The organism is Bradyrhizobium sp. CB1717, from assembly GCF_029714325.1.
Taxonomy (GTDB): Bacteria; Pseudomonadota; Alphaproteobacteria; order Rhizobiales; family Xanthobacteraceae; genus Bradyrhizobium.
The window spans coordinates 7,816,949-7,874,619 of the sequence record NZ_CP121666.1 but is presented as its reverse complement, the minus strand read 5'-3'; the positions used below and the strand labels follow the sequence as shown (position 1 = coordinate 7,874,619).

General features: G+C 58.3%; 42 protein-coding genes and 3 pseudogenes (1 of these 45 cut by a window edge). 33 read left to right on the top strand and 12 right to left on the bottom strand.

Annotation, left to right across the window (positions count from 1 at the left end; genetic code table 11):
• The 9 genes from QA649_RS36525 to QA649_RS36485 form a co-directional block, all read left to right on the top strand.
• Positions 1–228, top strand: the end of a protein-coding gene (locus QA649_RS36525) for a nodulation protein NolU (protein WP_283021410.1). Its footprint begins 393 nt before the window's first position; the window shows 228 of its 621 coding nt (coding positions 394–621); its start codon lies off the left edge, out of view; it ends in the stop codon at positions 226–228.
• Positions 225–848 carry a type III secretion system stator protein SctL gene (gene sctL, locus QA649_RS36520; RefSeq protein WP_100233323.1) on the top strand — a complete coding sequence of 208 codons (624 nt, stop codon included), beginning with the start codon at positions 225–227 and terminating at the stop codon, positions 846–848. Before QA649_RS36525 ends, sctL begins: the two co-directional genes overlap by 4 nt.
• Complete coding sequence (gene sctN / locus QA649_RS36515; RefSeq protein WP_100233324.1) at positions 845–2,200, top strand: type III secretion system ATPase SctN; 1,356 nt, start codon at positions 845–847, stop codon at positions 2,198–2,200. Before sctL ends, sctN begins: the two co-directional genes overlap by 4 nt.
• Positions 2,176–2,712 carry a hypothetical protein gene (locus tag QA649_RS36510; RefSeq protein WP_100233325.1) on the top strand — a complete coding sequence of 179 codons (537 nt, stop codon included), beginning with the start codon at positions 2,176–2,178 and terminating at the stop codon, positions 2,710–2,712. The genes sctN and QA649_RS36510 overlap by 25 nt, the downstream gene beginning before the upstream one ends.
• Before the next feature lie 57 nt (positions 2,713–2,769).
• Complete coding sequence (sctQ, locus tag QA649_RS36505) at positions 2,770–3,825, top strand: type III secretion system cytoplasmic ring protein SctQ (RefSeq protein ID WP_100233326.1); 1,056 nt, start codon at positions 2,770–2,772, stop codon at positions 3,823–3,825.
• The gene (sctR, locus tag QA649_RS36500; protein ID WP_100233327.1) at positions 3,818–4,483 is read left to right on the top strand and encodes a type III secretion system export apparatus subunit SctR; all 666 of its coding nucleotides are present in this window, start codon (positions 3,818–3,820) and stop codon (positions 4,481–4,483) included. Before sctQ ends, sctR begins: the two co-directional genes overlap by 8 nt.
• Position 4,484: 1 nt before the next feature.
• Entirely contained in the window at positions 4,485–4,760 is a 276-nt protein-coding gene (locus QA649_RS36495) for a flagellar biosynthetic protein FliQ (RefSeq protein WP_027563378.1), read from the top strand.
• Positions 4,761–5,459: 699 nt separating this feature from the next.
• Positions 5,460–6,275, top strand: a complete 816-nt coding sequence (gene sctT / locus QA649_RS36490) for a type III secretion system export apparatus subunit SctT (protein WP_157329637.1) — start codon at positions 5,460–5,462, stop codon at positions 6,273–6,275.
• Positions 6,272–7,309: an EscU/YscU/HrcU family type III secretion system export apparatus switch protein gene (locus QA649_RS36485; RefSeq protein ID WP_100233329.1), complete on the top strand. Its 1,038-nt coding sequence runs from the start codon at positions 6,272–6,274 to the stop codon at positions 7,307–7,309. Before sctT ends, QA649_RS36485 begins: the two co-directional genes overlap by 4 nt.
• A gap of 196 nt (positions 7,310–7,505) precedes the next feature.
• On the opposite strand, the gene QA649_RS36480 is transcribed toward QA649_RS36485, so the two are convergent.
• The 4 genes from QA649_RS36480 to QA649_RS36465 form a co-directional block, all read right to left on the bottom strand.
• Complete coding sequence (locus QA649_RS36480; RefSeq protein ID WP_283021409.1) at positions 7,506–8,138, bottom strand: CpaD family pilus assembly lipoprotein; 633 nt, start codon at positions 8,136–8,138, stop codon at positions 7,506–7,508.
• 10 nt (positions 8,139–8,148) lie between these two features.
• Positions 8,149–9,597 (bottom strand): type II and III secretion system protein family protein, encoded by a 1,449-nt coding sequence (locus tag QA649_RS36475; RefSeq protein WP_283021408.1) that lies wholly within the window; start codon positions 9,595–9,597, stop codon positions 8,149–8,151.
• A gap of 27 nt (positions 9,598–9,624) precedes the next feature.
• Positions 9,625–10,314, bottom strand: coding sequence for a response regulator transcription factor (locus tag QA649_RS36470; RefSeq protein WP_100233332.1), 690 nt, complete (start codon positions 10,312–10,314; stop codon positions 9,625–9,627).
• A gap of 2,036 nt (positions 10,315–12,350) precedes the next feature.
• On the bottom strand, positions 12,351–12,818 hold the full coding sequence (locus QA649_RS36465; RefSeq protein WP_283021407.1) for a hypothetical protein: 468 nt from the start codon (positions 12,816–12,818) through the stop codon (positions 12,351–12,353).
• A 1,232-nt stretch (positions 12,819–14,050) separates the two neighbouring features.
• On the opposite strand from QA649_RS36465, the gene QA649_RS36460 reads away from it, so the two are divergent.
• Positions 14,051–14,470, top strand: a complete 420-nt coding sequence (locus tag QA649_RS36460) for a VirK family protein (RefSeq protein ID WP_254124917.1) — start codon at positions 14,051–14,053, stop codon at positions 14,468–14,470.
• 632 nt (positions 14,471–15,102) lie between these two features.
• On the opposite strand, the gene QA649_RS36455 is transcribed toward QA649_RS36460, so the two are convergent.
• Complete coding sequence (locus QA649_RS36455) at positions 15,103–15,957, bottom strand: hypothetical protein (protein WP_283021406.1); 855 nt, start codon at positions 15,955–15,957, stop codon at positions 15,103–15,105.
• Positions 15,958–16,868: 911 nt separating this feature from the next.
• On the opposite strand from QA649_RS36455, the gene QA649_RS36450 reads away from it, so the two are divergent.
• The 10 genes from QA649_RS36450 to QA649_RS36405 all read left to right on the top strand — a co-directional run bounded on the left by QA649_RS36450 (position 16,869) and on the right by QA649_RS36405 (position 31,805).
• Positions 16,869–18,059: an NtaA/DmoA family FMN-dependent monooxygenase gene (locus QA649_RS36450; protein ID WP_349254050.1), complete on the top strand. Its 1,191-nt coding sequence runs from the start codon at positions 16,869–16,871 to the stop codon at positions 18,057–18,059.
• A gap of 35 nt (positions 18,060–18,094) precedes the next feature.
• Complete coding sequence (locus QA649_RS36445; RefSeq protein WP_283021405.1) at positions 18,095–19,783, top strand: ABC transporter substrate-binding protein; 1,689 nt, start codon at positions 18,095–18,097, stop codon at positions 19,781–19,783.
• On the top strand, positions 19,755–20,744 hold the full coding sequence (locus tag QA649_RS36440; RefSeq protein WP_283021404.1) for an ABC transporter permease: 990 nt from the start codon (positions 19,755–19,757) through the stop codon (positions 20,742–20,744). Before QA649_RS36445 ends, QA649_RS36440 begins: the two co-directional genes overlap by 29 nt.
• On the top strand, positions 20,741–21,604 hold the full coding sequence (locus QA649_RS36435; protein WP_283021403.1) for an ABC transporter permease: 864 nt from the start codon (positions 20,741–20,743) through the stop codon (positions 21,602–21,604). Before QA649_RS36440 ends, QA649_RS36435 begins: the two co-directional genes overlap by 4 nt.
• Complete coding sequence (locus tag QA649_RS36430; protein ID WP_283021402.1) at positions 21,605–23,329, top strand: ABC transporter ATP-binding protein; 1,725 nt, start codon at positions 21,605–21,607, stop codon at positions 23,327–23,329.
• Positions 23,330–24,224: 895 nt separating this feature from the next.
• The gene (locus QA649_RS36425; protein WP_283021401.1) at positions 24,225–25,706 is read left to right on the top strand and encodes a pentapeptide repeat-containing protein; all 1,482 of its coding nucleotides are present in this window, start codon (positions 24,225–24,227) and stop codon (positions 25,704–25,706) included.
• Between the two features lie 203 nt (positions 25,707–25,909).
• Entirely contained in the window at positions 25,910–26,791 is an 882-nt protein-coding gene (locus QA649_RS36420) for a pantoate--beta-alanine ligase (RefSeq protein WP_100233340.1), read from the top strand.
• 323 nt (positions 26,792–27,114) lie between these two features.
• Positions 27,115–28,362, top strand: a complete 1,248-nt coding sequence (locus QA649_RS36415; RefSeq protein ID WP_283021400.1) for a cytochrome P450 — start codon at positions 27,115–27,117, stop codon at positions 28,360–28,362.
• 282 nt (positions 28,363–28,644) lie between these two features.
• On the top strand, positions 28,645–28,998 hold the full coding sequence (locus QA649_RS36410) for a hypothetical protein (RefSeq protein WP_100233341.1): 354 nt from the start codon (positions 28,645–28,647) through the stop codon (positions 28,996–28,998).
• A gap of 572 nt (positions 28,999–29,570) precedes the next feature.
• The gene (locus tag QA649_RS36405; RefSeq protein ID WP_283021399.1) at positions 29,571–31,805 is read left to right on the top strand and encodes a hypothetical protein; all 2,235 of its coding nucleotides are present in this window, start codon (positions 29,571–29,573) and stop codon (positions 31,803–31,805) included.
• An 866-nt stretch (positions 31,806–32,671) separates the two neighbouring features.
• Here QA649_RS36405 and QA649_RS43010 read toward each other — a convergent pair.
• Entirely contained in the window at positions 32,672–33,178 is a 507-nt protein-coding gene (locus tag QA649_RS43010) for an NEL-type E3 ubiquitin ligase domain-containing protein (protein WP_349254049.1), read from the bottom strand.
• 1,616 nt (positions 33,179–34,794) lie between these two features.
• Positions 34,795–36,141, bottom strand: a complete 1,347-nt coding sequence (locus QA649_RS36395; protein WP_283021398.1) for an MFS transporter — start codon at positions 36,139–36,141, stop codon at positions 34,795–34,797.
• A 1,704-nt stretch (positions 36,142–37,845) separates the two neighbouring features.
• On the opposite strand from QA649_RS36395, the gene QA649_RS36390 reads away from it, so the two are divergent.
• The 11 genes and pseudogenes from QA649_RS36390 (at position 37,846) to QA649_RS36340 (ending at position 48,567) form a co-directional block, all read left to right on the top strand.
• Positions 37,846–38,421 (top strand): hypothetical protein, encoded by a 576-nt coding sequence (locus QA649_RS36390; RefSeq protein WP_283021397.1) that lies wholly within the window; start codon positions 37,846–37,848, stop codon positions 38,419–38,421.
• Positions 38,422–39,248: 827 nt separating this feature from the next.
• Complete coding sequence (locus tag QA649_RS36385; protein WP_283021396.1) at positions 39,249–39,557, top strand: hypothetical protein; 309 nt, start codon at positions 39,249–39,251, stop codon at positions 39,555–39,557.
• Between the two features lie 594 nt (positions 39,558–40,151).
• Positions 40,152–42,275, top strand: coding sequence for a prolyl oligopeptidase family serine peptidase (locus tag QA649_RS36380; RefSeq protein WP_283021395.1), 2,124 nt, complete (start codon positions 40,152–40,154; stop codon positions 42,273–42,275).
• 439 nt (positions 42,276–42,714) lie between these two features.
• Entirely contained in the window at positions 42,715–43,806 is a 1,092-nt protein-coding gene (locus QA649_RS36375; RefSeq protein WP_283021394.1) for an IS5 family transposase, read from the top strand.
• Positions 43,806–44,150 (top strand): hypothetical protein, encoded by a 345-nt coding sequence (locus tag QA649_RS36370; RefSeq protein WP_283021393.1) that lies wholly within the window; start codon positions 43,806–43,808, stop codon positions 44,148–44,150. The genes QA649_RS36375 and QA649_RS36370 overlap by 1 nt, the downstream gene beginning before the upstream one ends.
• Positions 44,151–44,952: 802 nt before the next feature.
• A pseudogene (locus QA649_RS36365) lies at positions 44,953–45,296 on the top strand (zincin-like metallopeptidase domain-containing protein); the annotation flags it as partial.
• 12 nt (positions 45,297–45,308) lie between these two features.
• Positions 45,309–45,635: a helix-turn-helix domain-containing protein gene (locus QA649_RS36360; RefSeq protein ID WP_349254048.1), complete on the top strand. Its 327-nt coding sequence runs from the start codon at positions 45,309–45,311 to the stop codon at positions 45,633–45,635.
• A 73-nt stretch (positions 45,636–45,708) separates the two neighbouring features.
• Complete coding sequence (locus QA649_RS36355) at positions 45,709–46,044, top strand: HipA N-terminal domain-containing protein (RefSeq protein ID WP_283021391.1); 336 nt, start codon at positions 45,709–45,711, stop codon at positions 46,042–46,044.
• Between the two features lie 145 nt (positions 46,045–46,189).
• Positions 46,190–46,540, top strand: a pseudogene (locus QA649_RS36350) (transposase); the annotation flags it as partial.
• On the top strand, positions 46,537–46,890 hold the full coding sequence (gene tnpB, locus QA649_RS36345; RefSeq protein ID WP_283021237.1) for an IS66 family insertion sequence element accessory protein TnpB: 354 nt from the start codon (positions 46,537–46,539) through the stop codon (positions 46,888–46,890). The pseudogene QA649_RS36350 and the gene tnpB, both read left to right, overlap by 4 nt.
• A 72-nt stretch (positions 46,891–46,962) precedes the next feature.
• A complete protein-coding gene (locus tag QA649_RS36340; RefSeq protein ID WP_283021390.1) occupies positions 46,963–48,567 on the top strand; it encodes an IS66 family transposase in 1,605 nt (534 codons plus the stop codon).
• A 96-nt stretch (positions 48,568–48,663) separates the two neighbouring features.
• Here the strand turns inward: QA649_RS36340 and QA649_RS36335 are convergent.
• Positions 48,664–48,825 (bottom strand): annotated as a pseudogene (locus tag QA649_RS36335) (transposase); the annotation flags it as partial.
• A gap of 61 nt (positions 48,826–48,886) precedes the next feature.
• Here QA649_RS36335 and QA649_RS36330 point away from each other — a divergent pair.
• The gene (locus QA649_RS36330) at positions 48,887–49,693 is read left to right on the top strand and encodes a HipA domain-containing protein (protein WP_283026176.1); all 807 of its coding nucleotides are present in this window, start codon (positions 48,887–48,889) and stop codon (positions 49,691–49,693) included.
• A 1,655-nt stretch (positions 49,694–51,348) separates the two neighbouring features.
• Positions 51,349–51,615, top strand: coding sequence for a DUF3551 domain-containing protein (locus QA649_RS36325; RefSeq protein WP_283021389.1), 267 nt, complete (start codon positions 51,349–51,351; stop codon positions 51,613–51,615).
• Positions 51,616–52,274: 659 nt separating this feature from the next.
• Here QA649_RS36325 and QA649_RS36320 read toward each other — a convergent pair.
• From QA649_RS36320 to QA649_RS36305, 4 genes are all read right to left on the bottom strand, one after another.
• Positions 52,275–52,766, bottom strand: coding sequence for a hypothetical protein (locus tag QA649_RS36320; RefSeq protein WP_283021388.1), 492 nt, complete (start codon positions 52,764–52,766; stop codon positions 52,275–52,277).
• A 635-nt stretch (positions 52,767–53,401) separates the two neighbouring features.
• A complete protein-coding gene (locus QA649_RS36315; RefSeq protein ID WP_283021387.1) occupies positions 53,402–53,968 on the bottom strand; it encodes a MarR family transcriptional regulator in 567 nt (188 codons plus the stop codon).
• Positions 53,969–54,372: 404 nt separating this feature from the next.
• Entirely contained in the window at positions 54,373–54,810 is a 438-nt protein-coding gene (locus QA649_RS36310) for an SET domain-containing protein (protein ID WP_283021386.1), read from the bottom strand.
• Between the two features lie 711 nt (positions 54,811–55,521).
• Positions 55,522–56,646: a hypothetical protein gene (locus QA649_RS36305; protein WP_283021385.1), complete on the bottom strand. Its 1,125-nt coding sequence runs from the start codon at positions 56,644–56,646 to the stop codon at positions 55,522–55,524.
• Between the last annotated feature and the right edge of the window lie 1,025 nt (positions 56,647–57,671).

Sequence of the window (57,671 nt, the reverse complement as noted above, 5' to 3'; positions counted from 1 at the left end):
ACATCGATTGACGATCCGCAGAAGCTCGCGAACCAGATTGAACATGACGGATGTGCCTGCCTTGGTGCTTGGCTCAAGGACGCAACAGAGCTTGACCGTGTGCGCGTTCTTCTTCGCTTACCTGTGGGGACCACCGCCGAATCCCCAGCAGCCGAACACCACAATTCAGCGGGTCAGTTACTGCCTTTGGTGGTGGCGCACTTGGCCACGGAGGAGCCAGCGGTATGACGGCCAACGAAACAGTCTTGCCAGATAGCCCGCGGATACGGCCGCTTGGTCCGCTCATACCAGCCGCGGAACTCGGTATCTGGTACAATGCGGTGCAGACGCGCGCGCTAGCCGAGCGGTATCTGCGGCAGGTTCGCAGTTGGGCAAGAAAAGCCTATCAGCAGGAGCGGGAGCGCGGCCATTGCGAAGGTCTTAGGTCAGGCTCGGACGAAATGGCACAGCTGGTCGCCCGAGCTGCTTCCGATGTGGCCCGGCGAAAAGCCGTTCTGCAACGGGAGTTGCCACAGCTCGTGATTGAGATATTGACCGATTTGTTGGGCTCCTTTGATCCGGGTGAGATGTTGGTAAGGACCGTTCGTCACGCCATCGAGCAAAGATATGGCAGCGCAGAAGTATGCCTTCACGTGTCTCCTGTGAATGCTGATGCACTAAGGCATGAATTCGTGGCGTTCGATGGAACGGATAGTCGGCCGAAAGTCAGAATTGATCCGGACCCGGCCGTGGGGCCTGACCAGTGCGTTCTGTGGAGTGAGTTCGGCAGTGTCGATTTAGGACTTGCCGCGCAGCTCCGCACATTGCGTCTCAGCCTTAACCCATCTTCTCAGGAAAGCGCTCCGTGACGACGCAACGATCAGGCCATGATCAATCGGCCGGAGAAGGAGATGTGCATGCGGCGATAGCATCTCTAAGACTCGCAGCAAAGGATGTCGATACGCGTGCCGTGCGGGGGCGGATCACGCGTGCGATCGGCACCTTGCTCCATGCCGTGTTGCCAGGGGCCCGTGTTGGAGAACTTTGCCTATTGCAGGATCACGCTTCCGGATGGTCACTTGAGGCGGAAGTCATTGGTTTGTTGCCGGACGGGGTGTTGCTGACGCCCATTGGCGATATGGTAGGCTTGTCCCACCGCGCGGAAGTGCTCCCGACCGGGCGCATGCAGGAGGTGTCAGTCGGGCCCGACCTGCTCGGCCGCGTGATCGATAGCTTCGGCCGTCCACTCGATGGCAAGGGGCCGATAAAGACGGTCCACACGTGTCCGCTCCGCGGCAAGGCGCCCAACCCGATGAGGCGGCGTGACATCGAGCAGCCGTTCCCGCTCGGCGTTCGCGTGCTGGATGGACTTCTGACGTGTGGCGAAGGTCAGCGGATCGGAATCTATGGAGATGCCGGTTGCGGTAAGTCGACGCTGATGGCGCAAATTGTAAAAGGCGCGGCCGCAGACGTCACCGTGGTTGCGCTCATAGGAGAGCGTGGACGCGAGGTGCGTGAATTCATCGAACGTCATATTGGAGATGCCCTCGCTCGCACGATCGTTGTCGTTGAGACATCCGATCGATCGGCAATGGAGCGGGCGCAATGCGCTCATATGGCGACCGCACTCGCCGAGTATTTTCGTGATCAAGGGCTGCAGGTCGTTCTGATGATGGATTCGCTGACGCGCTTTAGCCGTGCGATGCGCGAAATCGGCCTTGCCGCAGGAGAACCTCCTACCCGGCGCGGCTTTCCTCCTTCCGTCTTTGCGCTGCTGCCTGGTCTGTTGGAGCGTGCGGGTATGGGCGAGCGGGGCTCGATCACGGCATTCTATACCGTGCTTGTCGAAGGTGACGGCACGGGCGATCCGATCGCCGAAGAGTCGCGCGGCATTCTCGATGGTCATATCATTCTTTCGCGCGCGCTGGCCTCGCGAGAGCATTTTCCCGCCATCGACGTGCTGTCGAGCCGAAGTCGTGTCATGGATGCGGTCGCCTCTGGTCCACATCGCAAGGCGGCTTCCGTTTTTCGCGATCTGCTCTCGCGCTACAATGAGGCTGAGTTCCTGATCAAGGTCGGTGAATACAAGCCGGGCAACGATCCACTGACTGATCGGTCAATCGAGTCAATCGAGGAACTGCGCGCATTCTTGCGCCAGGGACAGGACGAGCCGTCTAGCTTTGAGGAGACCGTTTCATGGATGTCGCGTCTGACGGCCTGAATCTCGTGCAAGCGTCGAAATTGCGGCTGGTAAAGGACATGAGAGAGCGAAGCGCGCTTCGTGAATTGTCGAACATGGAAGCCAGGCGCCAAATTGCGGTCGCAGCGCTGCAGCGAGCGTCTGAGAATCTTAAAGGCGCGGAGAATCGTCGCGCCAAGGCCGAAGCTGAACTTTATCAGGAGCTGGCGTCGCTCGAGATGATGTCCGTGACCGAGCTCGATCGTCGCTGTCAACTCGTCCTTGGGCGGCTGGCAGCAGAGATCGAATCGGCACGCCAGGCGCGTGAGCAGGCGCGCATCGCGCATGAGCAGGCCCAGCGGGCGGTGAATGAGGCGCGGACCATATGGGCCAAGCGTTCGGCGGCGAGCCAGAAATGGCAGGAGATTCAGGGCGATGTCCAGCGCACTACCGCTGTCCGTTCGGAGTTTGCAGCCGAAATCGATGCCGACGATGAGGTTTTGCTCCGATATCGGGGTGGTTCGCGCAGCCAGACGGTCGATGGCTCGAACTAATGGCTGGTTCTCTTATCACGTCGCGAGCTGCGCCCGCGGAACCTCTCGATAAATGCCATGGGTGACCCCGCACTATTTCAGCCAGCGGTAAAGCTGTCGCATGAAGTGGTCTCCTGGCTCAACGAGACCGCCGCACCGCGCACGGTTCTGCAGAGCCGCATCGGCGATAAGCCGCTATCGATCCGTATGAGCCGGCTTGTTTGGCAGGCCGAGCCATACGCCACATCGGTGCTCGACTGCGTATTTTGCGCCGAAGGCGAGACCGCTGTGTTGTCCTTGCCCCGCCTTCTCGTCGAGGCACTGATTTCAACGGTCCAGTATGGCCTTACTTTACCTTCCGACCCAACCCGCTCGCTCCTTCTCGAACTTGCACTGGAACCTTGGCTCGCTGCATTAGAGATCGTGCTCGCGCGGAATTTGCAGCTGATCCGCGTCGAAGACGCAACGGCCAAAGACCCCTATTTGGAGTTCGACGTTACTTTCGGGCCGGTGGCGGCCAAGGCCCGCCTGTTCTTGTTCGCGCCACTTGACGGTCTGGTTCCGTCTGCGTTTCGTCTGTTAGGCGAGTTGATCGGCCAATTACCGCGAGACTTAGGCAAGATTTCTTCGGAATTGCCGGTCGTGATTGCGAGAGAGATCGGCTCGCTGCGGGCGCCCGTCAGGCTTCTTCGTCAAGCACAGCCCGGCGACGCACTGCTGCCCGACGTCATTCCATTTGCCTATGGCCAGCTCATCCTCGCTGCGGACAAGTTGTGGGCGCCAGCGCAGGTCGCGGGCGACAGACTTATCCTTCGGGGACCATTCCGCCTGCAGTCCCATCCTCTAAGGTATGCAAATATGACGATACGATCCCAAGCGGAGCAAGCAATCCCGCCCTCGGAAGCCGACATCGACAGCGTTGAGATCACGCTTGTGTTCGAATGCGGCCGCTGGCCCATCCCGCTGGGTACGTTGAGAAGCATCAACGAGGGGCACGTGTTCGAGCTTGGCCGGCAGCTGGACGGTCCGGTCGACATTGTCGCCAATGGTCAATTAATCGGCCGCGGCGACATCATACGTGTCGGTGAAGCGTTGGGCATCCGGTTACTTAGCAAGTTGGCGGTCAATGGGTGACATTCAACCGAGCATCCTTGCGCTTGTTGCGGCGACCGCCGGTCTCGGCCTGCTGGCGTTCGCAGTTGTCACAACAACGGCGTTCATCAAGGTTTCCGTCGTTCTCTTCCTGATCCGCAACGCGCTCGGCACTCAATCCATACCACCGAACATCGTTCTGTATGGTGCTGCATTGATCCTTACCGTGTTCATAGGCGCCCCAGTATTCGAGCAAACCTACAACCGCGTGACCGATACGCAACTTCGTTACCAAACCGCCGATGACTGGTTGACCGCCGCCAAGGAAGGTAGCGAGCCGCTGCGCGCCCATCTCAAAAAGTTCACCACTGAGGAGCAGCGTACGTTCTTCCTCTCGTCGACGGAACATATCTGGTCGGAGGAGATGCGCGCCAACGCAACAGCCGATGATTTTGCGATCCTCGTGCCGTCTTTTTTGATCTCGGAGCTTAAGCGTGCGTTTGAAATCGGTTTCCTTCTCTATCTTCCGTTCATCACGATCGACCTGATTGTGACGACAATTCTGATGGCCATGGGCATGTCAATGGTATCACCAACAATGATATCCGTTCCTTTCAAGCTCTTTCTGTTCGTCACAATCGACGGCTGGTCGCGGCTCATGCACGGATTGGTCTTAAGCTACGCATCGCCGGGGGGGTAAGATGGACGAGGCCAGCATCCTCACCCACCTGAGCCGATCATTGGTCCTGTTCATGATCTGGGTTCTACCGCCGCTCCTGGCAGCCCTCGTGGCCGGATTGGGTATTGGCATCGTGCAGGCAGCAACCCAGCTCCAGGATCAAACCTTGCCGCTTACCGTGAAGCTCCTCGTCGTCGTCGCCGTGCTCGTTCTGTTTGCTCCGGTGCTGAGCGCGCCGCTGATCGAGCAAGCCCAGCGTATCTTCACTGAGTTCCCTGCGCTCACAGCGAGGTATTAGTGCACGCAGAACGCAGGCCTGTCTAAGTTTCAGCTATAGCGTCGCGTTGGTTAGCCTTCATTGCGAACCACAAAAGAGCGAGTTCGTCATCTTATCGAAAGCTCGCCTCACTATTATGAGACGGATAGACATCCGAACTGTCCTGTTCGGCTCTATGAGCCTGCCGTATTCGGAGGACGAATGACCCCATTTGGAATTTCTATCCGTTCGATTCAGGTTTGCTTACGATGTGATGGAATTACCTGCTGAGAACTGGTCCTCGATGCACAGCCTGGCGAATTGTCGACGCAAGTGAACGGGCAACCGCTTTGATTGCAAGCGGCCCCACGATTCTGGCATTCTGGTGAATGAGCCTGCGAATGAAGGTACCGCTCGTGACAGATCTCCATAGACTGCGAAATTGATGAAACCTTGGAGGCCCCCAGGTCTCCAAACCGCGCTGCGGCCGGTGAGAGCAGAAGAAGCGTGGCTTGTAGGCCGCGCGCGATTTCGCCGGTGCTCTCATCGAATGGTCATACTTCTGCGCCGGATGGCTGTAGTCATATGGATGGTTGAAGCCGAAGTATCGTCTGCCTTGTGGGAGGCCTGTCGCTCTGCAACCGCGCGGGACGCGAGATCTGCAGAGTTCTTGACGTCTCACATCATGGCGACGTGAGTGCGACGGTTGCATTGGCTGAAGGAACGACGAACTGAGTTCAAATGGATGCCTTGTCACCCAGCGAGACGCAAAATCTGATTCAGACTGCTGTCGAGTTCGTCGTTGCGGCCGGACTTGGCGCGGCCCGGGCCCTCGGCATTATGCTGGTTCTTCCGGTATTCACGCGACCGCACATTGGCGGGATTATCCGCGCAAGCGTGACGGTTGTGATTGGATTGCCTTGCTTGATGCAGATCAGGAACGGCTTGCAGACACTAGATCCGGGCACCCGTATGGTTGCGGTCTCGCTCCTCGGTTTGAAGGAGATATTTATCGGCCTGCTGTTCGGTTTTCTGCTTAGTATACCACTTTGGAGCATCCAGGCCATTGGTGACATCATTGACACCCAGCGCGGCATCTCCAGCCAGGTGGACGATCCTGCCACACGCAGTCAAACCGCCCCGATGGGGCTCTTTCTCGGGACTGCCGCGGTTACGATCTTCGTTGTATCAGGAGGTCTGCAGACCATGGTCAGATGCCTCTATGGAAGTTATCTGATCTGGCCCGTGTATCGGCTGCTACCGCCCCTGACTCACCACGGGGCAATGGAGTTTATCGGGCTTCTCGACCATATCATGCATACGACCCTCGTGGTTGCCGGCCCCGTGCTGGCTCTGCTGCTTCTGATCGACGTATCCCTCATGCTGCTCGGACGCTTTGCGCCGCAAATCAAGCTGAACGATCTCTCTCCGACCATCAAGAATGCCGCCTTTGGCATCATTATGGTCAGCTACGCCGTCTTCCTGATCGAATATATGGGAGCAGAGATCATTCGGTTCAACGGCGTGCTGGAGTGGCTCGAGAAGTTCTTGAAATGAACGACACGAGCGAAGAGAAAAACCTTCCACCAAGTCACAAGAAGCTGAGGGACGCGCGTAAGAAAGGGCAGAGCCCGCGGAGCGCCGACTTTGTGACCGCGGCAAGCCTTTGCGCTGGTTTCGGCTGCCTGTGCTTCAGGGCGGGCCCGATCGAAGACGGATGGCGCGAAGCCGTGCGGCTCACCGACAAGCTGCAGGAACAGCCGTTCAACAGTGCGGCCCGGCAGGCGTTGGTCGGATTGATGGACCTTTCTATAACAGCCGCGGCTCCCATCGTAGGTGCGGCGGTTGTCGCGGCGATTCTGGCCGGTGTCTTGGCCGGCGGCGGGCTGACGATTTCGGTTGAGCCGCTTAAACCCAGCTTTGAAAAATTGGACCCCGTCAAAGGGCTGAAGCGGATTGTCTCCCAGCGGTCGGTTGTCGAGCTTGGAAAGTCTATCGTCAAAGTTTTGTTTCTTGGCGCTACGTTCGTTTTCACTGTGCTCGCAAGTTGGAGGGCACTGGTATACTTGCCCGTGTGCGATTTGAGCTGCTTTGGTCTTGTCTTTAAAGAGCTCAAAGTGCTGATCGCGATTGCTGCCGGCGCTCTTCTGATTGGCGGCTTGGCCGATCTGCTCATTCAGCGTTGGTTGTTCTTGCGCGACATGCGCATGACACAGAGCGAAGCCAAGCGCGAGTCCAAGGAACAGGATGGTAATCCGCAGATCAAGGGTGAACACCGCAGGCTCCGCCGGGAGTCGGCGAACGAGTCTCCGCTCGGCATCCATCGGGCGACAGTGATACTGACGGGGCGAGCGACATTGATTGGGCTGCGCTACGTTCGGGGCGAGACCGGCGTCCCGGTACTGGTGTGCCGCGGCGAGGGCGAAACGGCTTCACAGTTACTGGCGCAGGCGCGTGCCCAAGGTCTGAGCATTGTCGAGGATCATGTGTTGGCGCGTCAGCTGATCCGAAAAGGTGCGATGGGCAAGGCCGTTCCGATGGAGTGTTTCGAGAGGGTTGCAAAGGCAGTCTTTGCCGCCGGCCTAGTTTAGCGTCGTACAAAACAGCGATGCGCTCAAATCTCTGGTCAACGACCCAACTGTCCCAAAACCTGATCTGCAAGCTGCACGATCCCAAGAAAAGGATCGAGCAAAGATTGGATTCCAGGAGGCTCGTCGGCCGATTCCAAGACTGATATGGACAAGAATGACCAACCGACGTTCATGCTGCTGGGGTCTTACGAGCCGCTTATTGGGTTTCTGGCGCAACCCTGTTATGCGTTTCATCCTCCAAATTGCTCCTGTTGCCCGCCGACGTGGCCCCACGTGCGGTGATGGGAAGCACTGCACGATCACCACTGGTCGGCATGACAGCGCCATTGCCTAATAAGTCGCCAGGTTCATTGACCATGACCGCAAGGTTATTCCGGACTGAGCAGCCAAGGGTTGGATTGAACGAATTGTCGTTCACTGTAGGACCGATGATGGAGAGCGAGGGGCAGACCCGAGGATGGGCTTCGAAAGTGATCGCTTCGATCCTCACCCCGGAACGAGCCGGCAAATCCACACGAGAAGCGGACAGGCGGATGTTGTAGGTGGCAACGCCCATGGCGCGAGCCTCGTGGGCCACCTGTGCAATGAGTCTGGGTGGGCCGATGACACCCATATGGAGGGCATCCCGCCGGCCGCGACTCGTCGCTGCAATAAAGCTTCGCAGCCGATGCCGTTCGGGGCCACGAAGGCTCTGCAGGAACAGCACGCTACTCTTCTGCTCGACCTGGATCTCTTGGTCAGCCGGCGCGGGCTGGATCGAGGCAGTATTTGCGCAGCCCCCCAATGTTGCTCCAATAACGATCGGGTAGCACAGATGTCCCAAAGTCATTTGACGATCCTTATTCGATAATAAAGCCGGCGCTGCCGGTCAATCCTGGTGCGCTGGCGCGGGGCGCATTGCGCTCTCGCGGCGGCCGTGCAACCGTGTTCGTCAAAATCCGCCCCGCGTCTGAGGGCGGTGAGATGCGGTCGCTCGGCGCACTCATCCGGTTCGGATTCGGTACGGGCCGCACGATGTAGGGCGTGACAATAATGACCAACTCGGTTTCACGTTTTTGAAACGATGAGGAGCGAAAAAGCGCGCCCAGGATCGGCACATCGCCGAGCCAGGGAAACTCGCCGATATCAGTGTTGAAGTTGCGCCTGATGAGGCCGCCGATTGCAAAGCTCTGACCGCTGGCGAGCTCGACCACCGTGCTCGCCCGCCGAGTCGAGAGGGCAGGGACCGCCATGCCATTGATTTTGACTTCGCCTTCGCTCGACAATTCGCTGACTTCGGGCTTCACACGGACATTGATTTGATTATTGTTGAGAACCGTCGGAACGAACTCGAGGCTCACGCCGAACTGGCGAAATTGGACGGAAACCTGCCGGTTGTCCTGCATCACCGGAATGGGGAATTCGCCGCCGGCGAGGAAGCTTGCGGCTTCGCCGGACATGGCCGTTAGATTCGGCTCAGCCAGGATTGAGGCGAGGTGCTCGCTCGCGAGAGCGTCGAGAACAGCGCTCAGGTTGGTATTGCCGGCGCTAAACCCAATCCCGATCGTGCCGCCGCCGCCGGCCGCGCCGGACCCACCCCCTTTGCCGGTCACAAGGAAAGCGCCGTTTGGGCTCGAGGCCGTGAAGTTGATGTTGAGATCCTTGACGGCGCTGCGGGAGACTTCTGCCACCCGTACGCTGAGATTCACCTGCAATGAGCCGGCGACCTGGATCTTGTTGACAACCAGCGCGCCCGCGCCAAGAAACTGCTCAGTGACCTTCCTGGCGGTCTCGACGACGTCGGCGTTAGGCGCCGTACCGCTAAGGATCGCGCCGCGCGGGGTATAACTGACCTGAATTGGATAGTCGCCGACCTCGGCCTTAAGCGCAGCCCGCAGATCCTCGATCGGTTGGGTGACGACAACACGTAGCTCGGCGAGAGCCTCTCCGTTGTCGTTCAGGGCAAACAGGCTCGTCCGTCCGGCCTTTTTGCCAAACACGAAAATCGTGGTGTTCGATGGCGCCTGATAATCCGCAATCGCCGGGTCGGCTATAAAAATGCTCGCAGCCGGCCCGGTCAGATGAACTGTCTTGCCCTGTGAGGAGGTAAGGTTGATCGTGCCCGTGGTGCTACCAGGCGCCGCACGTGGCGGTTCCCCTTTGCTATCGCGCCTTGTCTGAGCTGTGACAGCAAGCGGAAATAGCAGAGCGAGTGCGCACAGGACGTACCTGAGGCGGGGAAAAACGGCATAGTGCGAGCCGCTGGCGATCATCGGCGGCTCGCCGGCGTCATTGTTAGCCACGTTCAAGGGAGTGCTGCTTTCAAGTTCGATCGGCTAGGCAGCCGATGCTGCGCCGATGAGTTCGAGGGTGTAACCGACACCACGCGCGGTCTTGATCCTCAGCGTTGCGCCCGCTTGGCTCAAGTGCGTGCGTAAGCGATAAATTCCGACTTCCAGCGCGTTGGTCGAGACCTCATCGTCAAATGCATACAAGCTATCTTCGAGCGATGCGCGCGGCACGGTACGGCCCGCGCGGTTGAGCAGATGTTCAAGAATGCACACTTCGCGGCGCGCAATTCTCAGTATTCGACCACCGATCGAGACTTGTCTTGCGATCGGATCGAAATGCAGATTCCCGAATGTCACAACCGGCGCCATCATTTGCGTTGACCGTCGCAAAATGGCTCGCATGCGGGCAATGAGTTCGTCGATAGACACGGGCTTGGGCAGAAAATCATCCGCGCCCGCATTGAAGATCGCAATCCGCCGGCTAAGATCATTGAGACCGCTCATCATCATAGCCGGCATTGATCGTCCCTCGCGCCGCAACTGCTTCAGCCAGTCCAATCCGTCTCCATCGGGCAAAGCCGATTCGAGCAGGACCATGTGGTAGTTCGCGCAATCGAGCGCGGCCGCCGCCTCATCCAGCGTGCGGGTCACGTCGACGGCGAAGCCACAATTTAAGAGCGCTTCCTTCACGTCGCGGGCAAAGTCCGCATGATGATCAACCAAGAGAATTCGCATTCATCTCCTCTCGTCCGTCCTCGGCAGGACTTGAGCGTGTCACGCTGACCATGAGATTCGGCGGAACCCAGAGGCTGCCGCTTTGGCGTGAATTCGAAAAATCGTAAACGACACGCAAGACGTTGGTGGCGGGCGACCCATGTCTGAGCGTCCATCGTCATCGGATAGGCGGCGGCCTGCGGCGGATCGCCTGTGCGGGCGGGCGCGTTTCAAAATTTCCCTTACGCCGGCCAGAGCTCTGCAAGCTCTCACGAAGCCGAGAGGCCTGGCCGCGCGCTGATGCATCTGTAGGCCGAGCATAGCCGTGCCTGCATGCACTACACGAGCGCCTGCAGTAGCGATCGCGCCAAACCGCCCGAACGAAACGAAAGCGCAGGCGAGAGCGGCTGTATTTGCCGCCGAACAGACTTGCGAAACCGACATTGGAAACTCCCCAAGTTCGCCTTGACCGCGGTCAGTCCTGCAAGGCTGTTGAGCCCGTAGTGTCGTCAAGTCACGACAACGCAATTTTTCCGCGTTTGAAGGCACGCACTATGCATCGGCCAATGGCTGGAAAAGGCCAACATGCGACGAAACGATCAACACGCCCATCTGCGGGATAGACATCCTCTCGCTAGCCGGTGATAGCCAAGCACGATGTCAACTGTCCCGAAGTTCGGTCGCTCCGGAGACGTTCTCCGCCGCGGTCGAGCGAATGGTGCGAACGAAGGGCAGATTGAGTCCGGCGTTGCTGTCTGGCATTGTCTCAGCTGGTTACGCCGCCTCCGTTTCGTCAGACAGAGTGAACGGCGCAGGAATGATCTAATCTCAAGCTTGGACTCGGCCTGTGGTCGGCATAGGCGAAATAGCGATTGCCCGCGTTGTTCTCGCGCGCTGGATCCTGGTCTGGCTGCGAGAAGGACGCTGCGTCCTGCGCTCACAGAGCAGATAAGCGACGTAAGCTCTGAAGGGGAGCAGTCGAGTAGTGTGGCGAGGCGGATCGGCTGAGCATGGAGGTTTTGAGACGTTCGCAATTGTTGCTACCTGTCAGGAACAGTTCACGCGAGCGGATTCTGTCGCGAGACTGTCGGAAATCCTACAATCTGACGCTGCGGGAGATTCAAGTGCCTTTAAAGGCTCCTTGTAGCGGTGCCCTCAAATTCAAAATCGTTGTGAGGCAACGGCGACACAGTTCGGCCATGCCGTTGACCTGCGCGTGGCAGTCGGTCTCGCTCTGTCCAACGTCGTGAGCATTTGTCCGTCCAATTGAGCGTAGCGCCAGAAACCCCTTGAACTGCGCGAAGAGGCAGTCGTTCTTACTAAGCTTTGGGTAAGCCATGACCCTAGAATCGGGCGATCCGATCCGCCTCATACGTGGCAATTTCGCGGGAAGACCGTGGCGAGGCTCGGGATGCGTCCATGTGACGATAGGAGCTAACGTCCGAGATGCAGACGGCCGATCGCGCGAGCCAAGTTGTTCGGCAAGGGACTGAGGAGAGAATCGATTGCCAGACGTCAAATGCGGCCTCCATACATTGCGATCGACTATGGGGCTCTTAGGCGTGCTCGGCAAAATCGATTGTTTTGATGGAACACATCCAGGTGGCGGATCGGCCGTACTGCAACAGCGCCGCTTGCTGCGGACCAGTGAATACCTGATAGGATCGCCGCCGAAATACCTGTTGGTTGGCCGCTCGGTTAATGTCAGGCCGGGCTAGCTAAGGCGGGCAGCGTTCAGCGGCTTACCTCGCCGGCCAACCGTGGTGGCAGCTAACAAATTGATGCCGGGCGATGTCACAACGCAGCCAAGGCGCCAGGATGCTCCAACAAGCGCGCAGGGGAGAGAGGATGGTCCGGCGTCCCCGCGTCCGTCGGCGGTGTATCTTCCGGCGCAGCTCTCAACCGCTGTACCGCTCGATCGGCGCATTGATCGGGCCATCCGTCACCCCGCCATTATGCTCAAGCTGTTATGCGTGAGGCGGAGCTGGTGCGCTGTTTTCCAGTTCTTCCTGCTCGAACGCCAACGAACCTGCCAAATGGCGCAGTCGACAGACGATCTACTCATTGCTCTCGCGGTTATAGGGATTTGCTTCGCTTGCGGTCCGGTAGCTTTCCAAATTGCCGCCCAGGAACAGGCGATCGGTTTCTCGGGCTGGCGTTCTGCCCAGTGAGCACATCAAATCGACGTCCTCATCGATGTTGTCCTGATCTTCGGCATTCATTCCAAGCCCAATGCTACTCAGCACGCCGTCGGTGGTCCAGACAGTTGGCTTCGGTACCGTGTAGGTGTGCAGCGCGTCCGCATTGTTGGCGATCGCTCTCGCCCAAGGATCGCGAGAAACGGCGAGTTTTGCCGGATCCTCGACAACGATACGAAGGGGAATGCTGTTGTCTTGGCGCGCATATGCCAGCTCGGTCCATAGGATACCGCTCCAGAGGATCTCCAACGGAAGAATGAGCCCGAGCCGTGGTGCGGACATGCGGTATTGCGCTCGTGTTTTCTTCCATGCGTGGCTTGCAATCATTGCCCTCATTCTGAAAACGCCGCAGTGTGACATATGACGACCCCGCCACCTCGTCGAATAGGCGGTCCCGATCGACAGGAGCTGCGGTCGCCGATGATCAATGTGCTGTTTGTTTCTCGGCAAGGTCGATCTCGTTCCGAAGCGCTTCAAGAGTGGCGCCTGTCAGTGTTGCGGCAAGCTGAGTGCGTGCGCTGACAATGATGAGACTGGATAGCGACTAATTTCCGGCTCACCTCGTTTGGCGCAGACGAGGACGTGGAAACCGCGTGATTTGCCTCTAAGGAGACTGAATCCGAGGTCGGGTAGACCGAACATGAGTCGTTTAGATCCAAGTCATTCAGCTGCTGCTCAAAGCTTTCTTGATCTTCTGAACTGTGTGCCGGTGCGCCGGTCTGTGCGTTAAGCTCGTCCGATTGCCAGTCGACACTGTGCGAGTGCTGCAGCGCGTCGTGAACCTCAAAGGGAGTGTCTGCGGCATTCCGCGGATCAACACTCATTTCTCTCTCTCCCTTCGAGTGCCGGCTGTCGGCGTAGATTGTTGCAGGTGCTTCTTTCGAGAAGCTGACGGACCAGGAAGGAAGCCATTTAGGTTCAGCCTTTTGAGGAATGCCGAATAGGGTCAGTCAGTGAGGCGAGCGGTCAGCTGGCGGAAGCCGCCCAAAGCAACGGATCAATTGTCGGTGCCGCCTTGTGTCTTCTGGTATTGCTGTTTCGACTAGGCCGAGATCGGGCGCCTTGACGGAGCTTGATCCGACCGCCGCGTCAGGTTCGCTCCACCACTTCATTGCCGACCCGTCGTCCAGGGCAGACAGTCCTAGCACAGCTATCAAGATGGACAAGCTGGCGCATGCGGCTGGTCGGAGTGTTCTTTCGGAGATCGTCTGCTTATGCAGCAGATGTGAGAACTGCATGCTCTCGGTCGTTGGGCCTGCGATGGAGGAGTGAGATCGGTTGCCGTTTTGTGGTTTCCAAGCGGCAGACGCTCGATCGGATCGTTCTAGTCGACGTCGCGCGAGGCTAAGCCACTTCCGCAAACCTGACATACGAGGTCGTGATGTCGGAATAGCCATCACAACTACTTGCGCCTGGCTGCGACAGGATGTTTTTGTCGCAGGCGCGAGCGCGCTTGATGTCTGAAATCAGCCAAACGGTTTGCGAGCACGACGTCTTGAAAAATGAGATCTGTGGTACTTATCGAGGGAGAAGAGCATATGAAGTTTACTGGCATAGGAGTGACGATCCTGTTGTCCTTGCTTTCGGCCGCAAGCGTGAGCGCGCTGGCGAGAGCCGATGAGCCCTCGCCGAAATACACCGAGGTGCTCAATGCCCTGCAGGCCGGGAAGAATGTGAAGCTCATACTGGACATGAGCCGCTGTACCACCGCGGAGGCTGGCAAGCCTGCGTCGGCGACGCAGGCCGGTCTGGTCATCAATGCCTTCAGGGTGACCGCCCAGAACGGCATCAGCTTCGCCAATGCGCATCAAACGGTCGACAGCTCCGGACATGCCGTGACCGAGTACATCCGCCATAGCCTCAGCCGCGAAGGCAAGCTGACGGTGCGAGCCTCGAAGCTGGTCGTCGGGACCACCGAACTCGTGTACCAGGGCGAATTCATCTGCGAACTGCCGGATGGCGCAAAGTTCATCTGGTAACGAAGAGCACAGGACAGAGGAATGCGCTTCGAAGGCTTGATACTTTAATCGTGTGGACACCTTCGCAAGCCATCACACGGATCATTTCGATCGCCAGGAACGGCCAGAGTGTTTCTGGCCGTCTTTTCGTCGGAAGAGGCATCGAGTTGCACGAACTTGCTGCAGTTCGATCAAGGCAACTTACGAGGGCCGTCGATCTCGATTCGATCTCAGTGATTGGAAGATCGGCGGTTCAGGCGATCGTGTATGGGTTGGAGCAAGGCCTCTCAGTTGAACGCTCCAGATTGGCTCGCCAAGGTACGTCCGCACGCCGTCCGCGCTTGTGATGACATTACTTCCATCCCGTCAAGCCGCGAGCCCGTGTTGATGACGCTCGTCCCTCGGCCACCAGGATGCACTCGTGTCTTGCATCCCGCGTCTTTTCGGATCCTTTCACCTGAAACCTCCGTGCTGCCGAATGCGGCCATATCGGATTGAACCATCCCGCTTAAGATCATGCTGGGACTGGCGGCCGGGGGTTTGCTCGCCGCTAAAATTGTCGGTCGGACTCAGTTCTAAACTCTCTGAAAGCAAACGATCGACGTGGTTTCGCGAGCTTGAGCAGCTGCCCGAGGTGCCGACGAGCACCTCGTTCAGCCAAATTGCGGCCGATGGAAGAGAAGGACGCGGCCTCCGGGTAGGCTTTCGGCCGTGTAGGGCTGACTGTGGATCAGAAAACGGGTCATTGGGACCTCTTGGCTCGGCAGAAAGCCCAGGTTTTGAAGCATATCGATCACGACAGGCGAAGCCTCTTGGGGGCCGTGCCTCCAGTCGTCGCCCAACAACTCTCCGAGTTCAGGCACTTGCGGGGACGGCTGATGGCCCGATCCCGGTGCGGCAGACGGCAGTGGAATGTTTGGCACCAGCGCCAAAGGAGCGTCCTTTCGCACGAACGAGGAGAGCGGATTAAAGCCAGGTGCAAGGCCGCCGTAGGCATGCGGGGGAGCCGTCGGCGTTACAAGCGCAGCTTCACCCGGCAAAGCGAGCCTCGGGTGACGAATGAGTTGGACGTCGTCGGATCCTCTCGGTCCCAACACGGCCGTGTAGCGATCCCCGCCAATCTCATAGTTCATGACCGGATGTTCTCCATTAGGCAAGAAGTCCCACTTGCCCAACGTGGAAAGCAACATTTCGGGGGGCAACTGGGTGCCATGATAAAAATCCATGGGCACGGCGAACGAAACATCAAACGTATCGGCGATAGCAGGAGACCGCAGATGTATGAGTTGAACATCATTGCGCCCACGCGGTCCTAGCACGGCCGTATAGCGTTCACCGTGAATGTCGTAGGTCTTTACCCGCTGTGCTGCATCCGGCAACAGACCCCAGCGGCTGAGCCTGGAGCGCATCATATTCAGCGCGGCCTGGGTGCCATGGGAGAAATCCTCGGGAACGGCGAAAGAGGCATCAAAGCTCTCTGGTAGTGCAGAAGAGAGTTCAGCTTCCAAGCGTTGCCTTTAAACGTTCGAGAATCTGGAATGTTTCATCGCATTATTGGATGGTTGGCTTGGCGCGGCCTTATTGATCGGATGTCGCTTTGCAACGGGGCAGCAAGCGGGTGATCAACAATGTCGCGCCAAATCTCTCTGTGTTCTCGAACGCATCAATTCATGTCATTCGCTTCGAGCCGCCGCTGCCCAGTTGAAGCCGCTGCAATCAGGCAGCGCGTGCTTCGGTGAGCCCGATCAGAGGCCATTAGGCATCGCAATAGAAGAGGATGCCAACGGACGATAGTAGATTGAAATACTCAACTATTGCGTTTGCATGCTCTCGACCTCTACAGATCCTTCTAGCTTGATCCTTTCTTGCCCGGTCGGGAGTCCAAATGTTTCGATCAGCGAATGGGCATCCAAAACACCTTCCTGAAAAGGAGCTGGCTACTTGATGAATTCTGGAGAGCCGATGTGAGTGTACTCGTGTGGAATCAACTGGGCGCTGGAAGCGGGCTTTACGCACGTCGGCGTCAATCGGCGGCCAGCGTCGCCGAAGCTCTTCTCGGCGGCTCCCGCTTGGACAACATGGCAGGACGTAGCCAAAGCTTCTTTGGTGACATTGCTCTAGCATCAGCCAACTGTTTGTTGTCTATCCCTCAAATCGGATGCGGAGGCACATTCAGGGTGAGCTTGCGCGAAAAGGCAGGCTCGCTGCCGAGATCAACTTGTCCAGAAGGTCCGCCAAACGGCTCAGAGGCCGCCGCATGAGGGCCTGTGATGTCTTCGGGTAACTCCATGCTTCATCTTGGCTTAAATCTTCATGGTGCCGGTGGTCATTCTGCCGCGTGGCGCTGGCCGGGCACAAATCCAAGCGCCTTTTTCGACATCGAGCACTACGTCCGCGCTGCGAAGATTGCGGAGCATGGTTGCTGGATGCTGTATTCCTCGCCGACACCCCCGCGATAAGTTCCGACATTACGCGCCAGCCGCCGCTTAATGGGCTCGAACCGACGCTGGTTCTCGCTGTGATTGCACGTGAAACGGAGCGAATTGGCCTGATTGCGACCGCGTCGACTACCTACAACGAGCCATACAATCTTGCCCGGCGCTTCCAATCCCTCGATGTCATCAGCCGCGGCCGCGTTGCGTGGAACGCGGTCACGACGTCGAGTCCGGCGACGGTTGCAAACTTCGGCGGTCGCGAGGTCGGTCGAGCGGATCGCTACAGGCGTGCGGAGGACTTCGTTGAAACGGTCCGTGCTCTCTGGCTGAGCTGGAGCGGCGAGATGGTCATCGCCGATCAGGCAGCGGGTGTTTACGCAGATCAGAGTCAGTTCCGTCTGCTCGATCCCGCTACCAATAGTTTCGGCATCCGAGGCCCGCTTACGCACCCCGCTTCGCCCCAAGGCCACCCAGTCATCGTTCAGGCGGGCGGTTCGGATCCCGGACTACGGCTTGGCGCCCGCAGTGCAGATGTCGTGTTTGCGGCAGCAGGGGACTTGTCAACGGCTCTACAGGAGGCAGAGCGCTTGCGCGCGCTCTCTCGGCAATTCGGCCGCCCTGCGGCTCCGCTCATTCTGCCAGGCCTTGTCACCTGTATCGGGGGCACCGAGGAAGAAGCGGCTCGTCGCAAGGAAAGCCTTGACGGACTGCTCGATCTGGAGCGCGCCATCATCGCTCTCGCACGAAGCATGGGCGTGGCGGTCGAGAAGCTCAGCCTGGAAAAGCCAATCCCGGAGGAGGTTTTGCCTACTGCAGATGATGTTCCGTTTTCTGTCGGTCACCATCGCACGATTGAGACTCTGGCGCGTCAAGGTCGGACGGTTCGCGAAATCATCAGCAGCGTTCAAGCGTTTGGCCACCGGTTGCTCGTGGGTGCACCCGAGCAGATCGCGGACTCGATTGAGGCATGGTTCCGCGCTGGCGCGGTTGATGGTTTCAACATCATTCCGGACGTGCTGAAAGATGGCACTTCAGCGTTTGTCGACAATGTGGTGCCCATCCTGCAGAAGCGCGGGCTCTTTCGCAAAGAATATGGGGGGCAGACTCTGCGAGAGCATTTGGGGCTTTCCATTCCTTTCGAGCCGGCACGAGCCACAGCTACCTCACCGCTATGACGCTTCCTCAACATCAAATGATTTGGAGACTGGATATGCGTTCATCGAATGCCCGGCCAACGAGGCGCTTCACTGGAAAGTCGAACTATCCAGCAAGAACCGTGAAGGCGACCCTTCTCGTGCTCGTGGGCCTTTCGCAACTGCCGTCAAGCATTCATGCTCAAGAAGGGGTAGCCGGGAGCGTAAAGCGAGGGGGCGTTATTCGTTACGGGCATTTTCAAGAGCCGGCGTGCCTCTTCGGAGGATGGGTGCAGCAATGGTATCTGCAACGCCAGTACAGCGATAATCTGGTCGCCCGCAGCGAGGATGGCAAGATTGTGCCATGGCTGGCCGAGTCATGGACAATTTCCGATGACAAGAAGATATACACATTCGAGATAAAGCCGAATGTGAAGTTCACGGATGGCACTTCTCTGGATGCGCAGGCCATCGCGGACAATATCAACGGGTGGCTCAGCAACGACCCTGATCTGCGTAATCCGACTGCTGCTCCGTATCTTAGCGATAGCTTCGAATCGGCAAGTGCAATCGCTCCTCTGCGGTTACAGGTAACCTTGAAGGTACCATTTCAACCCTTGCTGAACGTGTTTGCTCAATCCTCACAGGGCATTCTCTCACCATCCGCGCTCAAACGCGGACTTGCGGTGAACTGCGAGAACCCAGTCGGCTCAGGTCCATTCATTGTCGACAAATGGCGCCATGGACGGGAGGTCACCTTCCGCCGCAATCCCGACTACAATTCGGCCCCGGCCACCGCAAAACATCAAGGGCCGGCTTACGTTGACGGGATCACCTGGAAGTTTCTGCCAGATCAGACTATCCGATACGGCTCGCTGATCACGGGCGAGACCGATGCCATATACGACATCCCAGCTGTCGCATGGAAGGACGCCAACTCCCGCTTTCCAGTATTGCGGCACCTTACCGGCGGCACCCCCCTGCGCTTGGCCTTGTATACGGCCCGACCCCCATTTGACGACGTGCTCGTCCGCAAGGCCTTTGCCTATTCTACTGACCGAAGGGCCGCGGTCGACACATCCTTCCTTGGCTCTTTGCCGTTTGAGGGTAACGGGGCGCTAAGTCAGAGCTCGCCGGAATACCTGCCTGAGCTCGGCCATTCCTATGGATACGATGTTCGGAAGGCCAATCAGCTGCTGGATCAGGCGGGTTGGACTGAGCGTAATCGTAACGGCGTTCGTGTCAAGAACGGCAATCCGCTCATCGTGCGCATTTCCTATTCGAACGCTTTTCTGAAGCCGGACGGCGAGCAAGCCTTGCAAGTTATCCAGCAGCAGGCAAGGGAGGCCGGTTTTGACGTACGTCTTCAACCGACCAATCCGGCTGATTTCTTCGCCGGAAAAAACCTCGGACCCGATGATTATGAGGTCGTTCTCCTCTATTGGGTTGCCCCCGGCGCTGAGATATTCCGGATCTCGTGGAAGCCCGATCAGAACGGCGAGACCAATCGCTTCAATCCCTCACGCTATCAAGATCTGACGCTTTGGGACGTCATTCAAAAGGCGGAGCAGGAACTCAATGGGGTGCAACGTATCGTCCTCTATCAGCAGGCGGAACGGAAGATCGTGGATGAGGCTCCTGTGATTGGCCTCACGGTGCTGGACGTAACGTTGGCGACCAAGCCGAACCTCAAAGACGTTTGGCTGGACCGCGGCTCGGTTGGCGAACCCGTTTTCTATGACGCTCATTTCGATGATGGGAAGTGACGCCGTGAGGATAGTAGTCCATCATCCCATCGTTTGGTTCGCGCGCCGGATATTCTCCGGCGTGGTCGTGGTGTGGGCTGCCGCAACCCTTGCGTTCTTGATTCAATGTATGCTTCCTGGCGACCGCGCCCAGATCATCATCAATGTGACGAGTGGCAACGTCGGGCCGGCGTCGTCGGCGGAGCTTGCAGCGATCAATGCGAAATATGGTTTTGATCAACCGCTCGCGGTTCAATACGGCAAATACATGTTGCAGATCCTTCATGGCGATCTTGGCGAGTCGTACCAGCAACATCGGCCTGTCGCAGCGATTATTGCGGAACAGATTGGCCCCACGATTGTTCTGGCCATCGCTGCGCTGCTGATCGCATGGCTTATCGCAATTCTGACAACCTTGTTCATCGCTGGCAGAGACAACATATGGTCGAAGCTGCTCAATGACGCACAAGTCTTTTTGGCAACGGTGCCGCCTTACTGGCTGGCCACAATTCTGCTTGTGCTCTTTGCGGTAAAGCTAGGCATTTTTCCGGTGATCGGGGGAAATTCGCCGATTGGGCTCGTTCTGCCGACGCTTGCGTTGGCTCTTGAACTGTCGGGCTTTTTCGGACAAGTCGTTCAGAACGAATTCACGCGCGTGCTCGAGCAGCCGTTCGTTACGTCCGCAAGGGCGCGGGGTATGAGTGATTTCGGCGTCAGGCTTCGCCATGTTCTCCGCCATGCAGCACTGCCTGGCATAACTTTATCAGGTTGGGCGCTCGGCAAACTGCTTTCGGGCGCGATTTTGATCGAGGTGGTTTTCGCCCGTCAAGGCCTAGGTGGAGTCCTTGTTGCTGCAACGTCCTCGCGAGACGTTCCGATTGTCTCGGGAGCTGTTTTGATCTCTGCGGGCCTGTTCGTTCTTGTCAGTTTGATTGTCGATCTGACTTACCGGGTGGTCGATCCGAGGATCAAGTTGACATGAGCATGTTCGCCGAAGTCGCCATATCTCGGCTGCTCAGAGAAGTCCTAGCGATCCTGCGCCATGTCCCCTTTCGAATTGCGGTCTGTCTTATCATCGTCGGCGTCTTTGTCCTCGCAGCCATGGCGCCAAAGGTGCTGCAGACGCACGATCCGCTTGCTATTGATCTGACATCGGCATTGCAGTCTCCGTCGATCGCTCACTGGTTTGGGACTGATCAATTGGGTCGAGATCTTTACTCTCGCGTGGTCGAGGGCGCAGGCCAATCCTTGGCTATCGGACTTGGCGCGACGGCGCTGAGCATGTCCGTTGCAATGACCATCGGCGGCGCCGCTGCACTTTCTGGCGGTTTATTAGACAGCATTCTCAGCAGAATTATTGACGTGCTCTTCGCAATTCCCACGCTCTTGCTCGCCCTTGTGTTCGTGACAGTTTTTGGGCCGTCGGTATTGACCGAAGTCGTAGCTGTCGGAATCGGAACAGCGCCAGGCTATGCGCGCATGATCAGGGGCCAGATGCTTTTCATCAAAGGGGCAGGCTATGTGGAGGCCGCTAACGTGCTGGGCCATCCATTTCCCCGTATTGTCTGGAGGCATATTCTTCCCAACGCCATGAACCCGCTGACGGCAATGATGACGATCGGCGTAGGTCAGGCAGTTATATGGGCCTCCGGTCTTGCATTTCTAAGACTCGGCGTCGCTCCCCCGGCGCCTGAATGGGGCGCGCTGCTCAATGCCGGGCGCAATTATGTAATCTATGCCTGGTGGCTGGAGATCATACCCGGTTTAGCAGTTACGGCGTTTGCCCTCAGCCTCACCATCATGGGGCGCCATCTACAGGACCGTTTGGAAGGAAAAAGGTGAATGTCGCAGGGTCGCCCCCAGCCTGTCCCGCAGCAGCCAGACCTCCTCACGGTCGATTCGCTGCGTGTTTCCTTCGGGCGCGGCATCGCCGAGAACACGGTCGTGCGCAGCATATCCTTCTCTCTCCGACCGGGACAGTGTCTTGCGATTGTCGGTGAATCCGGCTCGGGCAAGAGCGTGACTGCGCGGTCTCTCATAGGCCTTGCTGGTCGCTACGCCAATGTTCATGCACGCCAGCTAAGCTTCGGCGGGACGGACCTAATCGGCCTTAGCGATCGTGCCTGGCGGCGCATCCGCGGCACCGAGATTGGCTTTGTATTACAGGATGCACTCGTCTCGCTTGACCCGCTTCGCCGGATCGGCAAGGAGGTTGGTGAAGGCTTGATCCTCCACGGTGCGGTATCATCACGCGAGGAGCTCGCGCAGCGCGTCATTGCTCTCCTTAAGCTCGTCGGTGTCCCTGAGCCCGAGACCAAGGCCGAGCAGCTGCCGCATCAATTATCCGGCGGCCAGCGTCAACGGGCTCTCATCGCTTCGGCACTTGCACTCGATCCGCGCATCCTGATCGCAGACGAACCGACGACCGCGCTCGACGTGACGGCGCAAGCTCATGTGCTGGCACTGCTCGAGGAGACCAAAACGAGGGGCAAGGCTCTGATCCTGATCAGTCACGATCTGGCAGTGGTCTCCCACGTGGCGGATGAGATCCTCGTCATGCGAGGAGGCGAGGTCGTCGAACGCGGCACCGCTGCCCAGATATTCAGAGATCCGCGACACCCCTATACTCGTCAGCTGCTGGACGCCGTGCCATCAGGCCGGCCGCGCGGCTCACGCCTCTCACCATCAACTATTGTGCGTTCGCCTAAGCAGCAAATGCAGCTACCCCTACAATCGCTGCCGAAATCGCGTCCCATCCTGCTCGAAGCGACAAGTCTGGTGAAGCGCTTCAAGGGCCCGGATGGCACTTTACGGGCGGCTGTGGACGGCGTCTCCTTCGAACTGCGATCCGGCGAGACTTTGGGCATCGTGGGTGAGTCCGGATCCGGAAAGTCAACGATGGCGCGCATGCTCCTGGCGCTCGACGAGCCTGACGAGGGAGCCGTTCAGTTTGCAGGCCGGCCTTGGACCACGCTCGCCGAGCGCGAACGGCGGGCTCGGCGGCGGTCGCTATCGATCATTTACCAGGATCCTCTTGGCTCGTTTGATCCACGTTGGACGGTCGGACGCATCATATCCGACAGCCTTTCGAGCGACGTTGAGACACGGCGCAAGCGGCAGGAGCGTGTTATCGATCTGCTCGATCTGGTCGGGCTATCCAAAGCCTTGCTGGACCGACGACCGCTCGAGCTCTCGGGCGGTCAGCGCCAGCGCGTTGCGATCGCACGCGCGATCGCACCAAATCCTGCCGTAATCGTCTGCGATGAGCCGGTTTCGGCGCTCGACGTCTCGGTTCAGGCCCAGGTCTTGGACCTGCTCGGCTATCTGAAGGACTACCTCGGCGTAAGTTATCTCTTCATCTCGCATGATCTCAGTGTTGTTCGTCATATCAGCGATCGCGTCATAGTTATGCGCCGGGGGAGAATCGTCGATAGTGGCGCCACTGACGAGATATTTCGTAATCCACAGTCTGAGTATACCAAGAGCCTTATCGCCGCCATGCCGCGTCTTGTGCGGGACCAGCGGATAGGTCCTTCAGCTACGATCCTCGAAGAAGGCATCGCATGAACGCCTTCGAATTCGATCCTTTATGATAAAATTGTCTATCTCCAATCGCGGGGCATTCGCATTTGCGCACCGAGTTGGTCACGACTAGCGCTCGTTCATCGCGCGACCGTCAGTCTGTGGCACGGGTTCCCGCTAGATGGACTGGTCGGCGCGCGGAGCAGAGTTAGCCGAGTTCGAACACTCGCTAACCGTGAGGTCGGCGATCCGCAATTGTCGGATTGCAAGTTATCGATGTCATGCCCGCTAGGACGGGCGGCTCTTGTGCTCGTGCAGACAAGCTCGCAATCTTCGCTTTCACGATAGCGTTGTCGATCATGGTGCGGTCCCTGACAACGAGAGCGTGTTTGTCAGGTTCAAGACAGTCGGCATCACTATCGATTTCATGACGCCTATTCAGCCCTTAATTGCGACTGATGCGGCTGGCACGGTCATTGCTATCGGAAATGAGGTAAGGCCGAGTAGGGGCAGACTTCAGCCCTGTGAACGATCACTTATCCGCCCGGAAGCCGTGGGTCCATTCTGAAAAAGGAACAAGACCTTGAAGTTTTCGCATTCGGTTTGATGGAGAGCGATTTGGATTTGCCTATAAGAGCCGACGAGCCAAACCGCAACTTCTGGACATATCGACACTGTCAAACGACCGTTGCGTGGTCAGCGTCGCCGGGCTCGGTGAATAGTCTCAGCGAGCCGCAGTGGGGGCGCATGACTAGAATTCGGCTGACGTGCTCAAGCGTGCCGGCCGCGGAGGTCACCGACACAATAGGCACCTCATCGACGCATCGTGTCGCCATTTCGCCGACGAGTTCGCCACAGGTCGCATAGCGTACCTCCAAGGCGCAGCAAAAAGAGGTCAATAACAGGCCCCCCGTAATCCGGGCAATACGGAATCGTGGTCATGTCGCAAACGATCGGCGCTGATAGCGCGTGCACCGCGAATGAAGGGGCAGAGCACTGGTCAGATCCGAAAAACAACCTTTCATCAGATGGCGACTTTGTTCGGTACTGGAGCCGAGCTGCCGATCGGCTGCGCGCGGTGGCCGCCGTCGGGTGGCGAACCGAAGAGGCGATCAGAAGGACTGGGATTGGCTTGCAGCTATCCTCCGAGGACTTTAATGGTCTCGACCTGTCAGAATTCCCGTTGCGACGCTGTACCCTCAATCGTGCGCAGCTCTACGGAGCCAAATTGGACCGAGCAGACCTTTCTGGGGCGAATCTTATCTGTCCGGGGCTAGAGAGGGCAAGTTTCCGCGGGGCCAAGCTCGATTTTGCATATATGCACGCGCTCGCTGCGCAGGTCTGCAACTTCGATGATGCCAGTCTGCGCAATGTAGTTGATGCAACCGGCAGTCTATTTCACGGTTGCAGCATGAAAAGGACACGCTTTGACAACGCCATGCTCAGCGGGCTTCTCGCTTATCAATGCGACGCGAGTGATGCTGTATTTGATGGCGCGGAGCTACAGGGCTCGACCATCAATGAATGTTTCCTTCCATCCGCTTCCTTCCGCTTTGCCAAGCTGAGCCAACTCACGATCACGAAAGCGCATCTGACGTCTTGCTCGTTCGTCCAGTCAAAGGGGGACTGTTTATCGATCGTGCGTCCCACCTCGGTCGATGGTCTTGTCCTGGAAGGCGCTCATCTTCCGTATCTGAGACTCTCAAAGGTAAGCGGCCGCATCGCAGCGAGAGCCATGAGCGCACCATTTGCTGATATTCACCTGTCAAATCTTCCAAATGCAGAGCTTGAGCAGGCAGACTTAAGCCAGGCGCGGCTTGTGTCCGTAAGCTTGTCCAACGCAAACCTCGTCGGTGCCGTGCTCAACGGTGCATCCATTCATTCCTGCCAGCTCGACGGAGCGGACCTGTCTCTGGCATCAGGCGAATGCATTTCGATAACAGAGAGCACAATGCGAGCCGCCAAATTATCGAGCTTTCGTGGCCGCTGTGCCTTTGTGCGCGACTGTGATCTCGAACGCGCAGACCTATCCAATGCTTATCTCTATAGGTCGATGATCACCGGTGATCCCCCGCAATCAATGGCACTGGATGAGGCAAATCTCGAAGGATCGAATCTCGTTCAGGCATATCTGGCCGCAGGAATGACGAGAACCAATCTGGAGGCAACGCGGGCCGCGTACGTTCGCATGAACCAATCGTCCTTGCGCGAGGCGAACCTGAGTGGGATGTCGCCGTTCCAGGCCAGCTTGGTAAAGGTCGACTTTTCGGGCGCTAAGATAACCACATTCGAGCCACCGTTCTTTGCAGACCGATGTCCGGGCCTACAGGCCGCTCTGAAGGGGGATCAGCCACGCGAGCCATCAAGCTACCTAACTGAATTCTCATCGTTGATCAGACGGGGTCGAGAAGGGTCCACCTGACGGCTTTGGAGACTGCAAATAGAACGGAATGCAGTGTCGGTGAGCTTAGGACAGCTTTGGGCGGTCGTCCGGGCTGTGAGCGAGCGCTAAAGCGCTATGGGGGTATTGGCATTGCCGGCGGATAGGAGAGGCAGGGCAGACTTTCTGCGCGATCGGACCAATCAGATCGCTCTTTGGGCGTTCAAAGAGACTGGAGTAGGAAAATGCATCTGGCATGTCTTTCCGCAGGTAAAGCGTTCATCCGGGAGGTAGCGAGAACAGGGCAGACAATCGGGACGGTACATACTCTCGGCGCCCTGCATCTTGGGCATGCAGAACTGATCAGAAGGGCGGCATCGGAGAATGACGTCGCGATCGTCACAGTCTACCCGAACAAGATCCAGCTTAGACCAGGTGGGAGCTACGATTTCAATTTGGACGAGGATATTGGACTTGCATTGCGTTCGGGAGCAACTGCCGTGATTTCCTCCAACGACGCCGAAATGTTCCCGCCTGGCTATCGAACCTTTATATCGCAAGGCGACTGTCATTTGCGTTTAGGGGGGCGTGATGCGTATTTGAAGGAAGCCGTTACCGGGGCAGTCCGCTGGATCTGCTATGCAAGGCCAACTCGCAGCTACTTCGGCTTAAAAGATATCGGTCAGGCGATCCTGGTGAAGCGCGCCGTCGCAGACCTCCTTCTGGATTGCGAGATAAGGTTTGTGCCGACCGTGAGATACAAGAACGGAGTGCCTATTTCGTCGCGTTTGAGGCGATTTGGCCGTTCCGAGCTTGATGAGCTGTCGTGTCTCTTCACAGCACTCAACCATTCGAGGAAAGAGATCGCCCACGGGGTATCTAGCGTCAAGGATCTGGTCGCGTCGGCTACATCTCAGATCAAGTTCCGACACTTTAAGCTCGATTTTGTTCGAATCGTCGGCGCCGACAACTTCGAAGACCTGGAGCAAGTCAAGATCCCTTTCATAATCTTTGGAGCGGCAACGGCTCATGGTCTCAGGATCTTCGATAATATCTACGTTCCAGATCAGGATACCCTCATGAAGGGTCCTTCGGATATCTGGATCGATCTGCCTGAACAGTCCTAGCCAGACGATTATTCATCCATGACCTTGAGAAAGCTATCCGCTCCGGCCGTATCCCAAGGCGAGGGTCGCCTTATGAAGGTGTACTAGGCTTGATGTTGCCTCCAGCGCATAGCGATCTCTAACCAGCGCTGACAGCGCTCACTGATCCATTGAGTAGATCGACTTGGAAAGTCAATACGATCCTTACTGCCCGACGTGGTAGGGCGAGGCTAGCTGCACTGTGAGGTAGCCTGGTCGAGCGGCCCGTCGCAGCTAAGCGCTGCGGCAGCTCGAAGCGATGAATCGCGCCACACCGCAAACTCTCGAGAGCGGAATCTGCAGAGATGATCATGACAAGGCGATCGGAAGATTATGGGGCTGAGGCTTCGTGTTTTATCCCGTTGAGCAAGCTGGATGTAAGCGAGGGCAAGCGCTTTCAAGACGAGAGCATATGGACCTGCTTCGAGCGGTTGCGAAAGGAAGATCCCGTTCACTACTGTCAAGACAGCGCTCATGGTCCATATTGGTCCGTAACGAAATACCGGGATATCGTAGCCGTAGACACAAACCACAAAGCGTTCTCGTCAGAGCAAGGTGTCACTATTGTCGACGTGCCTGGCGAGCACTGGACCCCGAGTTTCATCAAGATGGGGCCTCCAAAGCACGCCGAGCAGCGCAATACCGTGAGCCCGATCGTCGGACCGGAAAGCTTGACGAAGCTCGAAAGCTTGATCCGGTCTCGGGTCAGGGCGATTCTCGCCGGCTTGCCGCGCAATGAGGCCTTCAACTGGGTGGACATGGTGTCCATAGAGTTGACGACGCAAATGCTCGCCACGCTGTTCGACTTTCCATTTGAGGATCGGCGACTGCTGACCTATTGGTCAGACGTCGCTGTTACAGCTCCGAGAACGGGCCATGCAATCGACAGTTGGGACAAGCGAAGCACCATTTTGTCCGAGTGCCTGGACTATTTCACCCGGCTTTGGAACGAGCGCATCAAAGCCGAGCCGCGCCTCGACTTGATTTCCCTGATGGCGCATTCGCCTTCCACACGCCAGATGGAGCCGAGTGAGTTTCTCGGAAATCTGATTCTGCTGATCGTTGGGGGCAATGACACCACGCGCAATTCAATTACCGGCGGCCTGCTGTTCATGAATCAGTACCCCTCCGAACTGCGAAAACTAATTGACAATCCCGAGCTTATCTCAAGCGCCGTGTCCGAGATTATTCGGTACCAGACGCCAATCGCACATATGCGCCGTACCGCCGCGATCGACAGCATCGTAGGTGGAAAACAGATCAGGAAAGGCGACAAGGTCGTCATGTGGTACATCTCCGGTAACAGGGACGAAGAGATCATTGAGAACGCCAACAGTTTCGTGATCGATCGCAAAAATGTGAGGCAACATCTCTCGTTTGGATTCGGCATCCATCGCTGTCTTGGTCGACATCTTGCGGAGCTGCAGTTGAGAGTTCTCTGGGAAGAGATTTTGTCTGCGGGATTGTGGTTCGAGGTCGTCGGCGAACCCGAGCGGATTGCCTCTAACTTCGTGCACGGCTATTCCGCTCTCCCCGTGCGGATTGCAGCCTAGGCTCAAATTACTCTGCTCACGCAGAGGGCAGGCGGCGGGGCGGGCTTGTCCTGAACCATCTTTGGTTTCTGCAAGCAATGCCAGACGGGGTGATCGACGAGAAACAATGCTGTATATCGGAAGCTAACTACCGGCCCGGCAGACGCTTAGAAGGACCCGCGAGAAACGACAAGTGGGCGCGCGTCTCGAGTCGCAAACGCTTGGCATGCCGAAAATTGAACCTCAACGGCTACTCCGATGCAGGTCTCCGGGCCACCTCAATAGCCGAAACCATAGAGGCCAATGACCTTGATGTTGAGAATTGTAGCTGTGGCAGCGATTTTCCTTGGAGAAGCTCTTTCGATAGTCGCGGAGTTGATTGCCTCAAGGCAGTTCGGAAAGGCCGGTGGCGATCTGGCGATGCTTTGGCCGATGTTTGTCCTGGTGAGCTTGGGTGGCATCCTCCTCGTTTTTGGATACGCGCTGGGTTACATGCATCTGAAGAATATCTGGATCATTGTCGCGATATCGCTGGGGGCCATCCTGGTCATCGAGCCGATACTCACGGTTCTGCTCTTTAGAGACGTACCAACCGCCGGTTCGCTGATTGGGCTGGTTCTCGGTGCGTTTGGTGCGCTCGCTGCCCTATTTCTATGAAGGTGATCTGACGGAGCTTAAATGGGCGCCGGGCTTCTGCGAAATGCAGCGAGAACCGAAGCTGCGGAAGGGCGAATCTGCCGATTCGAACGGAAAAAATATCGTTGCTGATCGGCCTCTTGCACTCATCGTCATCGGTGAAAGGACCGCCGGTACGCTCTCCGGCAAAGTCCTCTTACCCTTAGCACGACCAGACGGCGATCTTAGGTCTGCCAATCGATATATGCTCATTGCCGTTTGACCATATTTTGCTTGCAAGCTGCGAACGTCCCCCAGGTTGCCTAAACACTTCGGGATAACTTGTCCCAATTGGCCGGGATCGAACCATCGACAAAGCGGGCGGGACTCGTACCGACGGTTCCTGCCCAGCGCACGTCCGCCGCGATCTCGTCTCAGCTGGATATAGCCGAGGCGTCCCTGGCATCGCTCTCTTCAGGAACATTGAGAGTTGCAACGGACGTGGAACCCTAGCCAACATCGGGGTTTCTTGAGCATCCCCAAGAGCGCTTTGGTCAGCTAGCCGTCAGTCACGCGGTCTATCCAGACGGGCTGACTTTTATTGGAGACAAAGTATGACGGGGATTGGCCGAGCTGGCACATCGGAGGTCGGGGCCACAGGAGCCGACAGCAGCGGGGACATAAGCCGTTCGAGCCCGGAGCCCAGCCTACTCCCGGGAGGACGCAGTCAGTCCTTCGATGCCGCCATCGAGCGGATGCGCTCTGGCACTCAAGACAGAACCGCGGTGCTTGGCAAGCCAGCTTCGAATCTGGCAGCGCCAACGCGCAGCGAGATCAAGGCAGCAAGGCAAAAAATGGACAACCTGCTTGGGGAGCTTGAGGCTAGCCGTCGAGCGGCGACGCGCGCCCAGAATCTACCAGAGGCGCAAGAGCTGATCGATCAAGTCGTCAAATCAGGCTCAACAGTTCTGGAGTACTACGCGGACCTGCCTGCCAATTTGGCGCGCCGCATCCTGCCGGACGATCAGGCTCGCCGGCTCCGCGATGACACGCTGCACGCGGCCGATGAATGTAACGCAGTCGCCACCCAGATTGTCTATAAGCTGGAGGAGGACAGAAAGAAAGCAACAGGCTGGCTTGGGAGGATTAGAAACACCGGTACGCCTGCCCAGGTGAGCGGCGCGTTTGCAAGCGTGGCAAACTACTATGCAGCCTGCATGGAATGGTGGGGAAAGAAGGTGTTGCGCTTGGAGCGGATGCAGTCTGTCTGGGCGGCTACTGCCAACTTGCCAAGTAGCACGCCCGAGATGCGCAAGGCCGAAGAGACAGCACTAAGACTGCAAACCGGCTGGGCTCTTAATATGAAGTGCATGCATCTGCAATCGCGGATCGCGCTCGCTGAGCTCTTGATTGACGCGCGAGCGAGCATGCTCGACCCACACGTGCGCAATGCTCTCATGGACGAGAGCGGGCGGGTGCGTCTGCTCGGGACCTTCGTGGAGGATGTTTTTCCGGCATTCATCTCGACGAACCAAGCCGTTCTATACAGCGACGGAGCAGTGCTCGACGCGGGGCATCGCGCCGTTCTGGAAGGAGTCATGGAGCGGCTTTCGGAATTTGCATCAGGGCTGAGCGGCATCGTTGCCAGTTTGAGGGGGGCCGGAACGGGAGCAGACCTTCCGCTGCAGTTGCTGGATGAGATTGTGGAAGGTGCGTGGGCGACAGCGAACGAGGTCATGCGGCTGCTGGCACTACAGCCAACAACACCGGTCACGATCGAATCGCCGGATTGGGCTGCGCCGCCTGAAAATGCTGGCGTCGTGGGCGAAGTCAATCCGCGCCGCAGAAAGGGCAAAGGAAGGCGCGCAGCGGCTGGAGGCGAGGGAAGCTCAACGGCCAGCTCATACGAGTCGCAACTAGGCAGGCCTGATACCGCTACGGCTCCGACGCGGAGGGTTATCGTGCGCTCCGATCTCGGGACAAAGAAAATCGCCACCACGGAGGAAGCACGCACCTCTTCCGCTGCAACCGAGCACCTCCAGATGTGGCAGGCGCCGCCGTCCAAGGAGGCACTGGCGGGATTACTTGAGCGATTGGACAAGCTGCTGCAGTTCGATCTGCCGTCCCAGCAAAGGAGCGTCTCGCAAACGCGCCAGATGAAGCCCGAGGACGCCGAACACGTCTTGGATTGCGTAATTACGCGCTTGCAGACGCAAGCCGAAGAAATTGAGGCCTGTGTAACTGCGTTGCAGGAGCGTCGCCGACGTGGCCTGCTCACCCCTTCGCAAGTTCCCGAAGTGCACGACAAGTTAACGCGGCTCAACGGGATGTTGTCCGAGCTGCAGGGACAGGCAAACTCATTGAAAGCGCGGAAACCAGCAATTACCAGCGATTGCATGAAGACCTACTCGTTTCCATCGCAAACGTATCTCGAGCAGTTGCGCGCGGCGGGGGAATTGGAGTCGGTGGGACCGCCGCACGCGCTGAAGGGCGAGCCAGGTAAGCTATTCGAGATCAAGCTGCAGCCTAAGGCGCTGCGTAGCGGCGCGACGCCAAGGCCGATGTGGGCGCACATCCATACCGAGTGGCCGGTTTATGCCTGGCAATTGGCAACGCTTAGCGATCGCGAATTCGCCGCATGCCATGTGAAGTCCGACGAACAGCGCGGATACAATCGGCATTGGCAGAACGCTCGTGCGGCCGAGGGCCACGACAAAGTCGTGATCCACCGGGGCAAGCTTACGCCTGCGTTTTGTAGGTCCTTGTTGAGCACCGCCGCTGGCCAGCCGTGGCAGCCCCTTTCCGATCCGGAGCACGTTTCAGCGCAGATGGCTCGACTGGGGATCTAGTGAGCTGGTTCCCTTGCGGCGGTGAGCCGTTCGGTGGCAGCGTTCATGCCTCCGGACTGCCGCGGCGGATTGCCTGAGCAGCGCCGAGCCCATCTACAAAAGGATGAAAGCCCGCGAGAGAACACATCTCACGGCAGGGGTATCAGCCGGCGGTCCGGAGAATTGTCGGTTGTTCCACAAGCAAGCTGCCATTCCGAGCTGTGGCGAACATCGGCGCCCATGCGAGAAGTTAGGCCGCTGAGTATTGCGGATGGAAAACATGTACCTGATGCCCGCGGCGATCCGCCCGGATGTAACAGTGCTTTCACCTGCCTGCCCGCGGCAAACTGGTGCGCTCGGCAGAGCTTCAACAGATCGTGGTTGGTCCGGGTGCACGGGAGCTGAGCATCTCGGTCGCTTTGACGAATCAAACCGGGCGGTGCACAACAACGCTGCCTGTTTGCTACTCTTGTAAAAACTACGGCCCCAGCATCACGCCTCGTTGGCCCCCAAGAGATGCTGGGGCTCGTCGTTCTTCCTTGAGCGTCTCGAGCCGAGTGACGTCTGAGGTGCTTTGCTTCAACTGCAATGGCGCGCCGAGCGGCTCCGACAATCCCAATACATGGGCGTATGGTCAGTCATGTCGCTGCTTGTTCAGTCGGCGTCACGAGCGACCGACGGCGGCATCGCCCGAAGAGCAGCCTCCACCGCCCGATCAGCTTGGCGGAGGCTGTCCATTGAGGCAGGGCCCGAGCTCACGACAGCAGCCCGGACATAGGTCTGACCGTCTTTTACAGCTCGATGCCATGCGCCCTAAGCACCCGGTGCATCACCTCGCCTTTGATGTAGCGGGCGATCTAGCTAACGACTTGAGGTCCTTACGTTCGCTAGGCATCGGCATCGCCCGTTAGGCCTGCTTCGGCGAGCCGTTGGTTCAGCCGAGTGTGAAACTCGTCGCCCATCGCCTCGACGAGCCGCTCCTCCATTGATGCATGATCTTCGGGGGCAATACGCCTCAGCACTGTTTCCCAAGGTTGCCAACGCGTTGCTAGATAGTACGCAAAGCTTGTCGCTTCCTGCTCCCGCACCGTTGCGATCGCTCTCTCAAGGTCGTCGCCGTTGACGTGAGACACCGTTAAAGATCGCATGTCGAGAGCGAAGTGTCGCAGCTCCGGTAGGTCGCGCAACTGAGTCTGGTAGGCAAGATAGATCTCGATCTCGTCGACCGGTATGGTGAGACTAAACGCATTGACCGTATAGCGCGCTATCCCGTCCAGCGCCTCCAAGCGGAACATGACGCGGGCATGCTGGAGCAACTCGGCGAGCCGATCGTCGTACAGGCCGTCCTCGATGTCCGCGTTCAGCCGTGCGGTCAGCATCCCGTTCCACGACAAAGTGACCCGATCCTCACACCTCGCGCACGCATCGGAGGCCAGCTGGACAGTCGAGCCCTCACCGCGGCCTGCCTCAGATCCTCGCCCACGGCCTGCCGAAATTCCTCATTGCGGTAATTCACCGTGCCGGCAAGCCGGTCGAGGAAAGGAGCATAGCCTAGCGCACCGGGCTCGTCGGCGAGGCCTTACGTTGCCAGTGTAATTGGGTCCTGTCCCAACCAATTTTCGACAACCTCGTGTAGCGGTCGGGGCGTAGCTTCCGTCGGCTCTGCGTCAGCGAGAAAAGGATTTGCGGGCCGGCTTAGTCCGCCGCACGCTCCGGTTCTCGAACGACTCGGTCTGTTGAGGGGATCCGGCCCATTCTCCTCTTCCAGATTTGAGCTGATCAGGTCGAGCCTCTTTTCTGAAACGAGATATTCCATGCTAGGATGCTGAGCCGTCGATAAGCTGACTATTGCCATCGCTTGAGAAAATCTGAGCCCTTGCTTTGGTGGTGACCTGTTGTCAATTTCCTGAGATGAGTTCAGCCGAGATGCCGCCATCGTCCCTATCCCGTCTTAACTCTTCGGCTGGCTAATTTGAGATCGGGAAAGGCTACGTCCAACAACCATATTCGGCGGTGGCAAGCTCTGGTCACGAATGCAGTCACGCTGGCTGCTAGCATGCCGCAGAGATCGGCTCCGCCGACGCGGTGATGGAAGCGGGTCAAAGTGTAACGCAACTGCGTTCGGGGAGCGCATGTTCGCGACCATGCAACCGACTGCGGCCTCGCTCAGACACTACAAGTTAAATCCAAAAGAGGCTGCTCTCGAGCGCTCCGGCACATACATCGACGGCTCCGAGGCTCGTCGAGCGTTCGATCATGAAGCAGATTTGCAGGTTCCGAGCGGGTTAAGATTGAGCCATACGGTCATGTCCGAGCTTATCCATTCCGTAGATAGATCTGATCAAGAAAATCAATTTTACCGCTTACAGGATCGTCATATAGACCGTCGAGGACGGTTGGGGCTAAGCTAGGGAAGCGATTTCTCGAATGAAAAAGTCTGTGTTAGTGACGGCGAGCGCCTTCGCGCTTGCAACGGCGGTGGTGCCTCCTTTTTCTGCCAAAGTTGCCGCGCAACCGGTTGCCGGCAGGGTGGAGGTAGCCGATACATCATATCCTCAGTGCGCGGACGACCCCTTGGAAGGTATCTGCGACCTGTTCTTTTGTTTGACCGATCCCTCGTGCGTGCGACACTGAGGACTGAAAACAAGTCAAGTAGAGAAACGAGGATTGAGCCTCGTGCGGCCGCTTGCTCCGACAGCGGCCGCGTCCTCGTGCCGTACGGTTACAATGGCAGATGGTGCAAGCGGCGCCGTCTTAATTCTCTTAAGATGATCAAAGTGATTGGTCTTTCAGCCCATCGGTGACTACTGCCCAATGGGCAACCGCCGCATCGGCGAACGTGGCGTAAACGGGAAAAGTCGTTTTAGACCCCCACGATCTGTTCCGATGCGAGCCCCAGCTCGACTAAAACTGGTCGAATTTCTCTTGCTTTCCATGCCACGCCCATAGCGCTCTTCCATTCAATGGTTCGCATTTCGGACGCCATGGATGTCCATTGTTCCCGCTATGCCTAGGGTAGCCGTCGTGGCGTGACGACGTTTCGTTTATGGTTGGGTGTGAAATTGAGTGGTGCCGTCTCCGGCATCATGAGCATGGCAAAGAGCCCGGCCGCGCTAGCGAAAAGCATGTACCAGGCGGGCACGAGTGCACTCCCGGTAAGGTGGATCAGCCAGGTGACGATTGGTTGAGCTGTGCCTCCGAAAATCGCTATCGCAAAAGCGTAGATCGTCGCGAAGGCGCCACCACGAATGTTCCTCGGCAGCCCTTCGGCCATGCTCACGTAGAAGGCGCTATACGGAATCGTTCCGATCAGGGTGAGGGCGCCGAGACCTCCTAGAAGTGCGAAGGCACTGCGGCTCTCTGCAATCCACAAGAACACCGGATAGGTCATCAGCAATGCAGTGACCTGCGGCCATATCATGATGCGACGACGGCCTGCGCGGTCGGCGAGCAGGCCGCCCAGCAGTGCTGCAGCAATCCCGACCGCATTGCTGATGAGCGTGGTACCAAAGGCGAGCGGCGCGGAAACGTGGAGGGTGTTCAAGGCGTAGGTGGTCATATATCCCGTTACATAAGTAGTGATCGTGCAGCTGGTCAAAATGACAAATCCCAAGCTCATGATGCGGCGATTGGAATGCGCTTGCCCTCCAGGCTGGGTGACCAGGACGTGCGTCTCGGGCCGGTGCAACGTTTCGGGTAAGACGCTTCGCAACCAAAGTCCAAACGGCAACGTAGCGGCGCCGAGCAACAGCGCGATCCGCCATCCGTACGCATTGAGCGCTTCGCTTGTCATGCTGAGCGAGAGCATTTCTCCAACCAACGCTCCGGCCGTCGCAGCTATCTGTTGGCTCGCGGGCTGAAAGGAGACAGCAAGACCACGCGCGTCAGCGGGAGCTGCTTCCATCAAGTAGGCGGTCGTCGGCCCCACTTCACCTCCGAGAGCAAAGCCTTGCAGCAAGCGTGCGAAGACGACCAGTGACGGAGCGGCAAGTCCTATTGTCTCATACGATGGCGTGATAGCTAACAATAGGACCGCGGCACTCATCATGGCAAAGCTCGCGGTCATCGCGGGCCGCCGGCCGGCCCGATCCGAATACGAGCCGAGTACGATGGCCCCGATTGGTCTGGTCACAAAACCTGCGCCGAAGGTTGCGAGTGATAGCATGAGGCTAGCGAACGAGTCGGTTGCCGGGAAGAACGCTTGGCCGATCTGTATCGCGAAAAAGCTGTAGGTCCCGAAGTCGTAGAATTCGAGAATATTGCCGATGGTTGCGCCCAACACGGCGCGGCTCGTCAAGCGTTCGTCTACGGGATCGAGGACCGGCTCCAGCCCCTCTCGAGTAGATTGCCTCGACATCCTCAACCTAATCTGAAGCGCGATCTCTGCCCAAATATTTTGGCCAGGTAGGTCGCACTGTTGCATTGCACTGCCCGCTCCCGTCTCACACGGCCATTTCGCCAAGCAAGATGTTGCTGAGGCGTGTCACGACGAAGCTCACCGTAACGTCTGCAATAAAAATGCCTGCCTCTCCGCCACCATTTAGCCCTTGATTTGATCGCTGGCATGGGCGGCAAAGACAAATATGCGAACCTGCTGCATTCGTCAGGTGGCTGCAGACTTTTGCGCTGCTGCGGCGAGTGTGCGACAAAATTGACGGGCGTCGCACACGACTGACGACGACTCGAGGCATTCCGCCTCGGCCAGGTTGCGTCCGCTCCCTAAGGAGCTAATGGGCTAGGCCCTTCATCGCCAAGGCGCTTGCCGCCGCTTAGCCTGCGGCGGTTTCTCGCGCCTGATCACCACTTATCGGTGCTCCACCTGCGGCCACGGCCGGGTCGCCAGCGAGCGGGCGACCCGTCTGCTCAGGGGCCGCTCGCATCTGGAGACAATCAAGACCCAGACCGTCCGTCATCCGTGCGTTCGGAGCCGCCCGCCGTGCATCTCAGCTATCTCCGGCGCGAGGGCGTCCTGAGGACGGGGACAAGGCGCGGGGCCTCGACGCCGACGATGCCGAGTCAAGTCGTTTGTGAGCGCTGACAAAGTTTCAGGGGCGTACATCTTGGTCAACCACTTGAGGAGCTGTTAACGCAAATCAGTGACGCCACACAACGTGCGGGCTACCGTTCGTGTGCCCGGAGGGGCGAGCACGAATGTGGCCTACGTTTCATCCCCACGGACCGTTGGAAAGAGAATTCACTCGTCTCCCTGAATAAGGAAAATCGTCGTAATTCGTGCGCGGTGTCGAACTCGCCGCTGAAATGTCCGCTTCCTCTAAGCGCGCCCTGACACGAGCGCCATCTGCATGACGCAGAGCGTCAATAGCAGCGAGGACAAATTGGGCCCTTCGTATTGGCTCACCCGAGGATGTAGCATCCGCTCGACCGATGTAGCTCCGGCTGTCGGTCCGAAGTTCCATGATGGCGCGCAGGATCAGAGGCACTGGGGACGTCGCGAACTCCCATTACACGCAGTGCCATCCGCAGTCCCGGGACCACCGGCACGACCGCACCTGAATGATCGTCTCGGCTGCTTTGCGTCTGAGCAATTTCGTTCTTCATCCAACCAGGTGAGCAGTTCGCTCCGCGGTTGCCGGACCCTCACGTAGGTCGCGCTCTCGTCCGTTTTCGCGCTGGTGCGGCTACGGTTAGCGGCCAGTGCATAGGCTCGAAGTGTAAGCCAGAACGACTGGTCGAGAGCAGAGATCGAAATGCACGCGTTCGATGCAAGGCTGGATCTGGCCGCGGTCCGCATCGCCTGGACCTCCTAACCAGCTTCACCGCCAGGTGAATGCAATGCACGACGCAGACCTGCGCGCCGATTGGGAGGTCAGGCGGAACGAGATTTGGCTCGCAGATGATCGCATCAGGCGTGGCAGATGTGGTCGCGGGTTTGTCTCCCTTCTTCGACCTTTGTCAGCTTCTCGAAAGCCAGCCTCTTTAACACTCAAGCTTGGCCTCTCGATGACGAAGCCGCCAATGTCTAAATTCGTGACGAACTTCAGCTCACTCCATGGGGAGATCTTCAAGAGGCCTTTGTTCTCATAATAGAAAGGAGAGCTTTATGGATCCGAACCGAGTCGACAATGCCCGTTCACCAGAATCACCAACGGCGCACGTCTGGACACAAGAAGATCATGATTTGTTCAGTCAGATCATGAATGAAGCGGGACCATCATCATCTGCCGTACCTGAGGAAGCGGTAGATGTCTCATTCGCCGCTCCCCCGAGATTCTCACACGGTTCGCAAATCGCCCCTGACTTCATGGTCGAGAGGCTGTTCCACCAAGGTCTCTTGCCGGACTCGGACCAGCCGACGATGACCTATGAAATCCGAGGTCACCGCTACACGGCCGGTTTGGATGGGTCCAATCGCGTTCTTCTTTTTCATAACCCTGCGGAGGACCAAGTGGTTGCGGCCGGCCGGGCGGGGCTACCGGAATTCGGAGCTTTCTGGACGGAGCACCGGCGCTTCGGAACGCCGCTAGCACAGCAATGGGCCACACCTGCCCTGATGGACAAGCTGCGCGAAGAAGGTTTCATGCCGACCGAAAGGAACCCGACAACAATCCAGCTTAACGGACGGGCCTACAAAGCCGAATTAGCCGAAGGAGGGTTCGTTAAGCTTACGCGGGTATGAGACGCAACCCGACGGTGAAGCGATCGCGCCGGACTGGAGCCCTGCGGTCACTTCGGTTGTCCTTACCCGGATAGATAATTCACCGCTCAGCAACCAGTGGGTTCGCATCATCGGACCCACTGGGAGCCCACGAGATTCACGGCCATCCTGGCCATTTCGTTTGGGTGGTGCCGACGTGTCATCCGGCCTGCAATATAACCCGTATTGCCTAACCTGAGGATGTTACTTTCCCTTGAGTGATGTGGCTACTGCCGTCGACCAGTCCGAGGTTGCACCATGGCACGCAGGAGGACTGGGCCCATTACACGCGGCCAGCGCCGTACCTCTAGCCGTGCGCGGGATGATCGTCTCGGCTGCTTTGCGTCTGAGCGGTCCCAACAAATGCTGCACGATGGTGTGCTTGCGGGGGCCCGAGCTGTCCGGTGTTGCTCAGCGAGGCGGAGACTTGCCGGCGCGCTCAGGCAGGGCTACTCGGCCGCCGACCAGCGCTCGATGTCGGCTGGGTTCGCGCAAATTGGGCGGCGAAACCGGTAGCCGTGCAAGGTATACGCGGGAGCGGCGTAGGCGGTGCGAGCCTACATAGCCTTGTGGGCGCGGAGGTATTCTGAGGGAGGCGGAAGCAAAGGTTACATATCTGCAACGATCGTCGCAAGTGGCTCAGTCGCTTTGCGTAGCAGTGGGATTGGGCGAGTTTATTGGATCGCGATCCTGTCAATTGGCGCTACCAGATCTGGGCGTTTTGCAAGCACTGCCTCCTCCTTAGGATCACAGCAAAGCCGCATGCACATAGGCGTGTGCAAACAGCTTCGAACCGGGAAGAAGGCGCTATGACGAACATCAATCTCACGTCCCAATCTATTGCAGCTGCACGCGGCGGACAGCGAGCCATCACCGACCAAAAAGTCTTCAAATGGAGAGTGCTGGCCCCGAGACGTCGAGGTTTCCAGATAATACTAGGCATGAAGCCGATGGCCCGGATGGCTGTAGCAAGAAGGCGCGCGCTCGCCATGTACGATCTCGACCGGTGCTGCGCAATCTGGTGGCTCTATCGTCTCCATTTCGGGTTCACCGGCGACGTGATGTTGGGGCTCGCCGCGGTCACGGTTGCTCAGAAGGGATCCCGCTGCGGAATATAGCAATCGTGGCGTCTAGCGCCTTCCATACAGGCTAGGCCACCGAACCTACCGCAGGTTACGCGTTTGGCTGGCGGACAAAGGCGTTGCTGAACGCCAATCGCCTCGAGTCTCTCCCAGCCAACAGGCCACAAATGACGTCGAGTACCGGCGGCCTGCGCGGGGCGCCGATGGTGCCAGCCAACGCGATCAGCAGGCCGCGAAGATCGGACTTGTGCTCGCACTTCACACCTAAAGTCGAAACTTTCGGCGGACGATGCTGCCCGCAGCGCCGAGTTGTGAGTGGCCGAGCGGTGGCGCAAGCGATCATCGAGGATTTACCTACTGCGACGATGAGCAAGGCGGCCGCTGCGCAACATGCCGCCCTTAGTAAGAACCGATTGTCAGGTTTGAGACGGACGTCCAAAAGTCGACACTTACATGGGTTGGAGCGACTGGAGAACCTCCAATTTTCAACCGGCACGCTGCTTGCTCCACCGAAAGCCAGCGGACGCAATTCCCGCATGCCCGCGCTTTGAAGCCGAGTATGCATCCTCCGATGCTTCCGCTCACCTAGCAAGACGCTCAAGTCCGGCTGGCCAACTTTAGGACTACTCCATGAAGAATTCGCTTTTTCTTGCAGCGTCGCTATCCATGAGCTGTTTGATGGCCGCGGGACTGTCCCAGACGCTAGGGCCTGCGACCGGAGCCGAGGATCCTTTTCTTTGGCTTGAGGAGATCGAAGGGCCGCGCGCATTGGCTTGGGCTCACACCCAGAACGACAAGACATTCAGTGCGCTCCAATCCGATCCACGTTACCAGCGCTTCTACGGCGATGCGCTCTACATTCTTCAGGCCAAGGACCGGATTCCGTACGTCTCATTGGGACGGCGCGGTCTCGATAATTTCTGGCAGGACGAGAACCAGGTGCGCGGCGTCTTGCGGCGTACGACGCTTGAAAGCTATCGCACCCAGAGCCCTCAATGGGAGACCATCCTCGACGTGGATGCTCTCGCTGACGCGGACAAGAAGAACTGGGTTCTTAAAGGGGTGAGCTGCCTCCCGCCCGAAGAGCGCCTATGCTTGCTCAACCTGTCCGAGGGCGGAAAGGACGCTGTGTTCGTCCGGGAGTTCGACGCAGTCGCCAAAACCTTCGTTACGAACGGCTTCGCACTTCCCGAGGGAAAACAGGAGGTCACTTGGGTAGACAGCGACACGGTCCTCATTGCACGAGATTGGGGCGAAGGGACCATGACGCAAGCCGGTTACCCTTTCGTTGTGAAGGAGCTCAAGCGCGCTCAGTCGCTCGTGGAAGCGCACGAGGTCTTCCGGGGCGAGCCGACCGATGTCGGGGCCACACCATTCGTGCTGCGCGATAGTGAGGGCACGGTCCATGCGACCGGCGCCGTCCGCAGCATCAGTGCATTCGAGCACGAATATGTTCGCTTTGGGTTCAAGCCGACTAAGCTCAATCTGCCAAAGAAGGCGACCATCGGGGGCATCGCGAGTGGTCGCCTGCTGGTGACGCTAAACGAAGACTGGACGTCACCGTCCGGCGACACCTCCTTCTCAGCCGGCTCGATCATCTCGTATGACCTGGCCGAATGGAAGCAGGATCCGCTGCGCGCCAGACCCACGCTCGTTTTCAAGCCTGGGCCTCGACAAGCACTGAGCGGATTCACCGCCACAAGAAACTTGTTAATCCTAACGATTCTCGACAATGTTCAGAGTAGGGCGTTCGTCTACAAGTACCATCAGGGCGCCTGGCAGGCCACGCCGATCCCGCTTCCAGAGAATGCGAGCGTCGGTCTGGCTGCGGCATCGCATGAAACGGACGAGGCGATGTTCACCGTCTCCAGCTTTCTTAGCCCGACGATGCTCTGGTACTTCGACGCTGCAACCGAACGCCTTGAGACGCTGAAGGCGACACCTCCTAGGTTCGACGCCTCGAGACTTGTCGTCGAACAGTTTGAGGCAATCTCGCGCGATGGCACCCGCATTCCTTACTTTCTGCTACGCCCCAAGAGCGCAAGGTTTGACGGATCAACTCCAACGCTTCTCTATGGCTATGGTGGGTTTCAGACTCCGCTCGTCCCCTCTTACCTGGGCCTCACTGGACGACTCTGGCTCGAGCAGGGCAACACGTATGTTGTTGCGAACCTGCGTGGCGGGGGTGAGTTCGGGCCCCAATGGCACCAGACTGCCCAAGGAGCAACGAAGCAGCGCACATGGGATGACTTTATCGCCGTCGCGGAGGACTTGATCCGGCGCAAAATCACTTCTCCCCGCCGGCTGGGCGTAGTCGGCGGTAGCCAAGGAGGCCTCCTGGTAGGGACAGCAATCACCCAACGACCCGAGCTCTTCAATGCGGCCATCTTACAGGTTCCGCTGTTCGACATGGTTCGGTTCACCAAGCTGGGCGCCGGAGCCTCCTGGATCGGCGAGTATGGCGATCCCACTATTCCCGAACAGCGCAAATGGCTCGAGGCCTACTCGCCCTATCAGAGGTTGGTGCCAGGCACGACCTACCCGTCCCCCTTTATTCTCACGTCCACCAAGGACGACCGCGTGCATCCAGCGCATGGCCGCAAGGCAGCGGCGAGGCTCGCTGCGTTGGGCCAACCGTACCTCTACTATGAGAATATCGACGGGGGCCATAGCGCCGCCGCCAACCTCATTGAACAGGCACGCCGGATCTCTTTGGAATATACTTATGCATCCCAGCGGCTTGTCGATGAGTGATGTCGAGGACTAAGATCTACTTCAATGATGACGCTTGGCGGACGCCGTTATCGGCGGCGGCGCCAGCAAGCCCGTCTTTGCTCATTCTCCGCAGACTATAGTATCTCCCTGGAGGTGAATCCGAGCGATCAGCCACCCCTTAGTCTCGCCTATCAGTCCGGGTAGGTGACTCAAGGTCGATTTCTCGTTACGTTAATACCCACGGGGCATTTCGTGTGAACAGCCCTCGCGGCATACCGGTGCGCCATCCTCTCGATCCCGTGGCTAACTTCATTGGCGGTGCGGATGCGGATAGCGATAGCGCCTTTTTCATCAAGTCCCCTCGATAGGCACCAAGTCGCGTCCACGCTGATTTCCGTCTAGCAGGCTGTTGAAAAAGGCACTCGCCGCCGAGCGGCGACCGTGATTCATTAGCTCCGACGAGATTCGGAGATGGTGCGTGCGCGGGGGCGACAATCGAACGGGCGAACTGTTCAGCTACGTTGACCTGGAAGCGCGGGTACGGCGTGATCATCCGCTACGCGCGATCCGGACCATCGTGAACGAGGCGCTGTCGGCGCTGGAGCGCGAGTTTGCCGCGCTCTATTCGCCAATTGGGCGGCCATCGATCCCGCCGGAGAAGCTGCTGCGGGCGATGCTGTTGCAGGCGTTTTATTCGATCCGTTCGGAGCGGCTTCTGATGGAGCGGCTGGAATACGATCTACTGTTCCGCTGGTTCGTCGGCATCGGCGTTGACGACGCAGCCTGGGACCATTCGGTGTTCTCCAAGAACCGCGACCGGCTGCTGGAAGGCGACATAGCGGCCAAGTTCCTCGCCGCGGTGCTGGCGCAGCCCAAGGTGAAAAAGCTGCTATCGAGCGATCACTTCTCGGTTGATGGTACGCTGATCGAGGCGTGGGCCTCGATGAAGAGCGTCAAGCCGAAGGACAGCTTTGGCGAGCCGCCGGCGCAAGGCGGCGGGCGCAATGCGGAAGCTGACTTTCACGGCCAGAAACGCTCGAACGACACCCATGCTTCGACCACCGATCCCGATGCCAGGCTCTATCGCAAGGGCAAAGGCAAGGAGACGAAGCTGTGCTTCATCGGGCATGGGCTGATGGAGAACCGCCACGGCCTGCTGGTCCACGCCTGCCTGACGCAGGCCGATGGGCATGCCGAACGGGTGGCCGCGCTGCACATGATCGAGCCTCATGCCGACCGGCCGACAGCGATCACGCTTGGCGCCGACAAGGCCTACGATGCAGAAGACTTCGTCAACGAGCTGCGCTCGATGAACGTGACGCCGCACGTTGCGCAGAACACCAGTGGCCGCAGCTCTACGATCGACGGGCGAACGACCCGGCACGGCGGCTATGCCGTCAGCCAGCGCATCCGCAAGCGCATCGAGGAGGCATTCGGCTGGATCAAGACGGTAGCCGGGCAAGAGAAGACCAGCTTCCGTGGCCGTGATCGCGTCGGATGGGCCTTCACCTTCGCTGCCGCCGCCTACAATCTGGTGCGGCTGCCCAAGCTGATAGCGGAGGCCGGCTGATGGCCAAGGTGCCCGGCTTCGCCAAGGCCTTTGCCGGCCGATGGCGCATCGTCGAAATGGACAACTGGGACAGCGACTTCCTCGATCTTGTCGAAGAGGCGCATCTCACCTTTGAGGGCAAGTCCGACGGTGAAATTGCCTTCGGTGCGCTGAAGGGCTTTCTCGATGTCCGCTACGGCGCGCGAGACGGTTCGGCCTGCGCGGAGTTCTCATGGGAAGGGCACGACGAGAATGATCCCGTCTGCGGTCCCGGATGGGTCATGATCGGCACTGCAGGCAGGCTCGTCGGCCACTTCTGCATCCACAATGGCGAGGAGTCAGGCTTCGTTTGCGAACGCGGCTGAGTTCTTCAACAGCCTGCTAGTGCTGACCGGCGTTATGTCGCTCAGTCGTGCGATGCTGTATTTCTCTCGTATCAGCGAGCCAAAAGTGTGCAATCCTCATCTTGCTCGCTTTTTCGTCAATCCTCAGGATGCCCCGGTTGAAGGCTCACTGCAATTCCACAAATGCATTCCGGCAATCGACCGATACGCGGAGTGCGAAGAACATGGCAGTACAATATGCACGGCGGAGGTATGGGCGGCTCAAAGCACCGAATTCGCAATTTTGACGCCACAGCGAGACCTGCCCGCTAACGGGTGGAGTATCTACGATGGTACGGTCCGCAACCGACAATGTGTCACCGATCAGCAGCCTGAACCGTCCGGCTGATCCTGCAGTCGTGACGATGTCTGAGCGATTGCAGGAATTTCCGTGGCAGATTGAGCGGGTATTGATAGCCCACACGTATCATTGACCGACTGCGCAAAGGCCTGTCAGCTTGCGGTAAGCTATCACAGATACAGAGTCTTTTGGGGTTAACGGGATATGGCAGGGACAGCGCTATTGCTCCAGATCGATCAGCGCCGAGTCATCTTTCCGCTAGTCTCAGCGGCAGTGCGGATGTGGTACGGACTAGTTGGCCTGGTTTCAGCCCCCGGGTCCGGTTAGCAACGAGCCGCGCCCGCACTGTTTTACATCTCGCTCCGACCGATCGTGGTGGCCATCTCCACAAGCTTCGCAGGTACTCTGGCGAAGGTCGGTACACCACCTGAAAAGGTGAGGGCCACGTACTTCCATTTCTGCCGCGACGTGCGCAATGAATGGCATTGGACCCTACATGCCAGGAGAGCCACCTGAATCGCGAGTTTGGCCGCAAGCGCTTCGGCGATGAAGGCTATGCTATGGAAGAGTTGGTCGCAGAGCTTGGCGCCGCCTTCCTGTCCGCCGATCTCGGCCTGACACCGGACGTGAGGGAGGGGCACGCCTCTTATATCCCTTCTTGGATCAAGGTGCTGAAGAACGACAAACGCGCGATCTTCAAGATCTCGTCCAATGCCCAGCGGGCGGCGGACTTCCTGTATCGGTTTCACCAAAAATTCCGCCGCGACCTGAGCCGCGGCGCCTTGTTCTCCCTGAGAACCGGCATCGCGAGTAAGGTCCGACTTTAAATATCGGAGTAGTTGTGCGCCTTATCCACGGGCCAGGGTTGTGGGCTCTACTTGGCCGGTAGAGGTGAATCACCGAAGCATGGGTTGCAGCCTCGCATCGAGCGGGGAGGCGCAGCATGGCTCGCAACGTCATCATCTTCTCAGACCCGCCCCGACGTCGGCGCCGTCATTCGCAATAGACGCAAACGCCTCAAGCTAGACCAGTCGACACTGGCCAAGCGGATTGGCGTTAGCCGTCAATGGGTGATCGACGTCGAGCACGGTCATTCCCGCGCAGAGGTGGCCCTTCTTCTTCGTGCTCTCGACGTTCTCGGCATCCAGGTGGACGCCAATAGTTGAGCGCCTACCAGCCCGGGTCTACCTCCGCAGTTGATATCAACGCCATGGTCACCAAGGCCAAGAAAGGCAAGACATGATGGTCGAGCTCATTGCACTCTTGGATGGCACCGAAGTCGGTCGCGTCCGCAGTGACGCGCGCGGCCGGCTGACCTTCGTCTATGAGAATGCATGGCGCAACGCGGAGGGGGCCTACCCCCTGTCGCTTTCCATGCCGCTTGCGGCCGAGGAGCACGGTCCAGCCACTGTTCAGGCCTTCTTGTGGGGGCTGCTTCCTGACAACGAGCAGGTGCTCGAGCGCTGGGCCAAGAAATTTCAGGTATCGGCGCGCAACGTGTTTGCCTCATCTCTAACGTCGGCGAGGATTGCGCCGGGGCCATCCAATTCGTCACGCCTGATCGATTGCAGGTAAGCGGCGTGTCTCCCGCACCTTGTTCGGCGTGAGCTGATCGGCAACATGCGAGCCGTCATTTACAGTTAGGTTCGCATATATGGTTGACGATATGGTTGACGCTTCGGAGCCACGGGGCCGGGTGGATATCCAGGTCGGAGCGGGGCGTCGGCGGCGGTGGAGCGACGCGGTCAAGGGGCGGATCGTGGCAGAGTCGTATGCGCCGGGCGCTGTTGCGTCCGAGGTGGCGCGCCGGCACGGCCTCGCGCCGCAACATCTCTTCGTTTGGCGCAAGGCCGCGCGTGCCGGTGTGCTGAGCTTGCCGGCGGAGGATGGGCCATTCTTTGTTCCGGTGGTATCGGAGCTGCACCCCGCCGCTGGGACGACCGCGGAAGCGGCAAGGCGGAACGCAACAACGATCAGCATCGAGATTGGTGATGCGGTGGTTCGGGCAGCGGCCGGGGTCGATCCGGGGTGGCTGCGCGATGTGCTGCGGGCCGTGAGGGCGACGACATGATCGCGGCTTCGGCGGGCGTACGGATCATGATCGCGACGCGGCCGGTGGACTTCCGTAAAGGTGCGGATGGTCTGGCCGCGCTGGTGCGCGAGCAACTCCATGATGATCCATTCGCGGGAACGATTTTCGTCTTCCGTTCAAAGCGCGCGGATCGTTTGAAGATTTTTGCCTGGGACGGGTCCGGGCTCGTGCTGCTGTGGAAGCGGCTGGAGCATAGCTCGTTCCGCTGGCCACCGATCAGCGATGGCGTGATGCGTTTGTCTGCCTCACAGCTCGCCGCGCTGATGGACGGCCTGGACTGGTCGCGCCTGCATGCCCGCGACATTGCTCAGCCGACCGCAACGTCATAAACCCTTTGACCAATTGAATCACGTCGGCTGCAATATTCCACAACGGCCCACGAATCAGCTTGAGTGCCGGGCGTGAGCGAGACCACGGATCAGCTTCCGACCGATATTGAGGCGCTGCAGGCGCTGGTTGCCGCGGCATGCGCGGAGCGCGACGCTGCGATCGCAAAGTGCGACGCTGCGATCGCCGAACGCGACCAGGCGCTGTCGCAAATGGATCGCCTTCAGCATCTCTTGCGCCAGCTGCAACGCGCGCAGTTCGGTCGCCGCTCGGAGAAGCTCGATCCTGAGCAGTTGCAGCTGGCGATCGAAGACATCGAGCAGGCCATTGCCAGCGACGAGGCGGCTCAGGACCGGAAGGACACGGCAGGCGCACGCCAGCGCGCTGAACGGCGTCGCGCCAGCCGTGGTGCGCTTCCGGCCCATCTGCCGCATATCGACGTCACGATTGCCCCGGAAGTGACCTGCTGCCCGTGCTGCCGCGCGCCTCTGCATGTGATCGGTGAGGAGACCTCACGGCGGCTCGACGTCGTCCCGGCGCAGTTCCGCGTGATCGTCACCCACCGTCCCAAATACGCCTGTCGGGCCTGCACGGATGGCGTGGTTCAGGCGCCGGCGCCGGAGCGGCTGATCAAGGGCGGCTTGCCGACCGAGGCGATGGTCGCCCATGTGCTGGTCGCCAAATATGCCTGGCACCTGCCGCTCTATCGGCAGGCTCAGATGCTGCTGGCGCAGGGCATCGACATCAAGCGCTCGGTTCTGGCGTTCTGGGTCGGCTATGCGGCCGCGGAGCTTCGTCCGCTCTGGCTCAGGCTGCGCGAGACCATTCTGACCGCGCGCAACATCGCGGTCGACGAGACCACAGCGCCAGTGCTCGATCCCGGCCGCGGCCGCACCAAGAAGGGCTTCTTCTGGGCCATCGCACGCGACGATCGGCCGTGGGGCGGAGCCGATCCGCCGGCAGTGGCCTACACTTACGCGCCCGGTCGCGGCGCCGTCCACGCGCTGAAGCTGCTCGACGGTTATCGCGGCATCGTGCAATGCGACGGCTATACCGTCTACAAGACCATTGCCAACACCGCGCCTGACGCGGCGATCACGCTCGCCTTCTGCTGGGCTCATCTGCGGCGGCGCTTCTTCGACGTTGTCCAGGACGGTCCTGCCCCGATCGCCAGTGAAGCTCTCGAGCGTATCGCCGCTCTCTATGCCGTCGAGAAGACGATCAGGGGCCGCAGCGCCGATGAGCGCCGTGCCGTCCGCCAGGAGCGCAGCAAGCCGCAGGTCGCGGCGCTCAAGGCCTGGTTCGAGCAGCAACTCACCCGCGTCTCGGGCAAAGCGACAATCGCCGAGCACATCCGTTACGCTTTGAACCACTGGGGTGGCCTGACGCGATTCCTCGACGACGGCCGCATCGAGCTCGACACAAATATTGTCGAGCGGAGCATCCGTCCTCTTGTCCTTAATCGCAAGAATGCGCTGTTCGCTGGGCATGATGAGGGCGCGGAGAACTGGGCCTGCATCGCTTCGCTGATCGAGACCTGCAAGCTCTGCGGCGTCGAGCCGCAGGCCTATCTGACCGACGTCCTCACCAGACTCGTCAACCTCTGGCCGGCCTCGCGTCTGGACGAACTCATGCCCTGGGCGTGGAGCGCCGAGCAAGCTAACAGCCTCACCGCTTGATGAACTCGCTTCCTGGATCGCGACCGATCCAGCCGGCTCCATCGCCACCGGCTCTGTGCCTTCCGGCATCTTCAACAACCCGTCGCGCACCGCCTTGCGCCAGGCCGACAAATGCTGCGGCGACAGATCATGGCGCCGCGCGACGTCCGAGACGATCGCGCCCGGCACAAAGGATTCCGAGACAATCCGTCTCTTGACCTCGTCGCTCCAGCGCCGCTGGACCCGTAGCTGCGATGCGTCGAAAACACGCTCGATCATCTATACAAACCGTCCTCTTCAAGACGGAACGCATATTGCCGATCTGCTCAACAGCAACAAGGTGCGGGAAACACGCCGCTTACGATTGCAGGCTCTGAAAACAGGCAAAGACGACAAGATCGAATGGCTGGATAAGCCGGAAATTGCAAACCGGCTTCGAGTCTTGCGAGAGGATCACGCTGCCTGGCGTCTGCCCCGCGACACGGGTCAATTCTGTCTTGCAGGCGGCCAGCCGAAAACCGCGCTTGTCCTCAAAGACAACAAATGGGGCATTCCGTCCGGGCGTATACCGACCACCCACATTTTGAAACCACCGACGGGCCATTTCGATGGTCACGCCGAGAATGAGCATATCTGCCTGCAGCTCGCACGCGAACTCGGGCTGCCAGCCGCTGAAACCAAGGTGATGCGCTTCGAACAGGAAATCGCGATCGTGATTGAACGCTACGATCGGCAGGTCAGCGGGAACGACATCATCCGCGTTCATCAGGAAGATATCTGTCAGGCCATGGGCATCCCGCCGACCAAGAAATACCAGAACGAGGGCGGACCAACGCCTGCCGATGTGGTCGAGCTCTTGCGTACCTACTCGACAGACCGCGAGGCTGACCTTGAGACGTTCGTCAGCGCTTTGGTCTTCAACTGCCTCATCGGAGGTTCTGATGCTCACGCCAAAAACTATTCATTGCTTCTGGCCAGCGGTCCTCTCGTGCGTCTCGCCCCCCTCTACGACGTCGCCAGCATTCTTCCCTATGACCACGTCGATCAGCGCAAGATCAAACTCGCCATGAAAGTCGGGGGTGAATACAAGCTCGGTCAAATTGGCTTGCGTCAGTGGAAAAAAAGTTGCGCGCGAGACGCGTGTTGATGCGGACGTGCTCATTGCTACACTGATCTCCATGGCCGGGCAGATCCCTGACCTGGTGCCGGACATTCGCACGCGCGCGCAAAACGAGGGATTGGAGAACACTGTTATCGAGCGATTGGCAACGGCTTTGGGCACGCGAGCCAAGTATTGCGAACACGTTCTGAAAGGGGATCTAGGATACGGATCATCCATCAGTTGAAGGGAGTCGAGCGCAACCACGAGCTCATTCATTCCGATATCGGCGTGCTCGCCGAACGGCTGTCCGATAGCCGTTGCTGCGCCGCCTCATGCTCGTCCGAGTTACGGTTTGCATGCACTCAGCTGGCGATCAACACGGTACGGACATACAAACTGCTGTCCGATGGGCGACGCGATCGGATTGACAGGCTCGATATGCCGAGCTCATTAAGCGCATTATGGCAAGATCGTTGGTCTCTGGTGATACTTACAAACATAATCCGGCACCCCTGAATCACTGAAAGATTATAATGACTGAATCGATCGTTTTTCAATGTCGCGCGCAATCTGCGGGGGGCCGCGAGTGTTGTAACAAGCTTGTATAAAAAGAAGAAGTCGTATCGTTGGTGCCGCGCACCAGCGTGGCACGATACGAGTGAAGGCCGTTTGCCCAAGCATAGGCTATATACGCTGAACTGGTTTCTACTCAATCAGCCCGCCGGGATCGACCTGCGCTAGCAGGCGGTGGGCTGCAACAGAATCGATGTGAGCCTTCGTTCAGCTTCGTAATCAAGCCTGCGGCAAAGAATCCGCGGCAAACGGCCGGACGACGCTCAAGAGCTGCGCGAGAATGCAGTTTTAGGACAAATACGCGCACAAGAATGTAGAAGAGGCAGCTTCTTCCTCCATCATTGCGGCGCTCTGCTCCGGGTTGCCTCGCGATTGCCTGGGTTGAGGATTACACCTTGACTCCACTAGGATTGGGCGAGGGCAGACTAGTTCGCGGGAGTTCTGCTTGATCGCTATGGAGTTGCTGCGCACCTACACTGGCTCGCCTGTCGGCACTGTGGGATCTCCAAATGTTGAGCGCCGCTACAGCTGCGCTATCACGGTTGGTCCTCGATGAGGTCTGCGTGAGCCTCTCCCGGTACGAGACGAGCGATCGCGTTGATGTCACCTTGAAAATTCTGGAGGTGCCAGCACAGGTGAGACGAGGCCCGATCGGCTGAAACAAATCGGTCGCGAAGCGCTTTCCAATGCCTCGATAGCGGCACCCCCTCAGTATCACGCAGGCCTCCCAGAACGTCCATGATGTTGGCCGGGCACGGTGTTCGTCACGGGGAGCTAACGAATGTATAGGTCGTACATTTTGCCTCCTAGCGGGTCCGCACAAACACTGCCGAAGCGCGTATAAGAGGCCCGCTGCCGGGGAAAGTAGCAGGAAAGCTGCGCCTAGGTTTGACGACGTTCGAGGCCCCCCTGACCGCGGGGCCGTACCGTTGGGTCGTCTTATTGTTTGCGCCTTTGTGTACCCACGGTCCCGCTCAACTTCGGTCACGCCCGCAGGCACCAGTCGCCCTGAATCCTCTTTCCGGCGCTAGCCCGCGGAGTGACCCCGGCAATCTGCCATTGACTAAGATCAAAGGATGCAATTCAGATCCTGTATCGTGGTGAACTTAACGGAGGCAAGAGGTCTTATGCGCTACCTTCTCCTTATCGGAGTGCTCGCACTTCCCATCCTCGTCGGCTCAGGATCGCGTTCGACGGCTGGTTCGCGGGCTCATTCGTACACGCCACCGGTACGCCAGGACGTCTATTGTCTGCAGGGACGCAGTTGGGGATATCCGGGCAATTGCCAGTTCTCGACCTACGACCAGTGCATGGCTACTGCATCAGGTACATACGCCTATTGCGGCATCAATCCGACCTATGCTTTCGGGCAGCAACGAAGACAATCGCGCTGATGTGAAGCAGAATTGCTGGTAAGCCAAGCGGCGGATTTGAAACATTTGCCCGGGCAGGCTCCTGTTGCGTTCGTTCGCTCACCTTTTCTGCGCTCGCCTTTTCTCCGATGCCGGCCAGGCCCGCGGATATCTAAAGCCCTGTGCTTCTCCGCCACAGACAAATGAGGAGTATAACAGCCGTTCGAGGCAGTGCCTGAGCCGACATTCATCAAGACAGCCCTCCAAGAAGCCGAAAATTATCGGGCGATCTGTCCTAACATTAGTGGGCCGGCTGCGGTTCTCGATTTGGCCCGGCGGCCGCAGCAGATTGGCGACGGGTCGCCCTGTGCGGTGAGCCAGGGCGGCCCCACTGCTCTGATTGGCTGCCCGAGTATTGATGCACTCGGCCACTAAGCGCCAATTCCGAGCAGAAATACGGCCCCGAAGCCTTTACAAGCGCCGCTATCCTGCTTGTTGCAATGCTACATCGCCAAACATCCTCCTAAGGGAAACCGGCCATTGGTTAGATCACGATATTTCCCTGTCGCGGCGGTGCTCTTTTGGGGCGCTCTCGGGTGCCTTTTCTACTCTCTTTGGAAGTTGCCGTTCTAATCGTCGCGCTGCCTAGTCTCACGCAATTTCATTCCGAATCGGCGCTCTCGCAATATTAGCGGGTATTTTCAGTCTTGCGCCGGCCCGAAGTCGCTCGCCAGGAATTGGTCGTGGGTCCATTGCTTCAGCGCATCGTCGTTGAGTACCGAGTTGACCAAGGCGTTCCAATTCTCACCTGCCTCTCTCCATTTCGTTTTTCGGTCCGGAAGGTTACGCAGCAACCGAAATGCCCTCGTTGCGAACTTGCTTGCCTCCTTCCCTTCAGCAGCCTCGCGGATCACGTCTTTGAACAATTGTTCGGGAAAGGTCCACCCGGCGGCTGTGAAGCGGTCGGCAAACATGTATTCGAACGAGGCGCGAAACACGACCGCGGCTAGCGCATCCTCATATTCCGTGCCTGCGCTGCGCAGGTCGAACCATTGCAGCAGTCTTCGAACGGCTGCAGCAGGCGAAAACTGGCAGTCTCCCAGCGTAAGAGATACGAACATATACGCGATGTCTGATTGAAGTTCGTCGTCCAGGGACACGTACCAACGTTTGATTGCTTCAATAGGAGTCATGTGACAATTGCTATGAAGACGCGAGAACACAGGATGCGCCCTCGCTCAGGCGCGCTTGATCACGTAGCGCCACTGCTCTCAACCAGCCGACTGCCGGCAGGGGCAGTTGTCCAGGAATCCCTGCTTCTCTGCTGTAAGACATCGACGATGGTGCTCGCCGCAATTCGATGGCACGTCGTGGTTGGCTGCAAAATAATGCGTTCTTAACAGAAGAGAAGTATCAAGCAACGGTGTAGGGTCCTGCCTCGTGCAAAATGAACGCATCTCGGTCAGTTGTCCTCAAATTAGATGGTGAAATCATTCTTACTCAACCGAGAACGACGCGACGAGCTGTTGAGGATAGCCGATAGCGCTCTGGGCCGCGCTCGTAGAACACCGCGCCTCCAAATGCCGCAGAGTTATCGCTTATCATCGTCTGACGGAAGAAGATGCAGAAACCATTGCTAGAGTAGACGTAATCGCTGCGTTGGAGCTTCTGTCGGCGCATGGCTCCTTCAGCATGCGCACAGCCATAGCTTGGAGCACCGAATTTGATCACTGGGCACCGGCCCGAGCTGTGTTGCAGAGCGACATAGTAAATCCAAGCTCCCGATCCAGGATTTGGGTGCTCGTTGGCGGCGAGTCGGTTCGTGGGCTCAAGTTGTTGACCGGCTAGCGTCCCGCAGCTGCTGCTCTCTTGAAGGTTCTTGCATCTTCAACGCGGCGTGCAGGCGAGCCTTTTCCAGCCGTTGCCTGACTCCGCTAAGGCAACTAGCCAGCTTTGCAAAGTCCGTAATATCGAGATAACCAGCAACAAACTCATCGAGTTCTTCCTGCTGCGCCGCGATGCTCGCAAGTTGTCTGCGAGCGCTATCGGTTAGCGACAGGTTGACGATTCGTGCATCGTTCGCGCAGCGCTTACGTCGCACAAATCGCTTATCCTCAAGCTCTTTCGAATGCCTCGTAATGAAGGCGGACTCAACCTTCATCAACTTTGCAACCACGTTGACCGGAACTCCGCCGTCCCTTTCCAAGTCGATCAACGCCATCAAGATCATCATTTGTGGTGCAGCAATGCCCAGCGCATGCGCCTGGAAAGAACGAAGGTCGTCCAGACACACATTAATGGCTCTGATCTCCCACGTGAATCGCCTGAGCACATCCTGACTCGCGACAGGGCTCTTTCCGAGCCGTCTTTTCAATCCTGACAGCTTAGACGGCATCAGATTTCAGGGAGCCTCCATCCTAAAACTATTCCGGGCGAGCAGAGCGCAGTTGGCGGGGACTACATGCGCCTACTTCGAAGCGTCGAATCTCGGGTCAATAAGCAATCCCACCAACTCGCTTCTGTGCCAACCCTCTTTGCAGACACGTCCGGTGCCGAAGCTGCCTAGGTGCAAAGCAGCTTCACACACTCACCCTGGTGAATTCACTCAAAATACAACTCTCATATGCAGAATCCCGGCTTTATGACCTGCTTTTGCATGCGATTGCAGCGTCTGACGTCCTGAACGTCGCGAGTCCGCTCCAAAAGCGACACTGCTCCGCCGTGCGATTGGATGGCGAGAATTTTTAGGTTGTCGAGAACTGCTCACTGAATCACTAGAACAACGCGTACGGCGCAGGATCAACCTGTCCGAGCCGGCTCCAGGCTTGGAAAGCAGGAGCTGGAGATCGGCAATAGCTCCTTATTCCACGATAAGTCACCCTCGAAAGACAAGTAATCGCAAGTCAGTTCTTCACCAGGTTGTACGTCACGGGCTGTGAAAATTCTGCAATGATAGTCTTGATATGTGTTTGGATGACTGCTGTGATTCATGAAGCGAGCGTTGTCAGCATTATACTCTACGACGCCGTCATTAACCTTGTGGTCTCTCGGATAGGCATGCTTATCAAGTAGAGCTTGAAATGTTGGAGCGAGAGCTTCGTATTGTTCGCGCGTCACCGCAATGTCAACGATCGGGTTGTGAATCCAAAGTAGCGCGCCTTTAGGCAAACGAGTCGCAGAGAAAAGTCCAATACCGCCAAACTGGTCTGGCTTCAAAATAGTTTCAACAATCAACATCGAAGAAATCTCCCAGTCACTAACACCGAGCAAGCTAACTGACGTGAGCTGCGAAATCTCCTGCACGAATTGGTAGGGTCATCTATCCGCGCCTTCATCGCAATTTGGAGTTCCTCTGGATTGGTTTCGGCTGCTTGGTCCGGATCGCCTTCCGCGGCACCGGCATCGGGTGAGGCTGGAAGGGGCTGCAGGTCGGTGGGATTCCGGGCAAAGATCCGCGCCGATCAAGGAGGCGAGTGATCGTGACCTGTGGACTCTCAGCGCGGCGGCACGCCGGACTTTCTCGCGACCCTGCAAGCCGCCGACAAGACCTTCATCAAGACCTTCAAGAGCAGGGGCCGAATGCGTCAATCCCCATTCGTCCCGGTGCCTTGCCAGAAAGAAAGTGGATACATCGGCAGACATTATAGCGACGAGCGGCCCCTGAGGGGTCGGCAGTCACCTCCGATTTTTTCTGCACTATCAACTCGCCGCAACCAGCCGCAACGTGATCACGCTGTTCACAAACAGGAAGGGGCCATGGCTGTTCGGCTCAACAAGGAGCCGCTAAGCGTTGGCGCCCGCAAATTCGTTGGGGCCGGCAGTGCTTATCCGCACCGCCCTGAGCCCCACTAAGCTCGCAAGAGTCGCTCAAGCAAGCTATGGTCCATCACCATGTCCGCTACCTGAGCTGTCTGGAGCGGCCCCTGACGTAGCGACTATCGCTGGTGTCTACATCTGTGGATGGTGGATGAGCCGAACGTCGTTCGGTCCTCCCGGCCCCAAGAGGGCCGTGTAACGCTCGCCGCGAATGTCGTATTGCTTCATCGGCTGCGCTGCGTCCGGCAAGAGGCCCCAGTGGCCGAGCCTCGAGATCATCGCGATTGGGGCGGGTTGTGTGCCGTGCGAAAAGCCCTCAGGAACGGCGAATGATGCGGCGTAAATCTCGCGGGCCGGCGGCGGCGTCGTCTCAGCTCTGGCGGACGCCGGAGCGGCTTGCTCCATCGTCTGCGCAAGCAGTGCTGGCGAGGGCCGATTCGCCGGCTGTGCGCTCGGCTGCGAAACGCTATCCGGTGGAGATCCGAAATGAATGGGTGCGCCTGACAAATTGAGTGGAGAGCCGCCCCTCATCGCCGCCGCGGGCACGAACAGCGCCGTGAAGCTGAAGCGGTCGTTATGAACTATGAAAGGAGCGGGTGGGGTGTCCTGGCTCGGCGGGACGCTGCTACCCTCATGCGCGCCTGACGTGCGCTGGTCGTCCTGCCACGAGTTAAAGGAACGAACGGCCGCTCCTGAATCCACGGCGCGGTCATGACGCTCGGTTGGCTCGAGAGACGACGATGAGCCGGCGTTTTCCAGCATCGCCCACAGCAGATCCTGAACGCAGTCGTCCTCAGGAATGATCAACGGACCGCTGGCTCGAAACGGTGTGCCGGCCTCTTCAATCGGCTCGCGAGCGGCTGAATTGCTAGGCTCGCTGGGCTGGTGCTCAATGGCATCGCGTTGCGTCTGGCTTAGTGTCCGCTGCCTCTTCGCAGGCCTCAACTGGCCGGTGTAGTCCTCATCCATCAGGGTAGCGGCGTCCTCGCGTCCGGTGACTGCATGTTCGGGATGAGAACCGTCGGCCCTGTGGTACTCAAGTCCGAAGGTCTCGGCGAGTCTAAGGCCTTCTTCCGACAGATGAGGATAGTAGGGATCAGCAGAGACAGGATCCTCTGCGATCGCAGAGGTGCCAACTTGCGGCACTTCATCCAAGTACGGCTCAAAATCCGCTTGCTGCTGTTGCGCCTGCGGCACCCCGGCGCTGTAAGCAGAGAACTCTGGGGCGAATGTGTTGATGGTGTTAAATGGGTCCATGTCCGCCCCCGGTTCGAGGTGTCGCTCTCGCTCTATTAGGACCAGCTGTCGACAAGCTGACGCACTCAGAGAATTCGGTGAGCAAAATAGGCCTGCCCGATCGCCACACTTCGGTCGAAAAACGCGCAAGATGCCGGATTACGCTTTAAGTGGCACGCCTTGCGGCATTTCGCGGTATCCTGTGGATCGAGGCCGGCCTGAACTAAAGCAGCTGAAAACTTTGCCGGCCATAGCAGTCATTAGGTCAAGGACCGCTACGGCCATCTGTTCAAATCGGACGACCACAATAATCGCTGGACATGGTCGCGAAAAGTCTATTTGAGTCAAAGGCATAAGGGGGTCTTCGGATCGCTCATCGATATGCCGCACTGAGCGGCGGCATTCAGCGGGTGTCTGATCCGCGAGAGTATCTATCTCAAGCGGATCGATCGCAATGATCAAGCGCTCATGAACATGGTGAGCGGCTCGGCAACGGCGTCGTGTTCAAGCAACTTGGCTTTCTTGCGTAGCGACGTTCGGACGGCGTATCACTTGCCGAACTGTGCCGCACACGGCGCACGGAGGAAATGCGAAGCTTGATCCCACGCTGGATTTATTCGCGCCCCGTCTCAAGATGGCGGCTCTTCATTCCGTCGACCTGGGTTCGCGGAGGCAGACATTGATCGGCAAGCGCGCAATTCTTGCTGTCGCAGGACAGACCTCGCTCGTTCCGCATGTTGTCGAAAAGACTGCGTTCTCGGCTGATTTATCGCCGGCGTCTGCGCGCATGAGGAACTCGCCGAAAGGCTAGGTCTTCAAGGGCGGTACCTGTCTGAAAACATGCTTAGTCGGAACCTATCGCTTTTCCGAGGATCTGGATTTTAGGTTGCGCAATGAAGCGCACCTCGGCGAAGCATTCTTAAAGCGGGTTTCGCCGAGGTGGCGCCTGGGTCTATGACGAAAGCGGCATCGTGGTCCCGGTGGATCAGCAAGAATTCGAACTCTTCCGCCGCAAGCTCTCATGAAAGCAAGATCAGCTACAAGGG

Bases quoted from the DNA above. Each gene is read 5' to 3' on its own strand.
- sctL (WP_100233323.1), top strand. From the start codon at position 225: ATGACGGCCAACGAAACAGTCTTGCCAGATAGCCCGCGGATACGGCCG.
- QA649_RS36510 (WP_100233325.1), top strand. From the start codon at position 2,176: ATGGATGTCGCGTCTGACGGCCTGAATCTCGTGCAAGCGTCGAAATTG.
- sctQ (WP_100233326.1), top strand. From the start codon at position 2,770: ATGGGTGACCCCGCACTATTTCAGCCAGCGGTAAAGCTGTCGCATGAA.
- sctR (WP_100233327.1), top strand. From the start codon at position 3,818: ATGGGTGACATTCAACCGAGCATCCTTGCGCTTGTTGCGGCGACCGCC.
- QA649_RS36495 (WP_027563378.1), top strand. From the start codon at position 4,485: ATGGACGAGGCCAGCATCCTCACCCACCTGAGCCGATCATTGGTCCTG.
- sctT (WP_157329637.1), top strand. From the start codon at position 5,460: ATGGATGCCTTGTCACCCAGCGAGACGCAAAATCTGATTCAGACTGCT.
- QA649_RS36485 (WP_100233329.1), top strand. From the start codon at position 6,272: ATGAACGACACGAGCGAAGAGAAAAACCTTCCACCAAGTCACAAGAAG.
- QA649_RS36480 (WP_283021409.1), bottom strand. From the start codon at position 8,138: ATGACTTTGGGACATCTGTGCTACCCGATCGTTATTGGAGCAACATTG.
- QA649_RS36470 (WP_100233332.1), bottom strand. From the start codon at position 10,314: ATGCGAATTCTCTTGGTTGATCATCATGCGGACTTTGCCCGCGACGTG.
- QA649_RS36465 (WP_283021407.1), bottom strand. From the start codon at position 12,818: ATGATTGCAAGCCACGCATGGAAGAAAACACGAGCGCAATACCGCATG.
- QA649_RS36445 (WP_283021405.1), top strand. From the start codon at position 18,095: ATGCGTTCATCGAATGCCCGGCCAACGAGGCGCTTCACTGGAAAGTCG.
- QA649_RS36440 (WP_283021404.1), top strand. From the start codon at position 19,755: ATGACGCTCATTTCGATGATGGGAAGTGACGCCGTGAGGATAGTAGTC.
- QA649_RS36435 (WP_283021403.1), top strand. From the start codon at position 20,741: ATGAGCATGTTCGCCGAAGTCGCCATATCTCGGCTGCTCAGAGAAGTC.
- QA649_RS36430 (WP_283021402.1), top strand. From the start codon at position 21,605: ATGTCGCAGGGTCGCCCCCAGCCTGTCCCGCAGCAGCCAGACCTCCTC.
- QA649_RS36425 (WP_283021401.1), top strand. From the start codon at position 24,225: ATGTCGCAAACGATCGGCGCTGATAGCGCGTGCACCGCGAATGAAGGG.
- QA649_RS36420 (WP_100233340.1), top strand. From the start codon at position 25,910: ATGCATCTGGCATGTCTTTCCGCAGGTAAAGCGTTCATCCGGGAGGTA.
- QA649_RS36415 (WP_283021400.1), top strand. From the start codon at position 27,115: ATGATCATGACAAGGCGATCGGAAGATTATGGGGCTGAGGCTTCGTGT.
- QA649_RS36410 (WP_100233341.1), top strand. From the start codon at position 28,645: ATGACCTTGATGTTGAGAATTGTAGCTGTGGCAGCGATTTTCCTTGGA.
- QA649_RS36405 (WP_283021399.1), top strand. From the start codon at position 29,571: ATGACGGGGATTGGCCGAGCTGGCACATCGGAGGTCGGGGCCACAGGA.
- QA649_RS36395 (WP_283021398.1), bottom strand. From the start codon at position 36,141: ATGTCGAGGCAATCTACTCGAGAGGGGCTGGAGCCGGTCCTCGATCCC.
- QA649_RS36390 (WP_283021397.1), top strand. From the start codon at position 37,846: ATGGATCCGAACCGAGTCGACAATGCCCGTTCACCAGAATCACCAACG.
- QA649_RS36385 (WP_283021396.1), top strand. From the start codon at position 39,249: ATGACGAACATCAATCTCACGTCCCAATCTATTGCAGCTGCACGCGGC.
- QA649_RS36380 (WP_283021395.1), top strand. From the start codon at position 40,152: ATGAAGAATTCGCTTTTTCTTGCAGCGTCGCTATCCATGAGCTGTTTG.
- QA649_RS36370 (WP_283021393.1), top strand. From the start codon at position 43,806: ATGGCCAAGGTGCCCGGCTTCGCCAAGGCCTTTGCCGGCCGATGGCGC.
- QA649_RS36355 (WP_283021391.1), top strand. From the start codon at position 45,709: ATGATGGTCGAGCTCATTGCACTCTTGGATGGCACCGAAGTCGGTCGC.
- tnpB (WP_283021237.1), top strand. From the start codon at position 46,537: ATGATCGCGGCTTCGGCGGGCGTACGGATCATGATCGCGACGCGGCCG.
- QA649_RS36325 (WP_283021389.1), top strand. From the start codon at position 51,349: ATGCGCTACCTTCTCCTTATCGGAGTGCTCGCACTTCCCATCCTCGTC.
- QA649_RS36320 (WP_283021388.1), bottom strand. From the start codon at position 52,766: ATGACTCCTATTGAAGCAATCAAACGTTGGTACGTGTCCCTGGACGAC.
- QA649_RS36315 (WP_283021387.1), bottom strand. From the start codon at position 53,968: ATGCCGTCTAAGCTGTCAGGATTGAAAAGACGGCTCGGAAAGAGCCCT.
- QA649_RS36310 (WP_283021386.1), bottom strand. From the start codon at position 54,810: ATGTTGATTGTTGAAACTATTTTGAAGCCAGACCAGTTTGGCGGTATT.
- QA649_RS36305 (WP_283021385.1), bottom strand. From the start codon at position 56,646: ATGGACCCATTTAACACCATCAACACATTCGCCCCAGAGTTCTCTGCT.